Origin of the sequence: Liquorilactobacillus mali, assembly GCF_001437155.1 — a bacterium.
Lineage (GTDB): Bacteria > Bacillota > Bacilli > Lactobacillales > Lactobacillaceae > Liquorilactobacillus > Liquorilactobacillus mali_A.
Map to the genome: position 1 here is coordinate 1 of NZ_JQAR01000013.1, position 54,262 is coordinate 54,262.

General features: G+C 35.9%; 46 protein-coding genes, 1 pseudogene, 1 CRISPR repeat array and 1 riboswitch. Of the genes and pseudogenes, 28 read left to right on the forward strand and 19 right to left on the reverse strand.

Translation table 11 applies throughout. The annotated features are described in order from the left end of the window. Positions 1-86: 86 nt before the first annotated feature. The 9 genes and pseudogenes from IV36_RS06650 to tnpA all read left to right on the forward strand — a co-directional run bounded on the left by IV36_RS06650 (position 87) and on the right by tnpA (position 10,017). A complete protein-coding gene (locus IV36_RS06650) occupies positions 87-920 on the forward strand; it encodes an ABC transporter permease (protein ID WP_056991426.1) in 834 nt (277 codons plus the stop codon). An 11-nt stretch (positions 921-931) separates the two neighbouring features. Continuing rightward, positions 932-1,705: an ABC transporter ATP-binding protein gene (locus IV36_RS06655; protein ID WP_056991427.1), complete on the forward strand. Its 774-nt coding sequence runs from the start codon at positions 932-934 to the stop codon at positions 1,703-1,705. Positions 1,706-1,745: 40 nt separating this feature from the next. After that, positions 1,746-3,026: a Zn-dependent hydrolase gene (locus tag IV36_RS06660; RefSeq protein ID WP_056991428.1), complete on the forward strand. Its 1,281-nt coding sequence runs from the start codon at positions 1,746-1,748 to the stop codon at positions 3,024-3,026. Further along, positions 3,026-4,360: an amidohydrolase family protein gene (locus tag IV36_RS06665; protein WP_056991429.1), complete on the forward strand. Its 1,335-nt coding sequence runs from the start codon at positions 3,026-3,028 to the stop codon at positions 4,358-4,360. The genes IV36_RS06660 and IV36_RS06665 overlap by 1 nt, the downstream gene beginning before the upstream one ends. A gap of 54 nt (positions 4,361-4,414) precedes the next feature. Further along, entirely contained in the window at positions 4,415-6,445 is a 2,031-nt protein-coding gene (locus IV36_RS06670; protein ID WP_201783012.1) for a urocanate hydratase, read from the forward strand. 6 nt (positions 6,446-6,451) lie between these two features. Continuing rightward, positions 6,452-7,720, forward strand: a complete 1,269-nt coding sequence (gene hutI / locus IV36_RS06675; protein ID WP_056991431.1) for an imidazolonepropionase — start codon at positions 6,452-6,454, stop codon at positions 7,718-7,720. A 37-nt stretch (positions 7,721-7,757) separates the two neighbouring features. Beyond that, positions 7,758-8,342 carry a HutD family protein gene (locus tag IV36_RS06680; RefSeq protein ID WP_056991432.1) on the forward strand — a complete coding sequence of 195 codons (585 nt, stop codon included), beginning with the start codon at positions 7,758-7,760 and terminating at the stop codon, positions 8,340-8,342. Then, entirely contained in the window at positions 8,335-9,219 is an 885-nt protein-coding gene (locus IV36_RS06685) for a MurR/RpiR family transcriptional regulator (RefSeq protein ID WP_056991433.1), read from the forward strand. The genes IV36_RS06680 and IV36_RS06685 overlap by 8 nt, the downstream gene beginning before the upstream one ends. Positions 9,220-9,552: 333 nt before the next feature. After that, positions 9,553-10,017: pseudogene (tnpA, locus tag IV36_RS06690) on the forward strand (IS200/IS605 family transposase). 176 nt (positions 10,018-10,193) lie between these two features. On the opposite strand, the gene IV36_RS06695 reads toward tnpA, so the two are convergent. Together IV36_RS06695 and IV36_RS06700 are read right to left on the reverse strand one after the other, a co-directional pair. Continuing rightward, the gene (locus IV36_RS06695; RefSeq protein ID WP_056991434.1) at positions 10,194-11,057 is read right to left on the reverse strand and encodes an alpha/beta hydrolase; all 864 of its coding nucleotides are present in this window, start codon (positions 11,055-11,057) and stop codon (positions 10,194-10,196) included. A gap of 121 nt (positions 11,058-11,178) precedes the next feature. After that, positions 11,179-12,066: a LysR family transcriptional regulator gene (locus IV36_RS06700; protein WP_056991435.1), complete on the reverse strand. Its 888-nt coding sequence runs from the start codon at positions 12,064-12,066 to the stop codon at positions 11,179-11,181. A gap of 111 nt (positions 12,067-12,177) precedes the next feature. Here IV36_RS06700 and IV36_RS06705 point away from each other — a divergent pair, with 111 nt between their 5' ends. Beyond that, positions 12,178-13,206 (forward strand): YeiH family protein, encoded by a 1,029-nt coding sequence (locus IV36_RS06705; RefSeq protein WP_056991436.1) that lies wholly within the window; start codon positions 12,178-12,180, stop codon positions 13,204-13,206. Positions 13,207-13,336: 130 nt separating this feature from the next. Here the strand turns inward: IV36_RS06705 and IV36_RS06710 are convergent, their stop codons facing one another. From IV36_RS06710 to IV36_RS06720, 3 genes are read right to left on the reverse strand one after another with little or no spacing between them, the layout of a single operon-like run. Further along, the gene (locus IV36_RS06710) at positions 13,337-14,011 is read right to left on the reverse strand and encodes an energy-coupling factor transporter transmembrane component T family protein (RefSeq protein ID WP_056991437.1); all 675 of its coding nucleotides are present in this window, start codon (positions 14,009-14,011) and stop codon (positions 13,337-13,339) included. Continuing rightward, the gene (locus IV36_RS06715) at positions 14,012-15,421 is read right to left on the reverse strand and encodes an ATP-binding cassette domain-containing protein (RefSeq protein WP_056991438.1); all 1,410 of its coding nucleotides are present in this window, start codon (positions 15,419-15,421) and stop codon (positions 14,012-14,014) included. Next, entirely contained in the window at positions 15,418-15,978 is a 561-nt protein-coding gene (locus IV36_RS06720; protein WP_056991439.1) for an ECF transporter S component, read from the reverse strand. The genes IV36_RS06715 and IV36_RS06720 overlap by 4 nt, the downstream gene beginning before the upstream one ends. Positions 15,979-16,091: 113 nt before the next feature. Then, positions 16,092-16,181: riboswitch (TPP riboswitch) on the reverse strand. A gap of 313 nt (positions 16,182-16,494) precedes the next feature. On the opposite strand from IV36_RS06720, the gene IV36_RS06725 reads away from it, so the two are divergent. The 3 genes from IV36_RS06725 to IV36_RS06735 all read left to right on the forward strand — a co-directional run bounded on the left by IV36_RS06725 (position 16,495) and on the right by IV36_RS06735 (position 19,435). Further along, positions 16,495-16,746 (forward strand): hypothetical protein, encoded by a 252-nt coding sequence (locus tag IV36_RS06725; RefSeq protein WP_235810265.1) that lies wholly within the window; start codon positions 16,495-16,497, stop codon positions 16,744-16,746. Between the two features lie 23 nt (positions 16,747-16,769). Continuing rightward, a complete protein-coding gene (locus IV36_RS06730) occupies positions 16,770-18,161 on the forward strand; it encodes a TrkH family potassium uptake protein (protein WP_082623730.1) in 1,392 nt (463 codons plus the stop codon). Between the two features lie 101 nt (positions 18,162-18,262). Next, complete coding sequence (locus IV36_RS06735) at positions 18,263-19,435, forward strand: SAM-dependent methyltransferase (RefSeq protein WP_056991442.1); 1,173 nt, start codon at positions 18,263-18,265, stop codon at positions 19,433-19,435. 62 nt (positions 19,436-19,497) lie between these two features. On the opposite strand, the gene IV36_RS06740 is transcribed toward IV36_RS06735, so the two are convergent. Further along, a complete protein-coding gene (locus tag IV36_RS06740; RefSeq protein ID WP_056991443.1) occupies positions 19,498-19,860 on the reverse strand; it encodes a winged helix-turn-helix transcriptional regulator in 363 nt (120 codons plus the stop codon). A gap of 174 nt (positions 19,861-20,034) precedes the next feature. On the opposite strand from IV36_RS06740, the gene IV36_RS06745 reads away from it, so the two are divergent. Then, positions 20,035-21,045 carry a zinc-binding alcohol dehydrogenase family protein gene (locus tag IV36_RS06745; protein WP_056991467.1) on the forward strand — a complete coding sequence of 337 codons (1,011 nt, stop codon included), beginning with the start codon at positions 20,035-20,037 and terminating at the stop codon, positions 21,043-21,045. A 258-nt stretch (positions 21,046-21,303) separates the two neighbouring features. Here IV36_RS06745 and IV36_RS06750 read toward each other — a convergent pair whose 3' ends face one another. The 6 genes from IV36_RS06750 to IV36_RS06775 form a co-directional block, all read right to left on the reverse strand. Beyond that, positions 21,304-22,065: an SDR family NAD(P)-dependent oxidoreductase gene (locus IV36_RS06750; RefSeq protein WP_056991444.1), complete on the reverse strand. Its 762-nt coding sequence runs from the start codon at positions 22,063-22,065 to the stop codon at positions 21,304-21,306. 219 nt (positions 22,066-22,284) lie between these two features. Then, a complete protein-coding gene (locus tag IV36_RS06755) occupies positions 22,285-23,235 on the reverse strand; it encodes a zinc-binding dehydrogenase (RefSeq protein ID WP_056991445.1) in 951 nt (316 codons plus the stop codon). Positions 23,236-23,319: 84 nt separating this feature from the next. Further along, positions 23,320-23,889 (reverse strand): cadmium resistance transporter, encoded by a 570-nt coding sequence (locus IV36_RS06760; RefSeq protein ID WP_056991446.1) that lies wholly within the window; start codon positions 23,887-23,889, stop codon positions 23,320-23,322. A 161-nt stretch (positions 23,890-24,050) separates the two neighbouring features. After that, on the reverse strand, positions 24,051-25,199 hold the full coding sequence (locus IV36_RS06765) for an MFS transporter (RefSeq protein WP_056991447.1): 1,149 nt from the start codon (positions 25,197-25,199) through the stop codon (positions 24,051-24,053). A 76-nt stretch (positions 25,200-25,275) separates the two neighbouring features. After that, positions 25,276-25,569, reverse strand: a complete 294-nt coding sequence (locus tag IV36_RS06770) for an ArsR/SmtB family transcription factor (protein WP_010078138.1) — start codon at positions 25,567-25,569, stop codon at positions 25,276-25,278. Between the two features lie 103 nt (positions 25,570-25,672). Beyond that, positions 25,673-26,173 (reverse strand): GNAT family N-acetyltransferase, encoded by a 501-nt coding sequence (locus tag IV36_RS06775; RefSeq protein WP_235810269.1) that lies wholly within the window; start codon positions 26,171-26,173, stop codon positions 25,673-25,675. 506 nt (positions 26,174-26,679) lie between these two features. Here IV36_RS06775 and IV36_RS06780 point away from each other — a divergent pair. Further along, positions 26,680-27,762, forward strand: a complete 1,083-nt coding sequence (locus IV36_RS06780) for an Ldh family oxidoreductase (RefSeq protein WP_056991448.1) — start codon at positions 26,680-26,682, stop codon at positions 27,760-27,762. A gap of 243 nt (positions 27,763-28,005) precedes the next feature. Here IV36_RS06780 and IV36_RS06785 read toward each other — a convergent pair whose 3' ends face one another. After that, positions 28,006-29,019: a lipoate--protein ligase gene (locus tag IV36_RS06785; protein WP_056991449.1), complete on the reverse strand. Its 1,014-nt coding sequence runs from the start codon at positions 29,017-29,019 to the stop codon at positions 28,006-28,008. Continuing rightward, the gene (locus IV36_RS06790) at positions 29,016-29,423 is read right to left on the reverse strand and encodes an OsmC family protein (protein ID WP_056991450.1); all 408 of its coding nucleotides are present in this window, start codon (positions 29,421-29,423) and stop codon (positions 29,016-29,018) included. Before IV36_RS06790 ends, IV36_RS06785 begins: the two co-directional genes overlap by 4 nt. Before the next feature lie 370 nt (positions 29,424-29,793). On the opposite strand from IV36_RS06790, the gene IV36_RS06795 reads away from it, so the two are divergent. The 3 genes from IV36_RS06795 to IV36_RS06805 are packed head-to-tail and all read left to right on the forward strand — an operon-like array spanning position 29,794 to position 34,881. Next, positions 29,794-31,470 (forward strand): glycosyltransferase family protein, encoded by a 1,677-nt coding sequence (locus IV36_RS06795; RefSeq protein ID WP_056991451.1) that lies wholly within the window; start codon positions 29,794-29,796, stop codon positions 31,468-31,470. Further along, complete coding sequence (locus IV36_RS06800) at positions 31,434-33,173, forward strand: 6-pyruvoyl-tetrahydropterin synthase-related protein (protein ID WP_056991452.1); 1,740 nt, start codon at positions 31,434-31,436, stop codon at positions 33,171-33,173. Before IV36_RS06795 ends, IV36_RS06800 begins: the two co-directional genes overlap by 37 nt. After that, positions 33,166-34,881 (forward strand): glycosyltransferase family protein, encoded by a 1,716-nt coding sequence (locus IV36_RS06805; RefSeq protein WP_056991453.1) that lies wholly within the window; start codon positions 33,166-33,168, stop codon positions 34,879-34,881. Before IV36_RS06800 ends, IV36_RS06805 begins: the two co-directional genes overlap by 8 nt. A gap of 142 nt (positions 34,882-35,023) precedes the next feature. Here the strand turns inward: IV36_RS06805 and IV36_RS06810 are convergent, their stop codons facing one another. Further along, positions 35,024-35,629 (reverse strand): DedA family protein, encoded by a 606-nt coding sequence (locus IV36_RS06810; protein WP_056991454.1) that lies wholly within the window; start codon positions 35,627-35,629, stop codon positions 35,024-35,026. A 143-nt stretch (positions 35,630-35,772) separates the two neighbouring features. On the opposite strand from IV36_RS06810, the gene IV36_RS06815 reads away from it, so the two are divergent. Beyond that, on the forward strand, positions 35,773-36,606 hold the full coding sequence (locus IV36_RS06815; RefSeq protein WP_056991455.1) for a hypothetical protein: 834 nt from the start codon (positions 35,773-35,775) through the stop codon (positions 36,604-36,606). A gap of 133 nt (positions 36,607-36,739) precedes the next feature. Here the strand turns inward: IV36_RS06815 and IV36_RS06820 are convergent, their stop codons facing one another. Together IV36_RS06820 and IV36_RS06825 are read right to left on the reverse strand one after the other, a co-directional pair. Beyond that, positions 36,740-37,345, reverse strand: coding sequence for a histidine phosphatase family protein (locus tag IV36_RS06820; protein WP_056991456.1), 606 nt, complete (start codon positions 37,343-37,345; stop codon positions 36,740-36,742). A 28-nt stretch (positions 37,346-37,373) separates the two neighbouring features. Continuing rightward, the gene (locus IV36_RS06825) at positions 37,374-38,099 is read right to left on the reverse strand and encodes a GntR family transcriptional regulator (RefSeq protein WP_056991457.1); all 726 of its coding nucleotides are present in this window, start codon (positions 38,097-38,099) and stop codon (positions 37,374-37,376) included. Positions 38,100-38,335: 236 nt separating this feature from the next. Between IV36_RS06825 and galE the strand changes: the two genes are divergently transcribed. Next, complete coding sequence (galE, locus tag IV36_RS06830) at positions 38,336-39,331, forward strand: UDP-glucose 4-epimerase GalE (protein ID WP_056991458.1); 996 nt, start codon at positions 38,336-38,338, stop codon at positions 39,329-39,331. Positions 39,332-39,433: 102 nt separating this feature from the next. On the opposite strand, the gene IV36_RS06835 is transcribed toward galE, so the two are convergent. Then, complete coding sequence (locus IV36_RS06835) at positions 39,434-39,736, reverse strand: hypothetical protein (RefSeq protein ID WP_056991459.1); 303 nt, start codon at positions 39,734-39,736, stop codon at positions 39,434-39,436. Between the two features lie 269 nt (positions 39,737-40,005). On the opposite strand from IV36_RS06835, the gene IV36_RS06840 reads away from it, so the two are divergent. The 4 genes from IV36_RS06840 (at position 40,006) to IV36_RS06855 (ending at position 45,199) form a co-directional block, all read left to right on the forward strand. Beyond that, entirely contained in the window at positions 40,006-41,928 is a 1,923-nt protein-coding gene (locus IV36_RS06840) for a fructose-bisphosphatase class III (RefSeq protein ID WP_056991460.1), read from the forward strand. 229 nt (positions 41,929-42,157) lie between these two features. Continuing rightward, complete coding sequence (locus IV36_RS06845) at positions 42,158-43,216, forward strand: AI-2E family transporter (RefSeq protein ID WP_056991461.1); 1,059 nt, start codon at positions 42,158-42,160, stop codon at positions 43,214-43,216. Between the two features lie 7 nt (positions 43,217-43,223). Continuing rightward, on the forward strand, positions 43,224-44,405 hold the full coding sequence (locus tag IV36_RS06850; RefSeq protein ID WP_056991462.1) for a MalY/PatB family protein: 1,182 nt from the start codon (positions 43,224-43,226) through the stop codon (positions 44,403-44,405). 107 nt (positions 44,406-44,512) lie between these two features. After that, positions 44,513-45,199: a 2,3-diphosphoglycerate-dependent phosphoglycerate mutase gene (locus tag IV36_RS06855; RefSeq protein WP_010078152.1), complete on the forward strand. Its 687-nt coding sequence runs from the start codon at positions 44,513-44,515 to the stop codon at positions 45,197-45,199. A gap of 440 nt (positions 45,200-45,639) precedes the next feature. Here the strand turns inward: IV36_RS06855 and IV36_RS06860 are convergent, their stop codons facing one another. After that, positions 45,640-46,227, reverse strand: coding sequence for a hypothetical protein (locus IV36_RS06860; protein WP_056991463.1), 588 nt, complete (start codon positions 46,225-46,227; stop codon positions 45,640-45,642). A 503-nt stretch (positions 46,228-46,730) separates the two neighbouring features. On the opposite strand from IV36_RS06860, the gene cas9 reads away from it, so the two are divergent. The 4 genes from cas9 to csn2-St all read left to right on the forward strand — a co-directional run bounded on the left by cas9 (position 46,731) and on the right by csn2-St (position 52,703). Then, positions 46,731-50,255: a type II CRISPR RNA-guided endonuclease Cas9 gene (cas9, locus tag IV36_RS06865; RefSeq protein ID WP_056991464.1), complete on the forward strand. Its 3,525-nt coding sequence runs from the start codon at positions 46,731-46,733 to the stop codon at positions 50,253-50,255. Between the two features lie 222 nt (positions 50,256-50,477). Then, complete coding sequence (gene cas1, locus IV36_RS06870) at positions 50,478-51,365, forward strand: type II CRISPR-associated endonuclease Cas1 (protein WP_235810267.1); 888 nt, start codon at positions 50,478-50,480, stop codon at positions 51,363-51,365. Continuing rightward, positions 51,355-51,675 carry a CRISPR-associated endonuclease Cas2 gene (gene cas2, locus IV36_RS06875; protein ID WP_268872858.1) on the forward strand — a complete coding sequence of 107 codons (321 nt, stop codon included), beginning with the start codon at positions 51,355-51,357 and terminating at the stop codon, positions 51,673-51,675. The genes cas1 and cas2 overlap by 11 nt, the downstream gene beginning before the upstream one ends. After that, positions 51,672-52,703, forward strand: coding sequence for a CRISPR-associated protein Csn2-St (gene csn2-St, locus IV36_RS06880; protein WP_056991466.1), 1,032 nt, complete (start codon positions 51,672-51,674; stop codon positions 52,701-52,703). Before cas2 ends, csn2-St begins: the two co-directional genes overlap by 4 nt. 67 nt (positions 52,704-52,770) lie before the next feature. Further along, a CRISPR array of direct repeats spans positions 52,771-54,192; the repeat unit is 36 nt; unit sequence GTTTTTGCACTCTCAACATTTTCCTATCAATAAAAC. The last annotated feature ends 70 nt before the right edge of the window (positions 54,193-54,262 follow it).

Consider the following 54,262-nt stretch of genomic DNA (forward strand, 5'->3'; position numbering starts at 1 on the left):
TTCCCTTTTCAATAGGATTTTTATTCATTTACACAAACTATTTTATACTCTCAAATAGTTGTTTAAAAGAAAAAGAGGTGAGCTAATTGAAACAGTTGAGCTTAGAAAAGAATGAACCAAAAATAAAGAAGAAATCTTCTTTTTGGAACATAATGACACCGCAAAGAAAAATATCAAAGAAGTCTTCGATATCTCTAGGTATATTTTCATTTGTTGTTATTTTAGCTCTTTGGAGTTTTATTACGTACGGAAAGATAGTGGGATCAATGTTTGTACCGACTCCAGGTGAAACATTTAAGGCGATGCAAACAATGTTTGCTAATGGTTTCTGGAGTGATATTTGGATAACAGTTTATCGTGTTATGTCAGGTTTTATTATTGCATTAATAGTGGCAATACCGTTGGGAATCTTGGTGGGGGCATATAGCCCCTTTGCTGCTTTATTGGAGCCGGTTTTCTCATTTATAAGATATATGCCAGCTTCAGCTTTCATACCACTTTTTATTTTTTGGATAGGAATTGGTGAGTCGGAAAAAGTAGCCGTCATTATTTTAGGAAGTCTACCTCAGTTGGTACTGATGATTGCAAATAATATTAGAGATGTGGAGAAATCCTTAATTGAGGTCTCCTATACACTAGGAACTAGTACTTTTGATGTTTTATGGAAGGTTATTTTACCAAAGAGTCTGCCAAATATAATGGACACAATTAGAATCGTATTAGGTTGGGCATGGACATATGTAATTGTAGCTGAAATTGTTGGTGCATCATCAGGGATCGGTTTTAGTATTTTACAAGCACAGCGGACGTTCCAGATAGATAGTATTTTTGTTGGGATTTTAACCTTAGGAATTATCGGCCTTATCGTTGATACGGGACTTACAATTATTAATAAAAAATTATTTTCGTGGAACTTTTAGGAGGTTATTTCATGGTAGAAAGTATTGTGGTCAAGAATGTTTCTAAGTCTTTCAAAACAAAATCAGGAGCAGTCCAAGCGCTAAGCAATATTAATTTAGGAATACAAGATAAAGAATTTGTTTCAATTCTTGGAACGTCTGGATGTGGAAAATCGACATTATTAAGAATAATTGGTGGGTTAGAAACAGCTTCAGAGGGTGAAGTATTATGTCACGAATCAATTGTAGATGGCCCTGGCGTGGATAGAGGAATGGTTTTTCAACAATATAGTCTGTTTCCTTGGATGAGTGTACAAAAGAATATTGAATTTGGATTAAAGCAAAAAAACATTCAGAAAAAGCAACGCGAAAAAATTGCAAAAGAATATATTAAACTGGTGGGATTAAAAGGATTTGAAGATTTATTTCCAAAAAATCTTTCCGGAGGAATGAAACAGCGTGTAGCACTAGCTCGAGGTCTAGCTAATAATCCTGATGTTCTTTTACTAGATGAGCCTTTTGGGGCTCTTGATATGCAGACTAGGGAAGTTATGCAGGAATTATTATTAGGTATCTGGCAAGAGTCACCTAAAACAATTTTGATGGTAACACATGATATTGAAGAAGCAATTTTACTTTCTAATAGAGTAATTATCATGAGCTCTCATCCTGGAGAAATTAAGGAAATATTAGATATAGACTTAGGAAACCAAAGAAATTTTGAAACTAGGTTAACTGAAGAGTTTCTTGAATATAAAAGAATTGCCAGCGAAGTAATTCGTGTTGAAACATCTAAAATTTTATAGTTTCAATTGAAAATACTTTTATATTAGGAAGGTTGGTAATTTGAATAATATTAAAGAGGTTAAATTAAAAATAAATAAAGAAAGAATCAAACAAAATATTTTAAAATTAGGTGAGATAGGTTTGAGTAGTGAAGGTGGCGTCAATCGTTCGCTTGCCAGTCAAGCCGATATTGATTCCCGTGAATGGATTAAGGAATATTGGCAAAAAAATATTGTTAAGGAAATCACGACAGATGTCGGTGCAAATTTATGGGGAGAATATCCTTATAGTAATGAAAAAGAGTTAGCTCCTATAATTATCGGATCGCACAATGATAGTGTTCCCGAAGGCGGGAAATATGATGGGGCACTTGGAGTACTCTTGGCTACAGAAGTCACACAGACTCTTGTTGAGAACAAGTTAGTTTTAAGACATCCGCTCAAAATTATTTCACTAACAGGTGAAGAACCAAATCCGTATCAGATTTCCACTCTTGGAAGCAAAATAATATCAGGCGTGGTTAATCAGGACTATCTCAAAAAGTTCAATCATATCGAAACACATGAGGCTTTGTCGGAAGCTGTTGACAGATTAGGTGGAGATTTTAAGCATATTGATGAAAATAAACTCGCGACTAATAGTTTTGCAGCTTTTTTAGAATGTCATATTGAACAAGGCCGAAGATTATTCGAAAGTAATGAACCTGTCGCTATAGTCTCGGGAATTACAGGTATTTATCGTGAATTAATTGTGCTACGAGGGGAAGCTAATCATGCAGGTACGACTGATCTTAAACACCGCAAAGATGCATTATTGGCAATGAGCTGGATTAATCTCGAATTGAGAAAGTTTCTAAGTGAATTTGAACAGTCTGAACCTGTCGTTGGAACGATTGGATTTGCAGAAGTTAAGCCAAATGCAGCTAATATAATTCCTGGTGAGGTAAGATTCAATGTAGATGTTCGTTCAGGTAATTGGGAAAAGGTTCAACAAACTATTAAGTTCTTGGATCAGTGCTTTATGAAATTGGAAGAAAAAGGATTAAAGCTAAATAGAGAAAAGATCCTCAATCAAAAGCCGGCTAAGTTAAACGAGAAAATAGTCAACGCTTTAGAACAAACTATAGAACAAGATTTTGGATATCAGCCGCAGAAGATGACAAGTATGGCAGGGCATGATGCGGCTAATTTGGCTAAGATTGGACGAGCAGGGATGCTCTTTGTAAAAAGCATTGATGGTAAGAGCCACTGCAAAGAAGAATATTCAAGAATTGAAGATATCGAGATAGCCGGCAATGTATTACTCAATGCCATTCTTAAGCTAGATAAGGAGTTGGATTAATGAATAAAATACTACTTCCTAAATATATATATTTTAATGAGAAATTTGAACAAGATTATGGAATAGCAGTTAAAGAAAATCAAATCGTCGCAGTTGCTCCTGCAAATGAAGTGGTTTCAAAATTTCCAGATTTTATCCAAAAAGAATATCATGACACTGTTTTTGTACCAGGAACAGTAAATACACATAATCATTCTTTTCAAAGTTTGTTACGTGGAATTGCAATTGATCAACCTTTTTTAAAGTGGAGAGATAATTCATTATATAAGTATTCTCCCAAAATGAGATTAGAAGATATTTATAACGGAGCATTATTTGCTTATGCTGAAATGATGAAATGTGGTGTTACGTCTGTCTGTGATTTCTTTTATCTACACAATTACGGGACAGAGTCAGATGAAGCTGTTATTCAGGCAGCAAAAGATGTTGGAATTCGATTAGTCTTAGCACGTACCATGTACGATTGGGATGGAGCACCTACGGGTTATCTTGAAACTATCGATGAGGCTGTTAATAATACAAGGCAATTGGCACTGAAATACGAAAATAATTCAATGGTTACTGTTATTCCTGCCCCACACAGCCTCCATGGTGCGAGTCCTAAGATGATTCAAGCAGGGCATAAACTGGCACTTGAAATGGGAACAAAATTTCATATGCATGTTGCTGAAGAAACTTTTGAAGTCGATGCAACACTTGAAAAGCATGACAAAAGAACGGTCGAATTTTTGGATGAATTAGGGGTTGTCGATTCTAGTCTTGTAATTACCCATGGAGTTTGGCTTGAGGATAATGAAGTCAAACTATTGGGAGATAATCATGCTTCACTTAATTACTGTCCATCAAGCAATATGTTTTTAGCCGACGGAATAACTAATATTTCTAGAATGGTTAACAATGATATTAATATTTCACTAGGTAGCGATGGAGCATGTGGTAATAATCGGATCAGTGTTTTTGAAGAGATGCGGATGACAGCATTATTGCAAAAAGCAATTACAAGAGATGCACTTTGTGTTAAATGTAAGCAGGCGTTTGACATGGGAACAAAAAATGGTGGTAAGCAACTTGATTTGAATGTTGGAGAAATAAAAGAGGGACAACTTGCTGACTTTGTGGGGATCGACTTGAATAACTTTTCAATGAATCCATTAAGTGACAATTTAGAGCAGATGTTGCCAAATATTGTCTATTCACTGCAACCTGATGCAATCTCAACTGTAATTATTGACGGAGAGACGACTGTTGAAGACGGAGAATTGGTTAAAGTCTCAGAAGCTGCAGTCTTGAGTAAGGTCAAGGATACTATGAAATATTTTGAAACGATAAATTAATATGAAAGGCGGCAGACTAAAATGTCAGATCTCAAAGAGCAGGATAAGAAAATAATGGAAGCTGGGGAACCAACACTGATTGAATTGACATTAATTGAAAATGATCAACTTCCAGAATATCCAGAATTTGTTGAAGGAATCAGAAGAGCACCTTCACGTGGGTTTAGACTAACTGAGGCACAGACCAAAATAGCCTTGAGGAATGCTTTAAGATATATTCCAGGCAAGTTTCATGAAAAATTAATTCCAGAGTTTTTGAACGAATTATATACAAAAGGCCGAATTTATGGTTATAGATTTAGACCAGCAGGCCGGATTTATGGGCATTCAATTAACGATTACAAGGGTAACTGTGTTGAAGGTAAGGCTTTTCAAGTCATGATTGAGAATAATCTTGACTTTGAGGTCGGGCTTTACCCGTATGAACTTGTTACTTATGGTGAAACTGGTAGTGTGTGTCAGAATTGGATGCAATATCGACTTATCAAGAAATATCTAGAAAGATTAACGAGTAAGAAAACCTTGGTGATTGAGTCAGGACATCCAGTCGGGTTATTTCCATCAGATGAATCTGCACCCAGAGTTATTATTACTAATGCTTTGATGGTGGGTGAATTCGATAATCAAAATGATTGGGAAATTGCTGAAGAAATGGGTGTTGCGAACTACGGGCAAATGACTGCCGGTGGATGGATGTATATTGGTCCGCAAGGTATTGTCCATGGTACATATAATACACTATTGAATGCGGGACGCCAAAAGTTAGGAATTCCATTAGATAAAGATTTAGCGGGGAAATTATTTATTAGTTCGGGCCTAGGAGGTATGAGTGGAGCACAACCCAAGGCTGCAAAAATAGCTGGGGCGGTCTCAATTATTGCAGAGGTTGATCCTTCGAGAATTAAAACGAGACTTGACCAGGGATGGGTTGATCTTTCCCTTTCAGATTTGCACGAAGTGTTTACAAGAGCCAAAAAAGCACAAATAGATAAAGAAGCACTATCGATCGCATATGAAGGGAATGTAGTAGATCTTTTAGATTATGCTGTTACGAATAACATTAAGGTTGATTTGTTATCAGATCAGACGTCATGCCATGCGGCTTATGAGGGTGGATACTGTCCACAAGGTATTAGCTTTGATGAAAGGACTAGGTTACTTGGAGAAAATCGCGCTAAGTTCAATGAATTAGTTGACAAAACGTTGAAGAAGCACTTTAAATTAATAAAAAAATTGGATAAAAAGGGGACTTATTTCTTTGATTATGGTAATTCATTCTTGAAAGCAGTTTATGATGCAGGGGTGAAAGAAGTTTCAAAAAATGGTGTTGATGACAAGGATGGTTTTATCTTTCCATCATATGTTGAGGATATCATGGGACCTAATTTATTTGATTATGGATATGGCCCTTTCAGATGGGTATGTCTATCGGGCAGAAAGGAAGATTTGAAAAAAACCGACGAAGCTGCAATGGAATCAATTGACAAAAATCGGCGTTATCAAGATATGGACAACTACAATTGGATTAGAGATGCAGAAAAAAATGAACTTGTTGTCGGAACACAAGCACGGATTTTGTATCAAGATGCACTTGGTAGAATCCAAATCGCTCTTAGGTTCAATGAGCTTGTTCGCGAAGGTAAGGTAGGCCCTGTGATGATAGGACGTGATCATCATGATGTTAGTGGGACAGATTCTCCGTTTAGAGAAACTTCAAATATCCATGACGGAAGTAATGTTATGGCAGATATGGCAGTTCAGTGTTTTGCAGGAAACGCAGCTCGCGGCATGAGCCTGGTAGCTTTGCACAATGGTGGCGGCGTTGGTGTAGGTCGTGCCATTAATGGTGGATTTGGACTTGTTTTAGATGGAAGTATGCGTGTTGATGAGATTATTAAGAAAGCAATTTTGTGGGACGTAATGGGTGGCGTTGCTAGAAGAAATTGGGCAAGAAATGAGCATGCAATGACAACGACAGCGGAATTTAATCAGAAATATCAGGATGCTGCACATATAACAGAACCATATTTAGTTGATGATCAGTTAATTAATGCGGCTGTTAATCAAAACTTTCCAAAGGAGTAATATACAATGACGAGCTTATTAATTGTACACATTGATCAAATAGCCACACCAACGGGAAAAAGTCAGCGACATGGTGTGGAAATGAATGAGATAAGTCTTGTTCAAGATGGAGCTATCTATGTGGTTGATGATCTAATCATAAGCGTTGGAAAAACTTCAGAGATATTAGCTGATCTTAGAAAGAAAAATATTACTGCTTTTGACGAAGTAATTGATGCAACCGGGCAAGCAGTTGTTCCTGGATTTGTTGATTCACATACCCACTTTTTATTTGCGGGATACCGCGTTGAAGAATTCTACGAGAGAGTGTCCGGTTCTTCATACATGGAGATTATGGAAAATGGTGGTGGAATTCAAGCAACTGTCGAGGCAACCAGGAAAGCCGGGTTCGAAGAGTTAAAAAAACTAGGTTGGCGAAGATTAAATGAAATGATTATACAAGGTGTGACAACTGTTGAAGGTAAGAGCGGTTATGGGTTAGATAAGGAGACTGAAATCAGGCAGCTTCGTGTCTTGCAAGAACTAGCAGTCTCACAGCCAGTGGACCTCGCAATCACTTATCTTGGAGCACACGCAGTGCCACTCGAATTCAAGAATGATAGTGAAGGTTATTTAAATTATATGATTGATGAAATTTTACCGCAGATTAAAGCAGAGAAACTAGCTGAATTTGTTGATGTCTTCTGTGATGAAGGGGTATTCGACTATCAACAATCACAAAAATTGTTGGAGGCAGCCAAAGAACTCGGTTTTAAAGTCAAAATGCATGCAGATGAGATTGCTAATTTAAATGGAGCAGAGTTGGCCGCAAGTATTGAGGCAACCTCGGCTGATCATTTGATTAAGATCTCTTCAGAGGAGATCAAGAAGTTAAGTGAGAAACAAAAAACAGTGGCTACATTACTCCCGTGTACTGCATTTTGTCTTCAGGAAAATTTTGCGCCTGCCAGAGAGTTAATAGATAATAATTGTGCAGTCGCGCTAGCTTCGGATTATAATCCAGGAAGTTCATTCACTTGTTCAATTCCATTGATTATTGCGTTAGCAAGCTTCAAGATGAAGATGACGATGGGTGAAGTACTGACAGGTCTCACTCTTAATGGTGCAGCTGCACTAGACATTGCAGATAAAAAAGGAAGTATTGAAGTTGGTAAAGTTGCAGATTTAGTATTCTTGAAATATCCAGATTATCGCTATCTTATGTACAATACAGGTAGTAATGTTGTAAATAGGGTAATCAAGAGCGGCAAGGTGGTTTTTGAAAATTTAGGATAGCGACAAGAATTTACTTATAAATTTTTGTGGAGGAAATATGGCTAAAATATGTTTAAAAAGAGCTAGCGAGTTTAAGACAACAAGGTGGTCTGGTGGGCAAACAACTGAATTATATATATATCCAGCGGGAAGCTTATATGAAAATAGAGATTTTGGTTTTAGATTATCTTTTGCCACAGTTGAGGTTGATAAAAGTAAGTTCACGTCATTATCAGGTTATAAGCGCATAATAATGCCGCTGACAAATCCAATTGAGTTGGTAAATAATAGTAAAACTACACGATTAATTCCTGGACGATCGTTTAATTTTGCGGGATCTGACTTGATAGAGTCAAGGGGTGTTTCAAAAGATGTAAATCTGATGCACACTAGTGATTTTGCAGGACAGATTAGTACAATAGATGATAATTTGGATAATAAGCTCAACTCATCTTGGGAGTATCTTTGTTTGTATAATCTTGGAGGGAAAAGGATAGTAACTATTAAAGATCAAAAGTTAACTGTTGGCTTAGGAGATTGTGTTATTATTAACAATATTAATAGAGAAAATTTAGAAATTAAAATTGAGATTTCTGGAAATAAGAAAAAGCTGATTCTATTCGAAGTGAAAAAAGGTGGTTAATCTGTCTGATATAAGAATAAAAGAAATAAAAAATAAAGAAGAACTACTGGAAAGACTCATGGTTGTCGGTAAAACCTCGGCAGTTAATAAAAAAATAGCAATGTATGTTGAAAAAAACTATAATGCGATTGTTTTCATGACAGCAGATAAGATCAGTCAAGAAATTGGAGTCAGCCAAGGTAGTATTTCGCGGTTTTGTGTGAAGATGCAATATCGTGGATATAATGACTTCCTAAGATATTTACAGAAGATTATCAGCTCTGAGATGACTACGAGTAAGCGCTTTTCGATGTTAGACAAAGAAGATGACAACGATAAGAATTTGAATATATTGAATCAAGAAGTTAATAATTTACAAGAACTACAAGAATTGGCTCAAACTCCAGAGTATGCCAAAGCCGTGAATTTAATTGCAAAAAGTAAAAAAGTGTTTCTGATTTCCAACAGGATGTCAGCAACAATTCTTCCTTATATGAACTATATATTGAGTAGATTACGTCCTGATGTTTTTGAATTGAGGTATGGTTCACCTGAATGGGAAAACATTGATTTGACCTCACCAGAGGGGATAGTAGTATTTACAACAGTTTTTCCGAGATATTCGAGAACATTGTTAGAGAAGAATAAAAGACTCAAAGAAAGAGGCTTTAAAATTGTAGCATTAACTGACAGCAGGTTATCGCCTATTATAGCATGTTCTGATGTTTCACTAATAACACCAATTACGGTTTCGTCTGTTTTTGATGTTTATAGTACGCCACTATTATTAATTAATTTGTTAATGAGGGATGTGTCTAAGAAGATTCCCAATATTGATAAGAGATTAGATGAGATAGAGAGGATTAATGAGACAAATAATTCATTTTTTTTACATTGAGGAGTGCTAGAAAGCCCAACATATGAAATATTTATCTGCAGGGGTTGGGTCAAAAGTTGCGAGTCGTTCTTTTACCGATTCCAGATAAACGTATTTTTTAAATCAAGATTCTCCGTCTCACAAGAAAGTACTCATGGCATGTTCTGCGCCATGAGTACTTTCTTGGTTTAATTATTGTCTTTAGACCTAGTTGAGCTCGCTAGTGTGCGAAACAATAAACCACCCGCTATGCGGGCGGAAAACAAAGGGGTTAAACCCAAAAACGTCCCTCTTAGATTTAAAATGTGGGTGTCGAAGCCAAACATAAAAAATCTAAAGGAGACGTTATAGGTAATGGCGAATAAACTTAGTAGTCTTGCACATACGAAATGGTTGTGTAAGTACCATATTGTATTCACACCAAAGTATAGGAGAAAAATCATTTATAATCAATATCGACAAGATTTACAAAATGATATTCGCTTATTGTGTCAGTATAAAGGTGTAAAAATATTGGAAGGTCATATGATGCCAGATCATGTTCATCTACTTTTAAGTATTCCACCCAAGTTGAGTATTTCAAGTTTCATGGGATATCTGAAAGGAAAAAGTGCACTAATGATGTTCGATCAACATGCAAATTTAAAATATAAATTTGGAAATCGTCGTTTTTGGTCGGAAGGTTATTATGTTAGTACAGTGGGTATGAATGAAACAACAATTAAGAAGTATATTTAAAATCAAGAAAAACATGATCAAACCGTCGATAAGTTAAGTGTAAGAGAGTACGGGGACCCTTTTAAGGGCCAAAGTAAGTAGTACAAATACCGCTTAAAGAGGTGGCAAGAGTGGCAAACGCAGTTTGGCTTTGACACACAAAAAGCCAGCGCCTTGAGACGCCGGCCGATACATAGGGCTTATAGCCCTGGAGCAAACTACCCGTTTGACGGGTGGTTATGATTCGAATTTTACTGACTTATGGCACACTTTCTCATTTATGAGGCCTTGCCATTGTTTCTTCCCCAAACAAACTTAATTATTTTTTGGCTCACTTCAGGATTTTGACGGAGCATGTGATGTTGAGCACTCCAGCCTTTAAACTCAATCTGATGATAGCTTTTTGCTCTGTTACCGATTAAATATTTAAGTGAACGAGCAGAGGTAGTACTGACACGTCCATCTGAATTGGATCCATTGTCTAAGTTCCCGTAGATATTAAGTACATGAACTTGGTCGATTGGATATTTTTTCTTTCGGTTTAGTAAGAAGTGGTAGAAACTACTCATTTTTTGCGGACGGCTATCGGCAGCTAATCTGTTGTTGGGAAACCGGAAGCCATCAATATTTGATCCATCAAATGGTCCTGCTATATCAACTTGGTGTACTAATTGTGCGGTTTTCTTTTCGTGACCAAGTAAATAATACATTAAATCAAGGTTTCCTAATGAATGGGCAACAACATTATATTTTTTAAAATGATGCTGTGATTGCAGTCGCTCTAAAATTTTACCAAACCAAAAAGCGTAGCGTGAATAATTGCGGTTATGATTGGCGACAAAATTAACTTCGATCAATGGATTATAGCTTTTATTTGTCCAGCGATAGCCATGCAATATATGAATTGCTCCGTTGCGCCACACATTTGCACGCACAACAGTGTTTGTTACTCCATTTTTAATCGCAGAATTTACCATATACCTTTCAGCTCGATAGCTGCTGTCATACCCGTGAATGAAGAAAGTAGGCATATCCGATTTTTTGAAGCCTATTTTCTTTATGTTATCGCTGTGCACGAGTCCCCAACTTGAAGTACACCCCAATATTATTATTATGATAGTAAATAATAATTTGCGCTTCATCATAATTTCCCCTAACTATGTAGTGAATTGAATCCCTTTGAGTCAGAATATCACATCGATGGGAAACACAATGATAGGTATAGATAAAATATAACTTGATTTTTAGAATATTTATAAATACTTAATTATTCAGTGCATCAAGTGAGTGAAACCACTGTTGATAATCAGAAGCAAAAAAACTTTCTTTAGCATAAACAAAGTAAAGTTCATGTTCAACTACTCCCCGTGGTAAGGGTAATTGTTTGAGAATTCCCTGTTTTAAATCATTTTCCACTAAAATCTTATATAAGAAACTGATTCCAACTCCTTTTTTGACAAGCTGTCGCAGCAAAGTCGGTTCAGAAATCGTTAGCAGTTGAGAAAAGTCAGTAAGACTTATATTTTCTTTTTGTGCAAGAGAAGTCAGTATTTCACGTGAACCAGAACCTTCTTCTCTTATAATCAGAGGATACGATAGCAGATCATTCCAAGTTACGCTTTTCTTTCGTGCCAGTGGGTGTGTGCAACTGACAAGGGGTATGAAAGGTTCATTTCTAATGATATGATACGAAAAAGTGTGTTTATCGAAATTTCCCTCAACAATGCCAAAATCGATGGTACCATTACTAATTTGCGCTAAAATACTTGTGGTGTTCCCAGCAACACACTTTATTGCGGTGAAATTAACTTTATTCAACATAATTGAAATCATTTTTTTGCCGATTACTTCGCTCAAAGAACGTGTAATGCCAAATGATATTTCCTGTTTTTGATTGTCATTTTGAAGATTGTTTAGCACCTTTACTGCTTGCGCTTGGGTGCGGGTTAAAAATGCAGCAAGTTGTTCACCTGCGTGCGTTAGGGTCAGTTTTGGACGCTTGTAAATAACGAGCTTCAAATTAAGACTTGTTTCAAGCCGCTGAATTTGTTGTGTTACGGCAGGTTGTGAGATGAAAAGCTGATGAGCAGTTTTGGTGTATGAGAGAGTTTGGCTGAGTACTAAAAATGTTTGATATTCTTGAGAAATCATTACGTCCTCCTATATAGCTATTTCTTATAATAATATAATAAATCATAATTTTATTTTATAGTCAATAATTAGTATGATTAAGCTTGTAAATCGTTGAAAGAGGAATTGAAAATGATAGGAACTATAAAGAGTTATTCGTTTTGGCTTGCTGTTGTAATGACTTTGATTTGCGCAGTAATCGGAACATTTTTAGCACAGTTACCATATTTTTCACTTTTTGGAGCTTTAATCATTGCATTGATTTTGGGGATGATTTTTCAATCTTCAAAAAGGTTAGTATATCAAGCAAGTAGTGGGATAGCATTTATTTCAAATAAATTTTTGCGATTAGGAATTATTCTGCTTGGATTTAAGTTAAACCTTGTTCAGTTAGCACAGGCTGGAGTTAAAACTATTCTATTAGCAATTGTTATTGTTGCAGGTACAATCTTTTTGACATATTTCATTGAAAGAAAATTTGGTGTAGAGCCTGAATTGGCAATCTTAGCAGCAAGTGGTACAGGAATATGTGGTGCAGCTGCGGTAATGGGAATATCACCACAGATTAAAGTGGCTCCAGAAAAACAAGAAAGACAACGTGAAAATGACGTATTAGCAGTTGCAATTGTTGCAATTATGGGGACAGTCTTTACATTTATTGATTTGGGACTGAAGCCGCTATTAGACTTAACACCTACTCAATTTGGTGTTTTTGTAGGTGGATCATTGCATGAAATTGCTCATGCTGTCGCTGCGGGAAGTGCAGCAGGACCTGTGGGGTTGGATAGTGCAATCATTACTAAGCTTTCACGAGTATTGATGTTGGCACCCGTAGCATTACTAATCGGTTTCTGGTATCAGAAAAGAAGTAAGCATGATGGATCGAGCAACGATTCTACTGCAAAATTGCCAATTCCTTGGTTCATGGCAGGATTTATTCTTGCTAGTGTTATAGGTACTTTTGTCCCACTTGGAACTAATATGTTAAATCTTTTGGTGAAAGCTGCATATATTTTCTTAGGGATGGCCATGTCTGCCATGGGAATGAGTGTTAATTTTAAAGTAATACTGAAGAGAGGTTTACCAGCATTTGCAGGGGTGTTTGTTTCTTCAATTGTATTAGGAATATTTGTTTTAGTGGTTAGCAAATTGTACTTTTAATTATTGATTTGTAAAACAGAACATATTTATATGACGGTAATAGGGCCTGGCTCAAAAGATATTCTTTGAACCAGGCCCTATTTGAAATGAAATTTCTTTTTTGCCAGTTCTATTTTTTATCGTAGGTAACTTACCAAGGACGTACAAGAAATGAAAAAATAAAATAAAGTAGGATTAGGAGAGTAGCTAAACCCCATTGCCATTTTGGTAAATTATCTTTATAAGTGAGAGTTCGCGCTGCTCCTTCGGTAAATCCTTGAGATGTCATGGCCTCAGCCAAATCCTGCGACCAATTTAAGGCTACGATAATAATACGAAGATAAAGGCTTGGATTCCAAAAATGATAAGTAGTGCCACGCATCATAGCTGAATAGCGAATTGTCTTGTACTGGTGTTTTATCCTGCCCAAGAGGTTGAAGGATGCTAGTAGTCCATAGACAAAAGTTGAGGATAGTTTCAGATGAAGCGATAAACTCAACAAAATGTTTTTGACAGAAACTGTCAGCGTGACAATTGCTCCCAAATAGAGATAAGCATATACACGAGAGGCGTAGATCCAGGCAGTGTGCCATACATCCCCTGTTCCGAACATAATGAACGACCACCAACTACCCAAGGCAAGTGGGAAAGCATATAGGCTAGTCAGAATTAGTAATTTACCGGACGCCTTACAGTAGCAAAGATAAAGACAAGTGACGAAGATAACGACAATATTTGTTGAGACACTATGGGCAAAGGTGATTTGAAGACCAATACCAAGCATGATGATCACCAAAATTGTAGGATTAATCCTTTTGCTGCTCAATCAGAATTCCCCCAATCGCTTAATAGTCTGTTCATCCATCAGTAATTCATAATCAATATGTTCAACAACGCCTCTTCGCTGATGTGAGATTATCAGTGTTGAAAGTCCTAGATCCTTAGTAGTTTGTTTGATCAGCATTAGCAAATTTTCGAGAGAATTAAGGTCTAATCCCGCAAAAGGTTCGTCAAAGAGCATTATAGGTTGGGACATGATTAATATGATAAGTGCTTGTAATTTTTTTTGTTGCCCCCCTGAAAGCTGATAATTAACGTGCTTTAGCACATGAGTGAGATCAAGTTTATTGACTGCATCCTGAATTCTTTGAGCTGTCCAATATTCAGGGTGAAGTGAATTTGATTGTGAAAAGCCAAGCTCTTCATCTGCATGAAGTTTGATAAATTGATCACTGCTGTTTTGGAAAATATTGGCAACGATTCTGGCCCAATTGCGCAGTCTAATTTTTTCAGAAGGTTTCCCATTATATAGGATGTTTCCACTATATTTTTTTTGATGAGAAAATGCGGCAAAAAGGGTTGACTTGCCAATGCCATTATCACCAGACAAAAGGCCAACATATCCTTTAGGAATATTGAGTGAATTTGGCGACAATAACAGTCGCTCTCCAACGCGAAAGCTTAGATTATGCCATGAAAAGACGGCATTGTCAGGCAAGTTCTTCTGCATAACTTTCGTTTGAGCCGGTAATTTTGCGAGCTCGGTTAGAGGTAACTCGGCCAAGGTCTGTGAAGACAATTTAATTTCATACAGGTGGTCAACGAGCCCATCATAATTTGAAATATCGTGATCTGAAATGAAAATAGTCTTGTGTTGAGTTAGTTGTAACTGTTTCAATTCATCCAAGATCACTAGCCGTGAAGCGCTATCAATATTGGCAAACGGCTCATCCAAAAAGATAATGGAACTATCGAGTACAAGAACGGTTGCTAAAGTCACACGTTGCTGTTCACCCCCAGAAAGTGTTTGTAATACCCGGTCTCTGAATTGCCATAAGTTTGATTTTTTGAGGACTTCAGTCGCTCTCTTTTCAATTAGGTGAGTTGGATATTGAATATTTTCTAAAGCAAATACTAGTTGTTCAAAGACAGTTTTCATTGCAAATTGCCTGCTAGGATTCTGGAAAAGCATAGCAACATGACGGGCACGTTCAAAAGGTACGATATCTGCAATTTCTTGTCCATTAAGCAAAATCCGGCCATTGTTTTTGATACCGCTATATTGTGGATATAACCCAGCCACTAGCTTGAAAAAAGTAGATTTTCCGCTTCCAGAAGGACCAATCAGCAAATTAAATGAATTTAGTGGCAATTCAAAATTAAGATGCTCGAATATTGGCTTGGAATCAATTGAATAAGTAAAAGTCAAGTCTTCTATTTTTAAGGAAATACTCATTTAATCAATCCCGATCTATTTACTAATTTTTTAATCCAATATACTAATACACCTGAGAAGAAACCAATTGAGACAAAGCGTATTACGAAGAGACTGACTAGCAATCCAATATGGTATACGCTGTATCCACTTTGAAACCAGTCCCAGATGAAGGTAATAATGGTCGAACCGATTGCAGATAACAACAAACCAAGCTTTCCCCAATTCTTGTAGCCTGTAGCAGCAAAGCCAAGTTCATTGCCAACTCCTTGAATGAAACCGGAGATTAGGGTAGAGGCACCCCAGCTTGAGAACAATAACATCTCAACGGCAGCTGCTAATAACTCACCTACGACAGATGCACCGATTTTTTTTAATAATACTCCAGCCAAGGGGCCTGCCATGATCCATACACCGAGTGTTAGATCATTTGCGTAGGGTTTGAGTGGTGTTGCAGCTATTGCATAGTAGGCAAAGCCCCAAACCTGATAGATAATTCCGAAAAAAATAGCAATGATTGCCAAGAAGATTACATCTTTGACAGACCAGCCTTTTTTTTTGTGATCAACTGTTTGCATAATAATCGCTCCCTTTAAAATTTTGGAGACAACAAAAAGAAATGAATTGCGAAAAAAAGCCACCATACTCTATGATGAGTATGCCGGCAGCTTGTTTGCTTTGATTAATATGACATCAACCGATACAAAGCTCCCTCCGCTGGCATTGTCCAGATCAGGTCAATGGGTAATTCTCAGCCAATTAGGCACCCCAGTTTGTTAATCTCTTAAAAACAAGTTCAGTCTAACAAAGATTTTGTAAAATGTAAAGATATAAATGTTGTATAACAAAACAATAATCTGATTCTTTTCTGAACTAGGATGGATGTGTTTTCTTCGGCTAACGCTGAATCACTCATACAAATTAGGCAATAAATAATTTAAGGTGGATACTTGGAGCCGTCCAACTATAATTGAATCGTGTTCTTCTTAATTAGTCTGAATGGTAAATTAGCGGTATAATTAATGTTGTTGGTTATCAGTAAGGTATTGAGCATGGCTAACTTTTTGGAATAAGCTTGATTTTGAGGAGGAATAATGGTGAGCAACGAAAAAAGAAATGATCAAAATAAACAAATTATTGAAGTTAATGAATTAGGTGAGCCTTTCAGTGAGAGGACACATGTCTCTTTTATCTTTAACAGACAGCATTTTAAGGGGATTGTTGAAAAACAGTTGAAGAACTCTGCGATAATTGATTTTGATGATGAATATAGCGGCTCTGAGACAGCACTTGACCTAAAACAAAAAGTTGTAATAAGTTACTCAAAGATGAAACTGTTAAATTAATTTTGTAAAGGAAAGATAAAGTAATGTTTGGTATTGCGACTCTTTGGACTAGGATAAGTAAGATAAGAGAAAGATTTACCCCGATTCAGTTGCTGGTTACGACATATTTCGGACTAATTGTGATAACTTTTTTTCTACTATGTCTCCCCCTTTTTAGGTACCCAGGAGTAAAAGTATCATTTCTGGATACCTTTTTTATGGCTGTTTCAACTATCAGTGTGACAGGACTTAGTACCGTTTCTCTCCATGAAGTCTACAATAACTATGGGATATTCTTGTTAGAATTTTTATTCCAGATAGGTGGTTTTGGGGTAACAATGATAGCGACTGTCGGCATGGTTATAACTGGACAAAGAATTTCGCTGCATCATCGACAATTAATTCAAGTGGATATGAATCAGCCACGGTTGAGTGGAACTGTGCGATTGGTTTATTCGGTATTTGGATTGATGATGGCCCTGCAGTTTGTTTCAGGAATTATATTCTCAGCGTATCTATATCTGACTGATAGCTTATATGACTTAAAAAGTGCTATTTTTGAGGGATTTTATATTGTAATTTCGGCCGTCACAAATGCAGGCTTTGATGTAACAGGCAAGTCGCTTATGCCATTTCGACATGACTACATTTTCTTGTTGTTGATAATTTTGCTGATTCTGATTGGTGGAATTGGATTTCCAGTTTTGACAGAATTTCGTGAGTGGCTGTTCTTGAAGATAAGGACACATGGTAAGGGAAAGTACCGCTTTTCGTTATTTTCCAAGATTGCTTTTCTTTTTGCAGTCATCTTTTTTGTGGTAGGTGCAATATTGATTTTTCTCTCCGAGGCAGGTCATAGTTTTGTTAATATGCCATGGGGTGAAAAGATCGTCACGTCATTGTTTTATAGTGCTACGACACGAAATGCGGGGTTGCAGTTAGACTCTCTTACAGGATTTCGAACAACAACTTTACTGCTATTTTCGATACTGATGTTTATTGGGGCTAGCCCAAGTTCAGTTGGTGGTGGTATTCGAACGACGACAATTGGGATTTTGATGTTATATATGATGGCATTCATTCGTGGACGAAAGAACGTTAATATTTTTGGAAGAAGAATCGGACAAGATGATATTCAAAAAGCTGTAGTGGTTGTCAATCTGTCGTTAATGCTATGTGCAGCTGCAATTTTGGTTTTATCTTTTACTGAGAAGGCTAGCTTGATTTCATTAGTTTTTGAGGTGGCCTCAGCCTTTGGGACCACAGGCTTGTCGCTAGGAATTACAAGTTCGCTTAGTCTGGTTGGTAAATGTGTAATAATCATGTTAATGTTTGTTGGTCGTGTAGGGATGTTATATATGTTGATGTTGTTTGTTTCTAAGCGGGAACAAGATTTTAATTATAAATACCCGACTGAAAAGGTTATAATTGGTTGAGGGCTACTTTTGGTATTTATTGTTTAGAATAAAGAAAAAATAGTGTTAAAATTGTATTGTTTGATAACAAAAGATTAGTGGAAGGTAGATGACATTTTACTGTGCTTGATAAAATTTTTTACAAGAAACTATTGAGTAATTCTTTTAGTATCCCAGTACGTGTAAATTATTGGGATGGAGAAAGTGAAGTTTATGGTGAAGGGACTCCAGAAGTTGAGATCACTTTTAAGGAACCTGTCCCAATTAAGGAAATAATGCGTAATGCGTCAATTGCTTTGGGAGAAGCATATATGGATGGAAGAATCCAAATTAATGGTTCTATTCAAAAGTTAGTTAAGGCAGCTTATGATTCAGCTGAAAGCTTTTTCTATAACAGCAAGTTAAAGAAGTTTTTGCCAAAACAGTCTCATTCAGAAAAAAGCAGTAAGTACGATGTTCAGAGTCACTATGATTTGGGAAATGATTTCTATAAGTTATGGTTGGACCCAACTATGACATATTCTTGTGCATATTTTGAACATCAAGATGACAGTCTGGAACAAGCCCAGATGAATAAAGTACGCCATATTATTAGAAAACTAGATCCGCAACAAGGGAAAACATTGTTGGACATTGGATGTGGCTGGGGAACTTTGATGCTGACTGCGGCAAAGGAATTCGGCTTAAAGGTTTCAGGAATAACTTTGAGTGAAGAACAGTACAAATTTGTTAAAAAGAGAATTGCTGATGAGGGACTTGAAGATCAGGCTGAAGTATACCTTGAAGACTATCGTGAATTAAAGCATGAGCCATTTGATTATATTACTAGCGTTGGGATGTTTGAACATGTTGGCGAAGAAAATTTGGAAACATACTTCAAAACAATCGCCAAGTATTTGAGTAATGATGGTGTCGCATTAATTCATGGTATAACGAGACAGCAAGGCGGAGCATATAATGGCTGGATTAATCAATATATTTTCCCAGGTGGATATGTTCCAGGTCTGAATGAGAACTTGAAGCATATTATTGATGCTGGGATGCAAGTCTTTGATATAGAGACACTAAGACGTCATTATCAACATACACTTGAGATCTGGGATGAAAACTTCAAGAATCACTTAGATGAAATATCTGAGAAGATGGATGAAAAATTTATCCGAATGTGGGATCTATATTTGCAAGCTTGTGCCGCTTCATTTGAAGCAGGGAACATTGATTGTATCCAATACCTGATTTCTAAGGGACCAAGTGGGAAAAATTTACCACAAACACGTGATTATATTTATGAATAGAGAGAGGGGGGACTGAGATTTTTATCACAGTCTCCTTATTTTTTTGAAAGATTGGGCTGTGGTTAGTTACCAGTTGTCATGTTATCTTTTGCAATTTTCCTTTGATTATAGTATGTGCCCCATTCTTCCATTGACTTGATTACAGGGATTAATGTTTCTCCGAACGCAGTTAATTTATAATCAGTTTTTGGAGGCATCACAGGATAGATAGTTTTTTCAATTACACCGTCACTTTCCAATTCTTTTAGCTGAAGAGCTAACATTCTATGAGAACAATCTTTCATGTTACGTTGCAGTTCACCGAAATGGCAGACATCATTTTTAATAAAATGGTACCAGATCACAGATTTCCATTTACCGGATATTATTTGCAAAGTACTCTCTACAGGGCAGCCGGCCTGACAATTATAGACTTGCCGTTTCATATCAATATTCCTCCGAATTCAATTAGCGTTACTTTCATACTCATAATAATAGACCATTTAAATAATTTTCACTAGTGAAGAACTTGTTACTAGTTACTGAATTTTCAATATTGCAAGATATTGTTAATTAATTACTATAGAGTATGAAAGAAGGAAATGCAGATGAGACAGATGATGAAAGCGATAGGGTTAAAAAAACATTTACCAATTGATGAGGAAGAAAGTTTAATTGAATTTGAAACATTCAAACCGGTTGCAAAGGGACATGTTAAGGTAAAGGCAGTATCCGTTAATCCTGTGGATGTTGGTGTTAGAAAAAGTGGGAATGGTATTTTAAAAAAGCCAAAGATAATTGGTTGGGATGCTGTTGGAGTTGTAGAATCTGTGGGGGAGAACGTGTCCTTGTTCAAAAAGGGAGAACTTGTTTTTTATGCGGGTTCTTTTAAACGTTCTGGCAGTAACAGTGAGTACCAATTGGTTGATGAGAGAATTGCTGGACATGCACCGCAGAAGCTGACAATAGCACAAGCTGCTGCAATGCCGTTAACGTCGTTGACTGCATGGGAAGCACTATTTGAGCAGCTTGAGATTGACCCGAATGATAAGAAAAAGAACAACGAAAAAACGATTTTGATTATTAATGGGGCAGGCGGTGTTGGTTCTATCGCAACACAACTGGCTAGTTGGGCAGGCCTAAAGGTAATTGCAAGTGCGTCCAGACCAGAAACTATAGAGTGGGTCACACAGTTGGGAGCTGATAAAGTCGTAAATCATCGTCTAGATTTGGTACATGAGGTTAGAAAACTCGGTTGTGAATATGTGGACTACGTTTTGGAATTGAATGATTTGGATGGTCACTGGAATGAAATGGCAGAGCTGATAAAACCAAGCGGTAAAATTGCATCCATTACGGAAAATAAGCGACCCGTCAATTTACGTAAGCTAACGCAAAAAAGGGCAACATTTGTCTGGGAGTGGATGTTTACAAAGTCTTTTTATCAGACAACGGATATGATTACTCAGCATGAGATTTTAGAAAAGATCTCATCTCTATTAGATCAGGGAATTATAAAAACTACTTTAAACAAAACGTTCATACCAATCAATGGTTTAAATCTAAAAGAAGCTCACAAAGTAGTGGAGTCCAATCATATGATTGGTAAAGTCGTTGTCAGTGATGATTGAAAAGTGAAAGTTTTTCGTTATGATATGTGACAGGAATGTTTTATCTAAGTAGATTCAAAGAAGATTAAATAATATGATAAGAATGGAACACATTGATATGCAATAATAGAGAAACTGATTCAGAATATAACCTTTGAATCGACTCCAAAATACCCCCAAGGTAAAAGTTTTTACCTTGGGGGGTATGCCTCAGATACTGGGGCCTTTTTTATTTGTTGAAAGTAGTTCATCGATTATACGATTGTTAGATTTGAAGTATTATTTTTGAACAGGTTGTCCGCTATAGATTTCAAAACCAGCGGAAACTGGGATATTTTCGCCAGTAATTGGATTGGATTCATCAGAGGCTAAGAAGTACATGACACGCGCAATATCATCAGGTTCTGCCAATTTTCCCAAGGGACTAGCCTTTTTAAAAGTGTCAATTACTGATTGAGGATTAGCTTTAAACATTGGAGTCATCGTTGGTCCTGGATTAATATTGTTGACCCTAATGCCGTATTTGCCGTAGTCAAGAGCCATTGCACGAACCAAATTGACTAAAGCTCCCTTAGCAGCATTATAGGCAGCCATGTTATAATCACCTGTCAATCCGGAAATAGATGCAGTATTGACAATTGTTCCAGCTTTTTGTTCTATCATGTCCGGTACAAATGCTTTTGTCATCAAGTAAACAGATTTTACATCAATTGCCATGATTCTGTCCCAAGCATCTTCAGCAACTTCATGCAAGGCACCCTTGGTAAAAATACCAGCGTTATTAATAACACTATCAACTTTACCAAATAGTTGACTAGTTTTAGTCTTTAGATCTGTTACAGATGCCGCATTGGACACATCAGTTTGCTGAAAAGCAATTTGTTTTTTGGAATATTTTGATGACAATTCTTTGTATACTTTTTCACCAAGTTCTTTATTAAAGTCCGCTATCATAACATTCCAACCTTTGGACAGGAATAACTTTGATGCACTAAGCCCCATTCCTGATACACCACCTGTAATTACAACAGTTTTAGCCATTCATAACTCCTCCAATAACCAGTAATTTGTAACATAATTAACAAGTATATTCTACACCAAACTTTATTTTAAGAACAGTTAAATGCCGTGGATTAAGATTATTTAGAGTTTTTTGCAAAGAATGTTTTGATGGAAAAGTGACACATCATTTTTTCTCTTGTCAAGTGCGATATCGATTATAAATTTTGATCATCATCCTTTTATTTCAAAACGGCTGACTTAAGGAACCAACAAAATTTTGCCGGTACTTTTTCCCGATTCTAAGTATTCATATGCTTTTTGACCTTCAGACAATGGGAACGTTGTGGGGTCACTAATTTTGATCTTACCTTCTTTTAGATATTTAAATAACCTTTGACTGCGTTTTTTCCGCTCGATTGCACTGGTCAAATAGTCCCATAAGTCCCCTGTCAAGAGACTTTTTGATTGAGTTAATAATTTTATTGGATCGATTTTAGGTGGATTACCGCCTGACATTCCAAAAAAAATAACTTTCCCCTTGCTAGTAACAAGTGACAGACTTTGTTCCAATGTTTTTCCTATGCCATCGTAAATAGTATCAAATTTTCCATAGTAATCTTGATCCCAAGGTGTAGTTCGCAAAAAAACCTTTTTAGCTCCCTGCTGCAGGGCCAAAGACTGCTTCGCTGGTGTTGAGGTGGTCCCATATACATTCATTCCATCGCTGGTCAACATTTGAGATAGTATTTGACCAACGCCGCCACTGATACCATGGATGAATACATTGTCTCCAGGTTTATTTTTCCCAAGATCATGAGCCAGAAAATCTGCCGTTAATCCTTGTAGTCCAACAGCAGCAATTATTTTATAGTCGAGATTTGTCGGTACATTAATTGCATTTTCGGTTGGGACACTAACATATTCTGCATTGGCAAAAGGTACGTCCACAAAGAATACTTTGTCTCCTAGCTTGAAGGTGTTGACATGATTACCAACAGCGACGACTTCTCCCAGCCCCTCGTAACCGTTGATATAAGGTTGATGCTTCTCAATGTGATAAGTACCGCGACGCCGGTATATATCGGCAAAGTTTAAGCCAATGTATTTGGTTTTAACTAATAATTGGTCTGCATTTATTTGGGGAGAATCAATTTTTCCATATTTTAAAACAGAATTATCTCCAAAATCGTTGAAGTATAGAGCTTGCATATTGACACCTCTAACATTAAATTGTATTTAATCTTAGAATAATATGAAATTTAATAAGGTATGTTTCAAGCACATTAATTTTACTTAAAACAAAGTAATAATATGTTTAACCAATCCTGCATCAAGCATGACAAAAAGTCTGATAAAAACATAAATGATTCTGCATAATTGTGTACCCCAATGCTCAAAAATATTTTTGATAATAGGAAGTTGTCCAAAGAAATAAGCTAATGTTAAAGATATGGCGGTCAAGAAAAGAAAGTAAATCATTGTCACTACGATGTCTGCCAATGCCATTGTTGCAAGAACTGGGACATAGACGGCTATGTTATCAGCGCCACAGCTGGCTAGGTACATGAGTAAAACAGCGGTAATTCCCTTTTTTGAAATTGTGTTGGTTTTACTGCTATGATCTTCTTCTTTAATTCCCATATAAATTGGAATTAATCCGAGAAATCCAATAACCCAAGCAGGAATAAGACTTTGAATTAATTGGCCGGCAAGTGCACTGATGCCAAAAATCAAAAGCATCCCCAATGCATAACCGAATAAGTTGTCCTTAAAATTATATTTTTGAAGTAGGAATAATAAAATCACAAAGAAATCAAGATTAACTCCAATAAAGAGCATCGTGACCAGTGGCAGATTCTGCATAAGATCTCATCCTTCCGTGAATTAAGTAACATATATCGATAATAACATATGTTATTATCGATATATGAAATAATAAACATATCCTTATACGTAGAAGAAATGATTTTCAAAATTATTATTTAAGTTAGTCATAGTGGCAGCGGAGATACAATTAAGCATTTTCATTTTTTAAAATATCCTTGATGTGCGTACAGAAGCATTGCTAAAAAAACACCGATAACTGTAAAGGCCGATATGCCAAAAAAGCCAGGGAAATTTCTAATTAGAATTCCTCCAAAAACTCCGCCAATAGCTTCACCCAAGTACATAGATGCATTGGATAAAGCTGACATCGTTCCTCTTGCTTTTGGTGCAGTAGCTTGAAGTGTGCTCATAAATAAAGGGAAAATAGCTCCACCAATAAAGTAAATAAACGATAAAATTACGGTAGCAATGATGGCAGAAGGCGAAAAAGGCAGAATAATATAACCAAATATAAAAAGTAGAAATTCCAGAAAAAAGGCTTTAGGTAAGGTTAGTAAGTGCACGATATGTGATCCAGTAAGGCTTCCGATAAATTGACCAAGGCCGATAATTAAGACAAAACCGCCAATAGATGCAATGGGTAATGAAAAGTTATTAGAAAACCAAGTTCCAATAAAAGAGAAGGCACAAAAATTAGCCATCTGAAATAATAAATATGAGAATAAAAGTTTCAGAGCTTGTTTATTCTTGAAGAAATTACGATAAATACTGAATGAAGTTGCCCTAGTGTTTGTTTTATCTAAGTGAGGCATATAAGTTATAACTAAAATGGTTAATATTAACGCAATAGTGCCAACAAAAAAGAATGGGAATCGCCAAGACCAGCCAGCTAAAAAACTACCTAAAGGAACACCAATAATTTGAGCAAATGCTAATCCAGAGGTAGCGTAACCCATTACTTTTACAACCTGGTTTTTAGGAAAAATCTGGGGAATAGTGGCCCAAATTTGGGGACTAGCAGAAGCAGCAGCTACGCCCGCAATAAAGCGTGTAATTAACATTAGTGAAAAGGAATTTGCTAGGCCACATGCAGTAGTAGCCAAGGAGAAGCAAATTAAACCACTCACTAAAATCAGCTTACGATCATGATTATCTGAAAATGGTCCGATAGTTATGGCCCCAAGCATATAACCCAGTGCATAAAAACTGACAATTAAACCAGAGAGGCAAGTAGAGATGCCATAGTTCTTTGTCAAAGTGGGAAGGAGTGGCGAAACTAAAAAGGTATCTGTTCCAATAACAAACATTACCAGGAAAAATAAAAAAGATAAACGACGATATTTCATAACTTCCTCCAAATACAATTTTATAGTTTTATAATTATCAAACAATAGAGCAAGAAAATAAGCACAAATGTGCTCATTAAAGGTGCGATAATAATCCAGGAATTAATGTTTCAATCCAATCTTTATTCAAACTAACATATTTTTGTCGACCTTGGGTACGGGTACTGGTAATGCCAATCTCTCGCAAAGTTCGTAAATGATAAGACATAGTTGATTTATCAATCTCTACATGCTGATTTAACTCGTTACACCCCATCTCGTGACCAACACTGTAGAGCATACAAACTATTTTATAGCGTCCCGGATCGGAAAGAGCAAAAAAGATACGTTGCTTTAATTCGGTTTTTTTATCCAATTGCTTGATATCCATAAAACAATCATCTCACTTCAATTAAGATTTTTCAAGACCAATAATAGTATTGAGTGCTTTGGAAGGAAGTTGAACAGATTACACTTCTTTAGAAAATTGAATGTTAGGAATCAATTTTTTCCCATTCCTCCCTAAGTAATGACCAGACATTTTCATCATGAAACCCATCGGCTAACAACTCATTTGCTCGAAGTGAGCCATCAAAATGAAATCCGGCTTTTTTTGCAACACCATTACTACGGGCATTATCTACTGCCGCGTGAATTTCAACTTTATGAACGCCATAGTCTCTAAAACCAAGATCACATATTCCTGCAACAGCTCGGTGCATGATACCATTCCCTACATACTCAGTCCCTAACCAATAACCTATATCTGCGTATTGATTTATTGTGTTAAATTTATTAAAGCTAATCATTCCTACAGGTGTATTTTTGTACAGAATAACCGTATTCAATGAGCGCGCATTACCAAAATTTCTTAAGATGCCTGTAAGAAACTTTTCCTCTTCTTCAACACTTTTCATTCCAGGAACCCACAGCAACCAAACTTGTAGCTCTTGTCGGCTTTTTTCAATAATTTGAAAAAGAGGTTTGGCATCGATTTAGGGCCTAGGTAGCGCCAGACTTACTTCAGAATCAATTTGGTGTATAAACATGTTTTTCTCTCCTTAAAAAGTATTAATTTCAGTGTACTTTACCGGCTGCCTAAATTTCAATTCATTTTTTTGCTCTCTGCGTAGTCTTGTCAGTTATAGCATGAAGAAACGTAATTTCGCATTTTTTCGCGATTGACAACGATTGGAATTTGGTTTTTAATAATCGTAAGAAACTATTGAGAAGAGATTCGGTTTCGTTACCTAAAAGAAAGCACCGGTAGCTGAAAAGGTGCAGGTAACGACTGATGAAAATGAACTCAAATTACTGTTGGGTGGTGCAAGCTGTTCGACCGGTGAAATCCGTTATCATTTTTGACAATCTATGTCACCGAGATTTATCAGATGATAAATGAAGAGCAAGTGGTACCACGGTCGACCCGTCTTGCACTATGAGAATAGTGTTGGGCGGCTTTTTTGTTTGTTGTTTAAAAATAAAGAAAGAAGTGTTTTTTATGCGAATTACTGCTGCAGCTGAAACTGAATTTTTAGAAAAAGTCTTTCAAAAAGCCGGGTTTTCTGCTACTGATGGATCCTTACTAGCCGATACCCTAGTAGATGCCGATTTAAGAGGAATTTCTTCTCATGGGATTCAACGACTTGATTGGTATATTCGAATGGTTCAGGATGGGACCATTAAACCACAGAATCAAGTCAAGATTTTAAAAGAGACCGATACCAGTATGTTGCTTGATGCTAATGGAAATATGGGACAGATTGCCTCTGCTTTAGCGATCAATAGCTTGATTAAAAAAGCCAAAACTACTAACGTTGCTATGGCGGTTATCCGCAACTCAAATCATTTTGGAACTGCAGGGTATTATTCTCGCTTGGCTGCCCAAGCCGGTTTAATTGGTATTTCAACTACTAATACGCGACCGCTTGTTGTACCAACCAATGCAATCGAAGCCTTTTTGGGTTCAAATGCTTTTGCCTTTACCTTCCCGGCTGATCCGCATCCCTTTGTTTTTGATGGAGCTACATCAAGTGTTTCTAGCGGTAAAATTATGGTGCTTGCAAAAAATCAAAAACCAATTTCAGGCGAATGGGCAGTTGATCGTGAGCGAAACATCATCCACGATTCTAAAAAAGCCGCTGAAATTTTATCTGAAGTCGCCTTTACTGAGCACCAGTCCGGCGGTGGGGTATTAACTCTTGGTGGCAATAAGGAAGAAAATTCAAATTACAAAGGCTTTGGTAACTCGCTAGTCGTTGAATTGCTAACGGGAATATTAGCACAAGGTTCAATTTCGGCCGATACTAATACTGGCAAGCATGATTTCAGTCAATTCTTTATGGTTATCAATCCAGCCTTCTTTGGCGATTTGGCAACTTTGAAGGCTAATGCTGAGAAAATGTTTGAGCGTATTCGAAATCTGGATCACATTCCAGGAACCCATATTATGATTCCTGGTGACCGTGAATATCGTAACTACGATTATAATTCAGAGCATGGTGTAGTTATCGATCCGAAAACCACCCAAGAAATTACCGCAATTGCTGAAAAATTTGCGATTGAATTGCCACAAGCACTTTAAAAGTAATATACAAAAGAGCCACAATTACACTGAATCTACAAAAAGTTCAAGACTGAGTCAGATCAAAAACTACATTTTGATCGGGCTTTTTTCTTGAACTCAGATAAACGTGTTTCATAATTTAAAATTCTCCGTCTAACTTCGAATTACTTATAGTAAAAATAGTGACTTCCAAAATCCAACTTTTTTGGAAGTCACTATTTTTATCAATTTATGGTACACGCCCTCTGCTTTTTTGTGCAGTTATTCTTGCCGTACCAGCAAATCAATAATTGACTGGTGCTCAATCTTACCAAAATAGGGCTGTAACTCCACATTAGTCAACGCTTGCGTGATTGCTTGACATTCATAACGGACGCCAATTAATTTTGCGGCAAACTGTTTAACATCAGCCTGACCTAAAAAGTCGCCATAGACTTGCAGATAACTGATACAGCCATGTTCAATCTGCAAGCGAAAGTCAATCGTTCCTTGAGTAAAATGCTGGCGCTGCTGAATTGCAGCCAGTGGGGAACTTCCATAGACCCAATTCCAATTGCTGAAAAATTTTTCATTGATAGCATTAACAGCTTGCCTGGCAGTATCATCTAAAAGATATTCGTTAGCTTGCTTCAAATCGTCTACTTGTAAGATTTTTTGTGCCAGCGTATCACGAAAGTCTTCAATTGTTAGCTGCTGATATTCTGGAGTGAAAAACGGTTTGAGGTTGGTAACCCGGCTATGAACCGACTTAATTCCCTTAGCTGCAATCTTATCTTGCGGTACATTCAATGCTTTTTCAATGATACTTAAATCAACATCATACATCAATGTTCCATGAGAAAACATCCGTCCGTGCTGCAGCCGCATAGCATTACCTGAAAACTTTTTACCATCAATCTGCAAGTCATTCCTACCAACTAGTTTTGCCCCAGTTGCTCCCATTTCATGTAAAGCGGTGATTACCGGCGCAGTAAACTTTGAAAAGTCGCCATTGGAATGACCATCATCCTTAGTAATAAAACTAAAACTAACATTTCCTAGGTCATCAAAGACTGCACCACCGCCAGAAGTGCGCCTAGTAACAATTATCTGTTGCTGGCGGACGTATTCCAAATTCACTTCTTCGTAAACATTTTGATTGCGGCCAAGGATAATACAGGGAGAGTTAATGTAAAAATACAGAATTGGTTCCTGCAAATCAGAGTGTTCCAGTAAATATGTTTCCAAAGCTAAATTATAGCGAATATCTCGCTGATCAGTTACCAAGTACTTCATTTGAATTCCCCCTCAAAGCCAAATTCATCAACTAATTCAACGCTGACATTTGAATTGCTAATTAGTAATTTAGCAACTGGACAGCGTTGTTCGCAAATTGCTAAAATTTCTTGTGTTTCTTGTCGGTTCACTTGGGGCAGTCTAACCTGCGCACGCAGCCAAAATTGAAATCCTTGATAGTCGCGGCCCATGTCGACTGCTACCCGAACAACAGCTTGATGCGACAGATTCCGTCGCTTTTCCTCTGCTTCAAGCGTGGCATTCAGACATGTTGCTAGTGCTGCTCCAAGCAATTGCTCGGGGTTAGTCCCAGGGACAGCTTTCAAGGGGCTGCTCGTTAATTGATTAAATTCACCGCCGGTTAGTGAACGGACATGGCCAGCAATCCCAGCTTTATTTTCAATTTCGGTATGATAGAGTTATTTTTTTCCATAAAAGCTTCACCTCGATATAATGATTTCGGTTACATTCGACATTATTATATCAAATTTATTTATATTCAGCTTAATTTTTTCACTGCAGATGTGAAATAGTGCAGCCAATTCCTTTTTGTTGCTGAGTCTACTAGACAAAAAGAGTAGTTACTGACAAACAGTAATAAAAATGACAGGTTCTTAAAGAATATTTATTCAAATAATCGTTGAAAGTTCATAAAACGTTCATAAAATCAATGATATATTGGCTTATCTTTATAATCGAATAGCATTTTTGTTAATGGCATAATACATCCCTGTATTACTGGAAAATACAAAAAAAGTGAAAAGGATACGGTTCATGATTATCTATAAGCACATTAGGAAATGGCAAAGAGTATATGTTATACTTCTTTTTTTTATTTTAGCAATCATCACAACAGTTCCTGCCTTTTTAGGCGATTATTTTAAAGTTACTTATGATGGCGGAGTTCATTTAACGAGGTGGGAGGCAGTTTATCAGGCACTAAAGCATGGAAAATTACCAGTATTGGTTAATTTTATTGGATTCCAAGGAATCTCAAATGCATATACAGGTCTTTATCCTTGGGTTACAAGTCTGCTCTTTATTTTACCGCGCTTTATTTTTACCGCTAACCCGATTGCAGCATTGTTTTGCGGTTTTGTATTATTGAATTTTTTGACACAAATTGCAGCCTATTTTATGATGCGTGAATTTACAGCTAGTAAACTGATTAATTTAGTGGGTGTGTGTTTCTACCAGTTCAGTGCATATCACATGGGGATAATGTTTGCCCGCAATGCAATGGGGGAAGCGATAGCGTACGCAATTTTACCGGTGGTGCTGACTGGTTGTCTCAGAATCTGGAGACGTGAAAGATGGGGCGGGCTTGTTCTTGGAGCGGGAATGGGGGCGTTGATAAATACCCATATTTTGTCAGTGTTAATCGTTTGTACGCTGCTAACAATCGCAGAAGTTGTACGAGTTTTCACAAGGAAAATTAATTTAGGTGAACTGCACCTTTTCTGTATGGCTGTTGGAATTGCTGTGTTGACCAGTCTATATACAATCGTCAATATTTTGACACTGTATATGAATAATAGGAATATAAATACTCCAGGTCATGGCTTATCTCCTGTAGGTGGTTGGCAAGTACTGCAAGCCTTGTTTGCTAATAGTATTGAAGATACGCCAATCATTTTTAATATTGGCTTAGTTGAAACGGGAATGCTGATATTTTTAGGAATAATGATGTTAGTCAAACACAGTGGCAACTGGCGTTTTTGGACAATGATTGCCTTAGGAATATTTTTCTGTACATTAAGCTGGCTGCCACTCCAAAAAAGTATTTTTGTTAATTCTTTTTTTGGCAATATTCAGTTTTTAGGGAGAATGCTTGCTTTTGTATCGCTCTTTCTTGCTGTAAGTGTAACTGTGTTCTTTGAAGAAAACAAAGTTTTAGATAACAATAAAATCGTTTTATCTGTCTTGTTAATCCCACTAGTATTAATGAGTATCTCTGCGGTATACAGCTATCATATAACGAAGAATGATGACCCAACTCGCTACTATATCAGCACATCGAAAGAGTACAAGAAATTGGTGAACAAGCAGGCAACTGGTGGTGATTATATTATTAATTATTCACAAGTTAAAGGCAAAGTCAGTACGGTAGCAAATCTAAAAAAGATAGAGAAATATAATAGCCTGAGCTTTGATTTTAATAATACAAGTCAAAACAAGAAGGAACGTAATTTCTTATTAGTTATATATAAGGGCTTGAGTTATCATATCAGTGTAAATCATAAAAAAGTAAACGCAAGTGCTCCAATTTTTAGAACAATCTTAAAGCCAGGAATAAACCATATTAAGATTAGTATGGCTGCAGGAATAAGGGAGTATTTGACATTCAGCATAATGTTATTAAGCAATATCATTGTTTTTTATATTTTATTGTTTAGAGGAAAGGGTATTAGAATATGCGGCAAAAAAGAATTTTTCAAAAAGCAGCACTAGTTGTATTATTTGCAGCGTTATCTCTTGTATATGTTGCGCTAGCATGGCATACCAAGACTATCTTAGTCGGGGATGATCGAATATTCCATATGGAGAGATTGGAAGAAGCATACAAGGACATAAGCAACGGTCATTTTATTTCGATGATTTCAACGTATAGTTTTGGAAAAGTTGGGCAAGCAATTAACACTTACTATCCTTGGGGAAATCTATTATTTTATGTGCCAATTAGAGTTTTTTTGAAGAATCCGATTACGGCCTATTACATCTATCTGGTATTAGAGCAGTTTTTAGGTTTAGTTTTAGCATATGTGTTTGCACATCGGTTGATGAAAAGAAAAGATGCAGCCATTGTTTTTTCAATTCTGCTTCGTTTTTCAGTATATATCATGTTTAATGATTTTGGCAGAGCTGATATTGGTGAGGCTTGGGCGTTTGTCTTTGTACCATTAGCATTTTTAGGATTATATCAGCTTTTAAAAGGGAATTACTACTATGGATCAATCTATCTTGTACTAGGGCTAAGTGCTGAAATGTATTGTCATATTTTGACTACCGTATTTACAATCGGATTGTTATTAGTAATGTATTTATTAACATTCAAGTATCAGACGGAAAAGAAAAACGTTTTGATAACGAGCCTGATTAGTGCAGCCTTATTCGTGTTATCAACGGCCGCCGTGACTATCCCTATTATTCGTCAGTTAAGTGTCCACACGGTCGTACCAACAGCATCGTTTTTCACTGAAAAAGAAATTAGTTTTAATAGTTTGGTTTCTCTATCATTCGGCAATACCTTGGGACAAGGATTACCAAATGTTGGACTGGCAATCCTTGTAATTGCCTTGGTAGGTTTTATTGGTTTAAAGAACAGTAATTTATGGGAGACATACTCGTATATTTTAGGTGTATTGCTGTTGGTATGCAGTACCCTATTGTTTCCATGGTATATATTTAAAAATACACCGGTTGCACATATTCAGTTCATGTGGCGCTTATTACCGTTTGCAACCTTCTTTCTTGCCCTGTATGGCTCTGCCAAGATATGCAGTCTATATTCTTGGCGATTCAATGGCTTCAAATTAGTTATTTTAAATATTTCTCTTGTGGTGCTAGCATTGGGATCGATTGAGGGTTTTATAACTACGCAATCCAAAAATAATGCGATAGCAAAAACTGCAACCAACTTTATGGTGCCTTATGCGTACCGATTAAACGCAAAAGGGTATTTAAATTCATTGTCACTAAATCAAGCAGCAGCGGAATCAGCTCGATATGAGGATTATGTCCCATACGCAGCCAACACAGTTAGAGAAAAGGTTTTTAATCATCAGGTTATTGTAAATGAACATAAGTATTATTTAAGTGCTAGTTCAATCGTCTCGGGGTATCAGCAAGTAACATATAGTATTGATAATTTGGAGAATAAGAGCTCTAGGATCGTCCTCCCTTTTTTTATCTACAACTCGAAAGACTATGTGGCTTATGTCAATGGTAAGGAAACACCACTTCATGCAAGTAAACATTCTTTGGCACTTGTTTATGTAAAGAATAAGCGCAGCGCGACGATAACAGTCAAATATCAGACGCCAGTGTTATATCTTGTTGCCAGATTGATATCTGGAACAATAATCTTGCTGCTGGTGTTTGGGATGATCTATCTAAAACTGAAAAGGATGAAGAAGAGTGGTCAAAATGAATAAAGCTTCAAATACACAAAAACAATTATACGCAATCTTAATTTGTCTAGTAGCAAGTGTAGTGGTTATGGTACCTTATTTCTGTGCCAATTCTCTCCATGCAGGAGTGGACATGTCATTTCACCTTAATCGAATATATGATTTGGCACAGAATATTAAACATGGCAAGCTTTTCTCATACATCGAGACTTACGCAATGAATCAGGTAGGAACACCGATTAATATGGTATATGGTGTTTTGCCTGTTTATCCATTGGCGTTAGCCTTGTTAGTGATTAGTGACCCCATTTTGGCAATCTATGTTGGATGGTGTTCAATAGTATTTATATCAATGCTTATTTCGTATTTCTGTGGCCTAAAATATTGGTATGGCAATAAAAAGAAAGCCCTAATTTTTTCTTTTGTCTATGTTTTATCAGCATATAATTTTAGTTGGATGTTTCTAACCTTTGATGTTGGTCAAACTGCGGGATATATCTTCTTACCGTTAATTGGATACGGAACGTACAGTATCTTTTTTAGGAAAAAGGCAGAATGGCTCTTGCTAGCATTTGGTATGACGGGTGTTATTTATTCACATATATTGAGTTTCTTGATGTACTTAGTTGTAGTAATGTTAATTATTGCAATTGCATTATTTACAGCCAGCAATTTTTGGCGAAAGTTGAAATATATTGTTTATGCAGGGATTGCGACACTACTAATGACTTCATTTTACTGGGGTACATTGTTTACAATATATACAAGTAATCACCTTTTCATCACCAAGTCCGGTACGCTTTCAACAGCGGGTACAGGTTTAGGAGACGCCATAATAAATGCGTTAAATAATGATGAATCAGTGGGAACTTTGCTGGTAATAACGACTATTATGGGGCTATTCTTATGGAAAAAGCAGAGTGTTACTAATAGAATTATTGGCATGATTGGTGTCATTTTTTTTATTGCAACGACAAGTGTTTTTGAATCAATTTGGAATTTCGTCAATAAGACACCGATTGTTGTTCTTCAATGGACTGGCAGAATTTTGTGTATCTCGAATTTCTTTCTAGCAATATTTGCTGTTGAGACACTTTGGATTCTTATCTCAAAGACAAAATATGTTCAGCGCTGGACGATGGTTGTCTTTGCGCTAGTTGTAATCTCATTATTAAGCACCTCGTATAGTTTCTTAAACACACGTACAACTCAGACTGTAATTGACTATAAACCTAGCAGTGAAAAAACATTGCCCTTTTCAAATTATCAAATAACTTCAAAACGGGGTTTTAATTATATGGTGAAAGGCTTTAATGAAGGGGTAGGTTCCATTGATTATTGGCCATATACAAGCATGAAAAAGTACATGGTTGAGATTCAAGAACACGTGGCCTTGATAGGTGGGCAAAAGCAAAAGATTACACCACATAGTATTTCAAATGGAATTATTTATAAAATATATGCCTCTAAAAATAATGTGTCCGCAGATTTGCCTTTTTTGAATTATAATTCATATCTAGTTACTATTAACGGGAAAAAGGCCGCTTATACCAAAACAAAGCGTAACACAATTGGTGTGGTGTTAAAGAAGGGCAACAATAAGATTAGCATAGTATACAAAACTTCAGTTATTATTAAAATAGCCGAATTTGTTTCATGGATTACCGTGGTAATATTAGTTCTTCCTAAAATTATCAAAGGCCTAAAAAATTATAAAAAAATAGACAAATAAAAGAAAGGAGAGTGTGCCATAAGTCGGGGAATTGTGAAACACGTTTATACGGAATAAATAAAGCAACTGAATCAAAAGTTAAATTTAGATTCAGCTGCTTTATTTTGGTGTTTTTGGATAAATGTATTTCTGAAACTTTATGTTACACTTTTTTCTTATAGATAAAGTAGCCTAAAATAAATAGTGCAGCTAACACTACTAGTGAAATCTTGCCATAAGATTCAATTATGTTAATTACGTGTGGCCATGCATGACCAGCCATCCGCCCAACAAAGATCAACACAGTATTCCAAACGAGTGTGCCAAGGGTTGAAAAAACAACGAAACGTCCAAGAGGATAGTCAGACATTCCAGCTGGAATTGAGATTAGACTGCGAATAACTGGAACGAACCTTCCAAAGAAGACTGCAGAATTGCCATGGCGTTTAAAAAAAGCTGCGGCACGTTCTAAATCTGCAGGCTTGAAATGCAGTATTTTACCAATGCGTCCTGCTAGAATTCGTTCTAAGCGTTCGACGGAAATAATCTTGCCAAAAAAATATAAAATTAAGGCACCAATTAGAGCACCAATTGTCGCTGCAATGATGCTGCCAACAATATTTAATTTACTAGAAAGGGTCATGAAACCAGTAAATCCTAGAATTACCTCTGAGGGAATCGGGGGAAAGATATTTTCAAGTGCAAGCAACAAGGCAATCCCAAAATAACCATAATCGTTAATAATCTCTGTTAATAAGGATGAATTCATAGACACTCCTATTTTTTCTTCTAATTCTACATAAATAATATTAAAAGGTCAAAGCAGATGAAGTAACAAAGAGAATAGTCACATAATAACCAAGAAAAAATGTTATAATTGCAGTTAACGAATTGAAAGCGAGGAATTGGTCGATGGGCAAGAAAGCTTGGCTTATAATCACTTTGGTTATTGCAGTGATTTTTATAGGCTATGGTTACACAAAACATGTTGAGACCACACAATATTACAATAATGCTATGAATGCAGGCGAACAAACTATCAGTGATGCTAGCTACCATCGAGCTGAGAATCAATTTCGTAATGCATTAAAGAAGAAACCAAATGATAGCTCTGCAAGTGCACATTTGGAACAATTAGAAGAATATCAAAAGGGCTTAGCTGCGATAAAAAGTCAAGATTATAGCAAGGCAATTGCAAATTTTAAAAAGGTGACCACGATAAGTAATGGGTCACAAACACTATTACTTAGGGCAGTTTCTAAAAAAGTTGAGCTTAAAGAAGTTGTACACGAGCTTAAAATTTTCAATAAGACATATAAGCGAGCAAAGGTCTTAGCGACCAACTATGAGTACACAGCTTCAAATACAAAGCTGGCTGTGATCTTGGGTTATGGGAATATTACACAGTCTTATTATCAGGATATTAGGAAAAAGGCACGTAACTTAGAACGCAGTAATAATCAAGTCCTTGCTCGCCTGGGGTATAACGTTTCAAGTGCAGATGAGGCAAGTGAAAAGAAAACTGCAACAGACATTTTGCCAACTATTTCTTCTTCACCAAGAGAAAGCTCATCTTCTGCAAACTCAAGGAAAATTACCAGTGTACAAATTAAGCAGGCACGCAAAGAAATTGCTAGTCAAGGAATTGATGTCAAGGCGTTTAGCGATGCGGACGTCAAAGAAGTGATTGAACACGCACGTGAACAAAATATGTCTGTGAGTGAGGTTGCGCGCGAGTTTAAATAGGTAACTGTTGAAAAAAACCAAAATTTTTTAGAAAGATAGTGTTAGATACAGGAATTTGGCCTATTGGATATATGTATCTAAATAAAAAGAGCCAAGTCAGACGTTAAATTTTGACTTGGTTCCAGTAAGTGTCTTATTCTGTTAAGTCCCTATTGAAGTACACAAGGGTGCGTGTTGAAGACGTCAATTCGATTTTTGTTAAGCCAGCATTGTCTGGTTCGTTCAATGAGCTTAGATTACTAATTCCTAAAACAGCATTCAACAGTAATTTAATTGTGAATCCATGACTTGCAATCAAAATATCTTGTGTTGGATATTTTGCCGCAAGCTCGGTAAGAAAACCATTTAGTTTTGCAGTGATTGATGCAAAATCATCACCATGGGAAATTTCTTCGGAACCTGGCAGCAGGTTCTTTTTTTCATCGAAAAATTCGGCAAAGCGGCGATGTATATCAGTAACTTTTTGGCCATCCCAATCACCATAATCGAATTCCTTTAGACGTTCATCAAAAATTGTAGTGGTTTTAGGTGCGATGATTGCGGCGGTTTGAGCCGCTCGCAGTAATGGACTTGCAAAAACTAAGTCAAAATGCAGCATCTTTTTTTCAAAGGCATCGCGGACATGTTTTGCTTGAACTTGTCCTTTTTCAGATAAGGGCGTATCGATTAGGCTTCCTTGAAGTATGCCTGCTGCATTTGCTTCACTTTGACCATGGCGCATGATATAAAGAGTCGTCATTATGTACCTCCAGAAAGAATTAAGAATTTTAATTTACAGAAACAAAAGAATTGAATTTCAAGTACTTATAATGGAATCGCATATGTGAAAATTCAAAGGGAGTTCCATCATCAAGGAAGAATATTCCCTCCATGATACCAGTAGGCTCAGTCGGTGACAGGCCCAACAATTCCTGATCATTTTTGGTCGAGGGTTCGGCAAAGACGGAAAGGAATGACTTAGTGACTGATTGATGATGGTTTTCTTGCAAGTAATTGAAAATTGAACTTTCGATTGTTGATTTAGTTAATTCAGGAACTATTCTAATTGGAATATATCCTGTTTCAATCATAAAAGGTTGATCTTCGAATAGTCGCAGCCGGACGATTTTGTACACAAAGTCATCATGTGACAAGAATAGGTCACGTCGCAATTCATGATTAGGCTTGATGACTTCAAAAGAAATAACTTTGATTTTTGGACTCTGACCATTCATCTTAAAGTTATCGGTGACACCTAGATTAGAACCTTCCTCATAATTAAAGACGGATTCATTTTTTAGATACAATGGATTGATAAAGGTTCCAGCACCACGTTTCCGAAAAATAATGCCGTCACTAGCCATACGATTAAGTGCCCGTTTGATCGAACTGCGGCTTACGTCGTACTGTTCACTGAGGGAGCGTTCATCAGGTAGGCGCAAGTCTGGGAAATTTCCTGCAAATATTTTCTTTTTTAAATCGGTAATTAATTGCTTATATACTAGTTCTGACATAGGATTGCCCCTTCTTAAGTTCTAAATAATAGTTAAGCACAAGTTAATAAAAACAACAAGCCCAGATAGGTGATCACATGGAAGTACTTATGATTTTTGGTAAAAGATTACATTTTAGTATTAATTAACAATTTAGCAAGCATTACTGGTAAAATAGTTGAGAGAGACTAATAGTCTTCCAAATACAAATGAAACAAAGGTGTGATAATAGTCACACTCCTCAAGGAGGAATAAACATGGCAATTTTAGTTTTAGGTGGTGCTGGGTACATAGGCTCACATACTGTAGATCGTTTAGTTGAACGTGGAACAGAAACTGTTGTTGTAGATAGTCTGATAACAGGGCATCGTGCAGCCGTCAATGATAAGGCAAAGTTTTACAAAGGAGACATTGCAGACCGTGATTTTATGCGTAAGGTTTTCAAAGAAAATCCTGCGATTGATGCAGTTATTCATTTTGCGGCCTTCTCAGTGGTTCCAGAATCTATGAAGAATCCACTTAAATATTTTGATAACAATACTTCAGGGATGATTAAATTATTAGAAGTTATGGTTGAAGCTGGTGTTAAGAAGATTGTCTTTTCTTCAACTGCTGCGACTTATGGAACTCCAGAGAGAACCCCAATTAAGGAAACTGATCCGCAAAAGCCTATCAATCCTTATGGTGAAAGTAAGTTGGCAATGGAAAAAATCATGCACTGGACAGACCTTGCTAATGGAATAAAATTTGTTGCATTGCGTTACTTCAATGTTGCAGGTGCAAAACCAGATGGCAGTATTGGAGAAGACCATAATCCAGAAACTCATTTGTTGCCAATCGTTTTGCAGGTGGCTGCAGGGACACGTGAGAAATTGCAGATTTTTGGTAATGACTACAATACTCCAGATGGTACTAACGTCCGTGATTATGTACATCCGTTCGATTTGGCAGACGCTCATATTCTAGCGGTGGAGTATCTTGAAAAGGGCAACGACAGCACTGCTTTCAATTTAGGTTCTTCAACGGGATTTTCAAATATGGAAATCTTGAAAGCTGCTCGTGATGTAACCAAAAAAGAAATTCCAGCAGAAATCGCACCAAGACGTGGTGGGGATCCTGATACATTAATTGCAGCATCAGACAAAGCACGTAAGATTTTGGGATGGAAACCACAATTTGATGATATCCACAAGATCATTGAGACCGCATGGAAGTGGCATTCAACACATCCAAATGGTTATAATGATAAGTAAGAGATAAAAAAAGCATTACTGTTCAGCTACCAAGCCGAGCAGTAATGCTTTTTTGATGATGTCAAACATCGAATTCAAGAGTCATGAATTTAATATTAGAAATTAAAGAGCTTCGATTAAATCAGCAGCCTCATCAGGTGATAATGGAAGATAGTCCAAGCCAATGACATTTTCATCCAGAACAAGCTTGAAGTTCCCATCTAATTTGTCAACTAGTGAGTGTAAGTTGTTAAGTTGTTCTGACTCAAAACGATTAAACGAAAAATTACGCTTGTTCTTCATAGTGTTCTCAAGTTCCTTGCAGAAAATAACATCCAAGAAATGTCCGTTTTTTTGGTTAGATAGGCGCCATTCAGTATCTTTTTCAACACGTGCTTCTGTTTTTTCTATTACTGTATTATTCATAATGAATCCTCCTTGTAGATTCCGTTGAACATAAGAATGATAACTATAAAGTATCACTAAAAAAATATTTTTACAACAAAAAAACTCAAATAATTAAAAATTGGTATTGTTAATTAAATGTGGATACTTATAAGCATAATCAAGGGTTTTCAAGTGTATTCGAGCATTTGCTGAAAATTGGTATTTGTTATAATATGGGGTATGTCTTAGATAATCTGTTTCAATGATTATGTTTTCAAAAGAAATGGATTCACAGGAGGAATCTTGATATGTCATATGTTGAAAAATTGGTACGTGAGAAATTTCCAACCAAACAAGCAATAATAACAGAAATAACAAACTTAGAAGCAATTTTGAATCTGCCGAAAGCTACGGAACATTATGTCAGTGATTTACATGGTGAATTCAATGCATTTGATCATACTTTGAGAAATGGATCGGGAAACATTAAACAAAAAATTGAGGAGAACTTTGCAGGCAGATTAACACCCAAAAATATTCAAGACTTTGCTACGCTAATCTATTATCCTGAAGATGAACTGGTATTTCAAAAAAGTGAAATGCCAGATCAGGAAACACTTGAGCAGTGGTATCTTAATACGATTTCGAATTTGATTGAGTTGCTGAAGATAACTGCTACAAAATATACAAGGTCAAAAGTCAGAAAAGCGCTAAATCCTGATTTTGTGTATATCACAGAAGAACTTCTTTATAACGACCAGCAAGAACATGATAAGAGAAACTACTATAACAAGATTCTGCGTAATTTAGTAGAGCTGAATCAGTCGGATTATTTTATTACAGCAACTTGTTATACAATTCAAAGACTTGTGGTTGATCATCTGCATGTGATTGGAGACATCTACGATCGGGGGCCGGCTCCTGATAAGATAATGGAAACACTTATGAAATATCATTCACTTGATATTCAATGGGGGAACCATGATGTCTTGTGGTTGGGAGCAGTGGCAGGTTCGGCACTGTGTATGATGAATCTCTTAAGAATTTGTGCAAGATATAATAACCTTGCGATTATTGAAGAAGCCTATGGAATCAACTTAAGACACTTATCAATGTTTGCTGAGAAAAATTATGGAGATAATGCAGCCTTTAGACCAAAAACGCTTGAAAATGCAGACTTTGTAATGCCGGATGAGAAACTTCAAATTACACAGATCCATCAAGCTGTGGCAATAATACAATTCAAGCTTGAAGGGCAATTAAAAAAACGTAGGCCAGAATTTAATCTAAATGACTTGGCTTTACTTGACCAAATTGATTGGAATAAGGATGAGATTGAGATAGATGGTGTTAATTACAAATTAGAGAATGGCTGTTTTGGAACTGTTAAGCATGATGCTCCATTTGAATTGACACAAGAGGAAGCAGAAGTTGTTCAATCACTGCTTAATTCGTTTATGAATGCTACCAAATTAAGAAAACATTTAGATTTTCTAGTCAGCAAGGGCAGTATGTATAAGGTCTATAATGGCAATTTATTATTTCATGGATGTATCCCAGTTGCAGAAGATGGTACATTCCAAGCATTTGAGTATGAAGGAAAGTCTTATTCTGGGAGAAAATTGTTAGATTTTTGCGAGCAAAAATTAAGAAAAGCCTACCGCAAACCGCACAAAGGCGAAAGCGTTGATGCCGATATGATTTGGTATTTATGGCAAGGGTCGTTGTCACCTCTTTTTGGGAAACATTGTATGACAACTTTCGCACGCTATTTTATATCTGAAGATGAGCCTAAGGTTGAACACAAAAATGCATATTTTGAACTACGCAAGGAAGAGTGGTTCTGTGAGCAATTACTTAAGGAATTTGGGCTTAATCAAGAAACTGGTCATGTAATTAATGGACATACACCAGTGAAAAAAGAGCAAGAACCAATTTTGGCGAATAAGAAAATGATTGTGATTGATGGTGGATATTCAAAGGCCTACCAGCCTATTACAGGAATTGGTGGATATACTCTGTTGTACAATTCTTATGGCTTGCAGTTAGTTACCCATCATCCTTTTACATCTAAAAATGATGCCGTAAAAAATGGTCGCGACATCATATCAACTAGAAAAATTGTCAACCAAGAACTTGAAAGGCAGACAGTAGCCGATACGGATATTGGAAGAGAAATTAAAAAAAGTCTCGAAATGCTGCGTGAGATATTGCGTAGTTATGACAATTGAATTATAAGTTTTTAAATGAGTTTAGCAGTACCGTCTTGAATTGCCTTTATTTGACGTGGAAATAGTGAGAGAGACTTTTGTAGAGGATTAGTTGAATTTGGACACAAAATGCAGATAAGAAAATATATTTGTTTGTAACTTAAAAAAAGCCACACAAAAAGGGTTTTGTCATTGCCTATTTTTAGGTACAATGAAATCGGGGAATACTAACAAACTTAGGAGTGGTCTTTTGGGAATATGGGAGAAATTTATTGCTAATGTACGATTACGGCGGACAGTTGTGTTACTGGCCGTAATTTTTGTTTTATATGAGATGCGTGAATTATTAAGCTTGATATTATTAACATTTATCTTTACTTTTCTGGTAATTAGTTTAACTAATTTTATTAGAAAGTATCTAAAAATACCGGCACCGTTAATTGTTTCTGTCGTGTACCTATTAATACTGGGTTCCTTATATCTTGGAGTAACAATATATTTGCCTAAGCTTTTCTATCAGACGGAATCAATGGTCAAATATGTAATAGATTTTTACCAGAAACCGTCATTCAATGGAAACGAAATCTTACGTTATATTAATAGTTACATAAGTACATCAACTATTGTTTCACAGATGAAAAATGGAGTAACTATTCTTTTCAAGTATGTAACAAGTATTGGCTCAATGGGCGTGACTTTCTTAGTGTCACTGTTCCTAAGTTTCTTTTTCACAATTGAGAAAAAGAGAATGTTCAGTTTCTCGCGTAGTTTTTTGAAAGGACCATATGACTGGTTTTTCCAAGATATATATTATTTTGCTGAGAAATTCGTTAACACTTTTGGAATAGTTATTGAAACACAGTTTATTATTGCTATTGTGAACACAACGTTGACAACAATCTGTCTTGCAATAATGCAGATGCCACAGCTGTTTAGTTTGTCCCTGCTAATCTTTTTGATGAGTCTTGTTCCTGTAGCAGGGGTTATTATTTCAGCGGTTCCTATGGGTATTATAGGTTATTCGGTTGGTGGACTTAATTATGTACTGTACATAGTCATCATGTTATTGGTGGTACATTCATTGGAGTCCTATGTCCTTAATCCTAAGCTGATGTCAAATAAAACAGAACTCCCTATTTTTTACACCTTTGTAGTATTATTTATCTCAGAGAAGTTTTTTGGAATGTGGGGATTAATTGTTGGTATTCCAATTTTTACTTTCCTATTGGACATTTTAGGAGTAAAACCCATTAAGAGGAAAAAAGCTGCACTGGTTAAAATTAAGGATAAATTGAGTCGTAAGGAGTAGATAGATTATGAAGGTTGCAGATTTTGTAGAAAAGTATGCAGTTGAACGTAAGAACACAGATTCGGTCAAATGGGACGGGATGAAGGACGGCTTTGGAACGAATGATCTTCTTCCTATGTGGATAGCTGATACTGAGTTCAAGGCTCCAGAAGCAGTCATGTATGCCCTAAAAAAAAGAATTGAACATGGTGCTTATGGCTATTCATTGACACCCGACAGCTATTACGAAGCATATTTTAAGTGGCAGCAAGAACGATATGGAACAGAATTACATAGGGAATGGATTCGTTTCGGGTCAGGAGTGGTCCAGTCGATCAGTGCACTCGTAAATGTTTTAACGCTGCAAGATGATGCAGTAATGGTGCTGCAACCTGTGTATCATCCATTCATGCATGTGATTGAAAACAGTGAACGCAAGCTAGTTGTCTCGAATCTGAAGAACGATGATGGACACTATGAAATGGACTTTGAGGATATTCGCGCTAAGATTCAAAACGAACACGTTAAGTTATTGATTAATTGTTCACCGCATAATCCGGTTGGAAGAGTGTGGAACGCAGAAGAACTTGAAAAACTGTTCGAAATTTGTCGTGAGGAGAAAGTATTGGTAATCTCTGATGAAATTCATCACGATTTGATTATTGGAGACAACAAGTTTGTCTCGGCTATCTCAATCAAAGATGGATTTTATCGTGATAATATTGTGATGCTTGATGCGGCATCCAAGACATTTAACTTGGCTGCATTGCAGAGCAGTCATGTGGTAATTGCAAATCCGCAGATTCGCGAAAGGTATGATGAGTACGTTGAAAGGATGTGCTTGCCAAGTGGTAATTTACTGGGTGAGGTCGCCGCAGAGGCTGCTTATCGTGAAGGAGCAGATTGGCTATCTGGAATGCTTGGGCTAATCAAATACAACTTTGATTATGTTAAGAATCAGTTTGCTGAAAATGAACCAACAATTAAAATTACTGAACTTGAAGGAACTTACTTGGCATGGGTCGATATGCGAGCAGTTGTAGATCCAAGCAAGTTGCATCACTTTATGCAGCATGATGCAAAACTCGCGGTTAATTATGGTGAGATGTTTGGAGCAGCTGGAAAGGGATTTATCAGATTGAATCTTGCAACAACTCCCGAGAACGTTGAAAAAGCGGTCAATTATATATTGAAAGCTTTGAAAAACTAAGAATTCTTTTCACAATTTATAACTTGTTTGGACTATGAATTTTCAAGTTTTCAGTGTAAAATGTGAGTTGTAAACAAATCATATAATGAAAGAGGTTTTTGCTAGTTATGACAAAATTAGTTTTTATCCGTCACGGACAAAGTGAATGGAACTTGAAGAACCTTTTCACCGGTTGGGTTGACGTTAACTTAAGTGAACAAGGTGAAAAAGAAGCTAAGGAAGCTGGACGTAAGTTAAAAGAAGCAGGAATCCAATTTGATCAGGCATATACATCAGTATTGACTCGTGCTATCAAGACATTGCATTTTGCTTTGGAAGAATCAGGTCAGTTATGGGTTCCAGAAACAAAATCATGGCGCTTAAACGAACGTCATTATGGTGCATTGCAAGGTCAAAACAAGGCAGAAGCTGCTGAAAAATTTGGCGAAGATCAAGTACACATTTGGCGTCGTTCTTATGATGTCCTTCCTCCACTTTTGAGTGCTGATGATGAAGGCTCTGCAGCACAAGATCGTCGTTATGCAGACCTTGACCCACGTGCTATTCCTGGTGGTGAGAACTTGAAAGTTACTTTGGAACGTGTTATTCCATTCTGGGAAGACGAAATTGCTCCTAAGTTGCTTGAAGGCAAGAACGTCATCATCGCAGCACATGGTAATTCATTACGTGCACTTACAAAATACATTGAAGACATCTCAGATGCAGACATCATGGGTGTTGAAATGGCAACAGGTCAACCAGTTGTTTATGACTTGGACGAGAAGTTGAACATTGTAAGTAAAGAAAAACTTTAATAACAAACGATAATAAATAACAAAAGCCATGGTTCCCCTCAAAGGGACCATGGCTTTTTTATGTTTTCTATTTTTTGTCGAATGTTGTTACTTTTTGTTACTTTAGATTATTTTAAATTGTCAATAACTGACAAGAAACGAAATATTAGGTGACATATTTTTGACAAATGCCGCGAAGTTTTAGTGTTGTGAAAAATGAATTAAAAAATATATCCTAATGGCTCAGTTGATCCAAAACTTTTATAGAATGTTCGAATGTATGCTTGTTTGTGTAGAAATCCAGGTTTAAGATAACGTCAAGCTTACAGGAAATATTGCGTATATTATTCAAGCGGATTTTGGTGTAAGGGAATCACACCAGAGGAATTTGATGGTAAGTTCTCGGCTGATATGTCTTCTGCAGTGACTAGAAACAGGACTGGCAGCTCTAATAGCGGTGATTAAAAATGAGAAAAATTAAAAAAAGAAGCCAATAATAATAATGCGAGGTTCATAAAAATTGAAGTAAGCAAGACAGAAAAGGTAATTTTTTTTATTAGTGGTGAAATTTTTTCGTCGTATTGGATAGTCAGATTAACAATATTGGGATTTTTAAGAAGCGCTGGATTTTTATTTTTTATCTGTGAATGTAAATTAATGCTTTTCCTTTTAAAGAAAATGTAGGACAATAGCCAAAATATTTCCCATAACAGAAATAGTACAAAGCATAGCGACCCAATTTGGTCGTAAAATGCAGAATAAAAAAAAGCAACGATAATGAAGAAAAGTGAGAATAGAAGGTTAAAAGGAAATGTCCTGAAAAAAAATACAGGAAACGGATAGCTATTAACAGCAGAGAGAGATTTGATTTCATCAATAGAAATTAAATTATCTTTCTTATAATTTTTAATTAAAGATGTATATTGAATTTTAGGCTCATTGACTTTTTTTGAGGTTTTAGATGCCCTTCTTGAAAATAGCAGCATCATAAAAAGACACAACGCAGCAAGAAGTAATAAGAAAAAATTAATTTCAATATAGGAATACAAAGAAATCCCTCCAATATTATTTTTATCAAGTATATCACAAGTACAAATCTTCTAATTAACGTTTCTGTTGACGTCTTTCTAATTCAGGGCAATAGTTGTGGGAACATAATCGTAGGTAATTTGTTTCATTGCCAGTTTAGTAAAAAGCAAATTAACCTTTAAATATATATTATTATCTTTGAACTCAATTCTGAATTGGGTTCCCTTTTTATTTGTCATAATCACAGGACAAGTTCAAGTCATAATGTACCTCTGAGTGTAATGCCACTGTTAAGTAGCGAATAGTTCATAGTGTGTTTATGATTAATTTTGAAGATAGTTGAATTGACGATATCAAATTTGAAATTTTTTCAGTTTTGGGAAGTAAAATTCAAAAAAATGATTTTTCTCCAGTAATTCAGAAAATAAAAAATTTAAAAGTCTACTTTTAATTATTTAAATTTACAATCAGTCACTTAATAAAATATGATAAAATATATTAGAAAGTTGTGGAGGGATAAGTTATGGGAAAGTATAGTATAGGGTTGGATATTGGGATTTCTTCTGTTGGGTGGTCGATTATTGATATTGAGAAGAAAAAAATTGTTGATTTAGGCAGTCGTATTTTTCCATCAGGAAATGCAGCGGCTAATCAAGATCGTCGCGGATATAGGGGAACAAGGCGTCTGATTAGGAGAAGGAAAAATAGATTAGCGGACGTAATAAATTTTTTAGGAGAAGAAAATTTTATAGACACAAAAGTAGTAGATCAAAATGGGAATATACACTACAAACTTTTAGTAAATAGTACTGAAAGCCCTTATAAATTGCGTGTTAAGGGTTTGTCCAAAATGTTAACAAAGCAGGAACTTGTTATTGCACTTTACCATATCGTAAAACATCGAGGTATTTCTTATGATTTAGGTGATTTGGAAGATGATGGAACAAGTGGTGTAACTGATTACAAGACTTCAATTAATATTAATCGTCAATTGTTAATTAAAAAGACAGTTGGTCAAATACAATTGGAAAGGTTAAAGGAGTTTGGTAAAGTTCGTGGACATGTAAAAAAAGATGAAAATATAACTTTGCTCAATGTTTTTCCTTCATCGGCATATGTTAAGGAAGCTACACAAATTTTGACAAAGCAAAGGGAATTTTATCCAGAAATTACTGATGATTTTATTACAAAGTTCATACCATTCATTAGTCGTAAACGAGACTATTTTGTTGGACCTGGAAATGAGAAATCGCGCACAGACTATGGAATTTATAAAAAAGATGGTCGAACATTAGATAATCTTTTTGATGAACTCATAGGAATAGATAAAATTAGCGGAGAAAAAAGAGCATCAGCATCAAGTGTAACTGCACAGATATATAATATGCTTAATGATTTGAACAATTTAACAGTAACCAATACTGAAGATGGAAAGCTAACAACTCAAACAAAAAGGGAAATCATTGAAGCAGATAAAACTACAAATGGTTTGTTTGGAATAACGCAAATTTGTAAAATAATAGGTTGTAAAAAAGATGATATCAAAGGGTTCCGAATTGATAAGGTTGAAAAGCCAATTATGCATACACTCTCTGGTTATCGAAGATTTCGTAAAGAACTTGCTAAGATTAATATAGAAGCAAATGATCTGGACATTAATTTAGTTAACAAAATCGCTGATATTCTGACACTTAATACTGAGAAAGCTGAAATTCGTAAACAATTGAATAAAAGTAATATAGATGTCTCCAATGAGATAAAGGAACTTATTATCAATAAAAATAAGGATTTTTTGGTAGATGGTCGAGCAACATGGCATAGCTTTTCTTATAAAACACTTAATTTACTTATACCGGAATTGATGAATACTTCTGAAGAACAAATCACTATTTTGACACGTTTGGGTCTGGTGAAGTCTAATAGTGAAAAATATAAAGGGCTCAAAAACATTCCTGCACGAAGAATTACAGAAGGTATATATAATCCCGTTGTTGCTAAAGCCACACGTGAGGCTGTTAATGTTTTTAATGCAATTGCTAAGAAAATAGGGCGTGATAATATTAGCGACGTTGTTATTGAATTACCACGTGAAGATAATGAGGCAGATATAAAAAAAGGTATTGTTAAAAGACAGAAGCAAAATGAGTTAGAAAAAGAAGCTGCTGATGCATTAGTTAAACAACAGATGACGATATCAGACAGTGCATTAGTTGCACATTATCGTAAGGTCAGGGGCCTATCTCAGAAGGTGCGGTACTGGTATCAACAAGGTACTTGTTGCCCTTATTGTGGGAAAAATATTGAGGCGGTTCAACTAATCAATAATAATGATAGTTTTGAGGTTGACCATATTATACCAATTTCTGTAAGTTTTGATGATTCTCAAAATAATAAAGTATTGGTACACAGCCAATGTAATCAGGCAAAAGGAAAGCAAACACCACTTGGCTGGCTAAATAATGGCGGGGGTTTTGGACAAAATAAAACTGAATATGTTGCTAAGGTGAAAACAAATAAGAATTATTCAAAAAATAAGATGGATAATTTATTGAATGATATGGATCTTAGTGACATTGTTACACAGCGTGGTTTTATCCAGCGAAATCTTAACGATACGCGATATGCCTCACGTATTGTACTTGATGAGTTTTATTCTTTTTTTAAATCAAATAATTTATCAACAAAGGTTAAAATAGTTCGTGGGAAATGGACATCACAGATGCGTAAGAAGTGGAACGGAGTAGGTGGGCTGAAGAAAACTCGTGATACATATCATCATCACGCGATTGATGCTAGTATTATCGCCAGTTTCCCATTATTGAAAGTATTTGATAAGGCTATAAAATTAATTGACATTGATAGAGAAACAGGAGAAATTCTGCAAGATAAAGAAGCAATTAAAATGTCACAGGAAGCTAAGTTACTAGAGAAAATACCGGTCATTCAAAATGAGAAATTTGAAGAGCTCATTAATGAACTTTATGATTTTCCACTCTTTAAACAGGTAGAATTAGCAAATGATATTACTAATCCAGAAAACCCTGTAAAATTCAGTCATCATGTTGACAAAAAAGCTAATCGTTCAGTTGCAAATCAGACAATTTATGGTACAAGAATTAAAGAAAAGGAAATAAATAAACGCGGAAAAGTAGAAAAAGTGCAAGAAAGATATATTTTAGGCACAATTAAGAATATATATGATATTGATAGCTTTACAAGTTTTAAAAAAATATACGATAAAATGAGTAAAACAGGTGATGTCAAGTTTTTAATGCAGAAAAAAGATCCGAAAACATGGGGAAAATTAGTTGAAATACTTAATTCTTATCCTGATTCGGAAGAAATTACACAAGTAGACGGAAAAGTCAAAAGAGTTAAGGTTTCACCTTTCGAGCTTTATCGCCGAGAAAATGATTTTATCACAAAATATGCCAAGCATAATGATGGGCCTAAAATAGTGAGTATAAAGTACTATGATTCGAAGATTGGAAGCCATATTGATATTACACCTATAAATGCAAAAAATAAGGTTGTTTTACAAAGCTTAAAACCATGGAGAACAGATGTCTATTTTAATTCAGAAACTCGGCAATATGAATTACTTGGTTTAAAATATTCAGATCTAAAATTCACAAACGGTGTTTATGGGATTACTAGCGAAGCATATGAGAAGTTAAAACATGGTATAAGCGAAGATGGTACAAAAACATGGAAACCAATTGGTAAAAATAGCGGATTTAGATTCAGTTTGTATCGAAACAATCGAGTAAAGATTGTTGATGAAAAAGGTGAATCACTTGAATTATTGTTTGCCTCTAGGACGACAAGTAACGAAGGATATGTTGAACTGAAACCAATTTATAAGTCTAAATTTGATAGTAAAGAAGATGTTGGTTTTTATGGTCAAATGACTCCAAGCGGTCAGTTTGTCAAGAAAATGGCCAGAGTTGGATATAAACTCTACAAAGTAAATACAGATGTTTTAGGAAATCCATATTACATTACAAAAGAGTCAGATGATCCAGAGTTAAGTTTATATAAAAAGTAATTTTTAACGATTGTAAAAGTTTATTTATTATGTTACAATTGCTTTGTGATTGACGGATCACTGTACTCGACGGAGTGCATGTTCAATCGTTTTATTGATAGGAAAATGATTGAGAATCTGCAAAGATAAGGCTTTATGCCGAAATTACTGCCTCTTAGGCAGTTTTTTTTGTATCTAAATTATAAGAATAGGAAAGGAGTTAAAATGACTTGGAGAAACATAATGGTAAAGGATGGAGATTATCTTCGTCTGAAGTTAGATAATTTACAAATTGAAAAGGCTGGGCAAAAGTATATTGTGCCGCTCTCGGATATTGCGACTGTTACGTTGGAAGGCAAAATTTTAACGTTAACGACTAGATTATTATCGAAATTTGCACAGTATAATATAGCTGTGATTGTTTGCGATAATAAGTATATTCCTTGTGGAATTTACATGGGTTTTGGACAGTATCATAGGACTGCGAAAAGAAATTTGGAACAAGTGGCATGGAGTACTGAATTACGAAAAGAAGTGTGGACAGAAATAATTCAACAAAAGCTGACGAATCAGAAAGCGGTTTTGAGTGCATACGAAGTGGATGCAGATAGAGTTGATAAAATGCAGGAATTAATTGAAAATATTCAATCTGCAGATATAACTAATCGTGAGGGTCACGCTGCCAAAGTTTATTTTAATAGTTTATATGGCAAGAATTTTACTCGTGAAAGAGAGTGTTTGGAAAATGGTGCAATGAATTATGGCTATACAATAATTAGAGCTTACATGGCAAGATTGGTGACAAGTTTAGGGCTGATTCCAACCTTAGGTGTTTTTCATCGCAATGAATTTAATTCTTTTAATTTAGTAGATGACTTGATGGAACCATTTAGGCCATTGATGGATTGGTATATTCTAGATAAAATTCTACCTAATTATCCAAAGTATCTTAGTTGGGAAATAAGATGTGAGTTAATTAATTTTTTGAATCAACCTTATATTCATAAGGGGCGAAAAACAACAATTGATTTAGTTATGTTGGACTATGTTAATTCATTTATTAAGATGATGCAGGGAAAGAAGGAAGAATTATTAGTAATAACATTGGAGGGAATGCGAGGTGTACAATAGATTGCGATTAATTTGTTTTTTTGATTTACCAATGGTGTCAAAAGTAGAGTTGAGGCGTTATCGAGTGTTTCGTAAGCGGTTAATTGAATTGGGATTTGTGATGATTCAAGAATCTGTTTATGTACGTACTTTACCCAATAGAAGTCAACTTAAAAAATATGAAGATCAACTAAAGAAGGTCACTCCCTATAATGGTTTGGTTGAATTAATGTATGTTTCCGAGAAGCAATTTAACGACCGTTGTTTTTTAGCCGGAGAAAAGGCCCCACAAGAAGTAGCAGTTGGCAATAATAAGATGGTAATCATATGAGAGTAGAGATTGAAGATAACAAATTTATCGAGTTTGACGAAGCGGACATATTGTTTTTTTATGGTCAAAATCAGAAAATGGCGCAAGAATTTGTTAGAAGCTTGAAAAGATTCGCAAATAAGAGAGTTTTGACAGATTTGGAAGAACTAGTCTATGGTGAAAATGGAATTGAAATTTATCGGAATGATCAACTATTGAAATCAGGTTCCATTAACATTCATTTCTTACAATATGGTTCTTCGCTTTTCGAAGAAGTGAGCTTCGAGAAAACTAGTTTAATGACAGAATATCTGACGACATTATTTGAAAGTATTGATATAAATATTGAACTTCAAAAAATTGAAAATCATTTATTGAAAATCGAGTCATTATTTAATCAAAAACTTAAGGAAGTATCTAATAATATTTCTTCAAATGTATCGAGCTTGACATATACAGAATTATTGAAGAATAATATTTTTTTATCTTATGCATCTGGAAGTCATAATTTTCCGTTGGAAATGATGGATGCCAATGAGTTTGTAGATGAGTATCTAGTTTTGTTAGAGAAAAGTCTGGAAAATAATCCCAAGGAAACGTGGATTGCTTTAATTAATTTAGCAAGTTTTTTAACAACTGAAAAAATTCAAGTATTGATAGATGGATTGGTACAACTTGCAGAAAAAACGGGTCTAATTCACATATTTGTAATTAGTCAGGCACCGTTAGAGATAATGTATCAACCGGAGAATGTTCCAAATACGATGGTTTTAGCAGATGAATTGTACCAGATGCCTGACTTTGATAGTTTTAGAAATAGTATTGAAAATCACTACCCTGGAAATCTAGATATAACTGATAACCAACTTTGTCAAAGATTTTATGAAATTGTTGCATATATTGGTGGAAAATGTACCATGACTGGAAAGTCTTATCAGGATATTGTACTATTAAAAGTGTTAGACGAAATTTTGGGATTCAAAATATCTAATCTTACTTATGGCCTCAAAAAGCTTACGAATGCAGAACGTGCCTATCTTGACTCTTGAATTGACGAGTTCTTAGGAATAGAAGATCCAGTTTTGTAGAATAAAAAGCGGCAATTTTTAATTTGAGGTTTTTGCACTCTCAACATTTTCCTATCAATAAAACTGATTTGAGAATAATCTTGCTTGACAAGATGTTTTTGCACTCTCAACATTTTCCTATCAATAAAACAGATTGGAGGTCGGATCTTAATGTCTGATAGTTTTTGCACTCTCAACATTTTCCTATCAATAAAACCGCTTATGTTGCGGACAAGCTTCTTAGCTTGTTTTTGCACTCTCAACATTTTCCTATCAATAAAACACCTTTTTTGTTTTTGATTTTTGTCTAATAGTTTTTGCACTCTCAACATTTTCCTATCAATAAAACTGGTATGCCCACGTTGCATTAAACCGTTGCGTTTTTGCACTCTCAACATTTTCCTATCAATAAAACAAGAGTTTAAATGCAGATACAATCAAGAGCGTTTTTGCACTCTCAACATTTTCCTATCAATAAAACTCTGCCTGTGATAAATCTCCTGCAGTAACTGTTTTTGCACTCTCAACATTTTCCTATCAATAAAACTAATTGCAATCTCGGCTGATTGTTCAGCACGTTTTTGCACTCTCAACATTTTCCTATCAATAAAACTACTAATCAAAAGGCTTATGACATCACTCAGTTTTTGCACTCTCAACATTTTCCTATCAATAAAACTCATCTTGTTAATGCGTACCTCATTGTAGCGTTTTTGCACTCTCAACATTTTCCTATCAATAAAACATTGACCGCCGTCAACCTATTTACACATTCGTTTTTGCACTCTCAACATTTTCCTATCAATAAAACGTAAATCTTGCTTAGCTTGTGCATCTTTGTGTTTTTGCACTCTCAACATTTTCCTATCAATAAAACTTAACTTGTGTGTATCTGGGTCGACCAATGGTTTTTGCACTCTCAACATTTTCCTATCAATAAAACTTTTCAGGAAAGGAGGTGCAGCAATTGGCAGTTTTTGCACTCTCAACATTTTCCTATCAATAAAACGAAATCAAATTGAGAGAACAACCAAGGTTGGTTTTTGCACTCTCAACATTTTCCTATCAATAAAACAAAACATTTCTTTGCTGATACTGTGAAGCAGTTTTTGCACTCTCAACATTTTCCTATCAATAAAACAAAAATGAATGGCACCATACTAGGCGTAGTGTTTTTGCACTCTCAACATTTTCCTATCAATAAAACTAGAATTCTGGTCTCTGATTTTTCACTTGCGTTTTTGCACTCTCAACATTTTCCTATCAATAAAACTGTTGACAGTCAATATGTTAGTAACTATCCGTTTTTGCACTCTCAACATTTTCCTATCAATAAAACAAATGAGAGCGCGAGTCTCAAATGACTTGAGTTTTTGCACTCTCAACATTTTCCTATCAATAAAACCTACATAACCGTAATACTGTGCGTAATCAGGTTTTTGCACTCTCAACATTTTCCTATCAATAAAACTTGCTGATAAAAAGTGCTCCTAAGTCAATATTTGGCACATGTTTTTCTAGACACTTGTTCTGATTCTTTC

Excerpts from the sequence above, each read along its gene's own strand:
- IV36_RS06840 (WP_056991460.1), top strand. The coding sequence starts at position 40,006 with ATGTCATATGTTGAAAAATTGGTACGTGAGAAATTTCCAACCAAACAA.
- IV36_RS06760 (WP_056991446.1), bottom strand. The coding sequence starts at position 23,889 with ATGCAGAATCTGCCACTGGTCACGATGCTCTTTATTGGAGTTAATCTT.
- IV36_RS06665 (WP_056991429.1), top strand. The coding sequence starts at position 3,026 with ATGAATAAAATACTACTTCCTAAATATATATATTTTAATGAGAAATTT.
- IV36_RS06810 (WP_056991454.1), bottom strand. The coding sequence starts at position 35,629 with ATGAATTCATCCTTATTAACAGAGATTATTAACGATTATGGTTATTTT.
- IV36_RS06695 (WP_056991434.1), bottom strand. The coding sequence starts at position 11,057 with ATGAAGCGCAAATTATTATTTACTATCATAATAATAATATTGGGGTGT.
- galE (WP_056991458.1), top strand. The coding sequence starts at position 38,336 with ATGGCAATTTTAGTTTTAGGTGGTGCTGGGTACATAGGCTCACATACT.
- IV36_RS06805 (WP_056991453.1), top strand. The coding sequence starts at position 33,166 with ATGAATAAAGCTTCAAATACACAAAAACAATTATACGCAATCTTAATT.
- IV36_RS06850 (WP_056991462.1), top strand. The coding sequence starts at position 43,224 with ATGAAGGTTGCAGATTTTGTAGAAAAGTATGCAGTTGAACGTAAGAAC.
- cas9 (WP_056991464.1), top strand. The coding sequence starts at position 46,731 with ATGGGAAAGTATAGTATAGGGTTGGATATTGGGATTTCTTCTGTTGGG.
- IV36_RS06835 (WP_056991459.1), bottom strand. The coding sequence starts at position 39,736 with ATGAATAATACAGTAATAGAAAAAACAGAAGCACGTGTTGAAAAAGAT.
- IV36_RS06670 (WP_201783012.1), top strand. The coding sequence starts at position 4,415 with ATGGAAGCTGGGGAACCAACACTGATTGAATTGACATTAATTGAAAAT.
- IV36_RS06725 (WP_235810265.1), top strand. The coding sequence starts at position 16,495 with ATGGTGAGCAACGAAAAAAGAAATGATCAAAATAAACAAATTATTGAA.
- IV36_RS06680 (WP_056991432.1), top strand. The coding sequence starts at position 7,758 with ATGGCTAAAATATGTTTAAAAAGAGCTAGCGAGTTTAAGACAACAAGG.
- IV36_RS06730 (WP_082623730.1), top strand. The coding sequence starts at position 16,770 with ATGTTTGGTATTGCGACTCTTTGGACTAGGATAAGTAAGATAAGAGAA.
- IV36_RS06755 (WP_056991445.1), bottom strand. The coding sequence starts at position 23,235 with ATGCAAGCTCTATACTTCAACGATTTTGGAGATAATTCTGTTTTAAAA.
- IV36_RS06795 (WP_056991451.1), top strand. The coding sequence starts at position 29,794 with ATGATTATCTATAAGCACATTAGGAAATGGCAAAGAGTATATGTTATA.
- IV36_RS06745 (WP_056991467.1), top strand. The coding sequence starts at position 20,035 with ATGAAAGCGATAGGGTTAAAAAAACATTTACCAATTGATGAGGAAGAA.
- cas1 (WP_235810267.1), top strand. The coding sequence starts at position 50,478 with ATGGTAAAGGATGGAGATTATCTTCGTCTGAAGTTAGATAATTTACAA.
- csn2-St (WP_056991466.1), top strand. The coding sequence starts at position 51,672 with ATGAGAGTAGAGATTGAAGATAACAAATTTATCGAGTTTGACGAAGCG.
- IV36_RS06720 (WP_056991439.1), bottom strand. The coding sequence starts at position 15,978 with ATGCAAACAGTTGATCACAAAAAAAAAGGCTGGTCTGTCAAAGATGTA.
- IV36_RS06700 (WP_056991435.1), bottom strand. The coding sequence starts at position 12,066 with ATGATTTCTCAAGAATATCAAACATTTTTAGTACTCAGCCAAACTCTC.
- IV36_RS06750 (WP_056991444.1), bottom strand. The coding sequence starts at position 22,065 with ATGGCTAAAACTGTTGTAATTACAGGTGGTGTATCAGGAATGGGGCTT.
- IV36_RS06855 (WP_010078152.1), top strand. The coding sequence starts at position 44,513 with ATGACAAAATTAGTTTTTATCCGTCACGGACAAAGTGAATGGAACTTG.
- IV36_RS06825 (WP_056991457.1), bottom strand. The coding sequence starts at position 38,099 with ATGTCAGAACTAGTATATAAGCAATTAATTACCGATTTAAAAAAGAAA.
- IV36_RS06780 (WP_056991448.1), top strand. The coding sequence starts at position 26,680 with ATGCGAATTACTGCTGCAGCTGAAACTGAATTTTTAGAAAAAGTCTTT.
- IV36_RS06705 (WP_056991436.1), top strand. The coding sequence starts at position 12,178 with ATGATAGGAACTATAAAGAGTTATTCGTTTTGGCTTGCTGTTGTAATG.
- IV36_RS06655 (WP_056991427.1), top strand. The coding sequence starts at position 932 with ATGGTAGAAAGTATTGTGGTCAAGAATGTTTCTAAGTCTTTCAAAACA.
- IV36_RS06820 (WP_056991456.1), bottom strand. The coding sequence starts at position 37,345 with ATGACGACTCTTTATATCATGCGCCATGGTCAAAGTGAAGCAAATGCA.
- hutI (WP_056991431.1), top strand. The coding sequence starts at position 6,452 with ATGACGAGCTTATTAATTGTACACATTGATCAAATAGCCACACCAACG.
- IV36_RS06765 (WP_056991447.1), bottom strand. The coding sequence starts at position 25,199 with ATGAAATATCGTCGTTTATCTTTTTTATTTTTCCTGGTAATGTTTGTT.
- IV36_RS06740 (WP_056991443.1), bottom strand. The coding sequence starts at position 19,860 with ATGAAACGGCAAGTCTATAATTGTCAGGCCGGCTGCCCTGTAGAGAGT.
- IV36_RS06800 (WP_056991452.1), top strand. The coding sequence starts at position 31,434 with ATGCGGCAAAAAAGAATTTTTCAAAAAGCAGCACTAGTTGTATTATTT.
- IV36_RS06815 (WP_056991455.1), top strand. The coding sequence starts at position 35,773 with ATGGGCAAGAAAGCTTGGCTTATAATCACTTTGGTTATTGCAGTGATT.
- IV36_RS06770 (WP_010078138.1), bottom strand. The coding sequence starts at position 25,569 with ATGGATATCAAGCAATTGGATAAAAAAACCGAATTAAAGCAACGTATC.
- IV36_RS06715 (WP_056991438.1), bottom strand. The coding sequence starts at position 15,421 with ATGAGTATTTCCTTAAAAATAGAAGACTTGACTTTTACTTATTCAATT.
- IV36_RS06785 (WP_056991449.1), bottom strand. The coding sequence starts at position 29,019 with ATGAAGTACTTGGTAACTGATCAGCGAGATATTCGCTATAATTTAGCT.